Here is a 57,500-nt window from a genome sequence, read left to right as displayed (position 1 = left end):
GCCTGAGCCCATTGGACGGCCTGCGCAGCATCGTCCGCCAGACGGTCGAGCTCCGCCTGCGCCGCGTCGGCCGCTACCGTGGCGGCCTGGTCGAGCGCGGCCTGGGCCGCCTCCGCCGCGGCACGAGCCGCCGTTGCCGCCGTGTTCGAGCGCTTGGCGTACTCGATCGCGTCGCCGGCGTGGTCCGCCGCCTCGTCGGCCGCCGCCGCCGCGTTTCGCGCGTGTGCCGCGGCACCTCGGGCGGCGTCCCGGGCCGACTCCGCTGCCTGAGCCGCCTTGCGGGCGAGGGCGGTCGAGATCCGTGCCGCGCTCGTCGCGCGTTCGGCCGCCGCGTCGGCCTTGGCCGCCTGGCGACGCGCCTCGGCGGCCTCGCTCTGTGCGACACCCGCGGCGTCTGCCGCCGCGGACGCCGCCAACGCCGACTCCGCCGCGTTGACCGCCGCGGACGCCGCGGCGCTGCCCGCCGCTGACGCGTTCCACGACGCGGTGGCCGCCGCGTCGGCCGCACCCGCGGCCGAGTCCGCGAGGACTGCGGCGTCGCGGGCCGCCTCCGCGGCCTGGCGTGCGGCACCGGCGTTCGCGGCGTCCTTGGACGCCGCGATGGACGTGCTGTAGGCGCGGGCGGCGGCGCGGCTCGCCGCCCCTGCGGCGGACGCCGCCGCCTGTGCGGCACGCGTCGCCCGGTGCGCCGCCGACTGTGCCACGCGTGACGCGTCGATCGCGGTGGTGGCGGCCTTCGCCGCACCGTTGGCCGCGCGGGCGGCCCGCTTGGCCGCACGGGCGGCACGAGCGACGTCGTCGCCCGCTGCCTCCGCCTCGGCCTTCGCCTCGAGCGCCGCCGCCTTGGTCCGGGCCGCGGCGTCCACGGCCCGTTCCGACTGGAGCACGGCGTCGTCGGCGCTGCGGGTCGCGCGCCGGCTCTCGTTCTCCACGATCGTGAGGAGCTGGTCGATGGTCGCCGCTTCCTCGTCCCGCGCCCTGGCGATGTACTGGCCGGTGACCAGGAACCACGTGATCGCGTCCGGGTCGGCGTCGTCGAGGGCCCGCTGCGCGTACTCGGCGACCCGGGGTGTTGCGGTGCTCAGGATGCTGAGCACCTCGGCCCGGTCGTCCTCGTCCTGTGCGTCGTACTGGCCGTCCTCGATGAACGCGCGCAGCACGGCGGTGGTGCCGTCGTCCAGGGCCGCCTGGGCGGCACGTCGGACGGCGGTGCCTCCGGTGCTGTGCACCGACAGCGCCTCGGCGCGGTAGTCCTCCTGCACCGCGCCGCTGAAGCCGCCGGACAGGAAGGTCGCCACCGCGGCGTCGCCGCCGTCGAGCGCCGTGCTGACCGCCGACCGGACGGACCGGCCGGAGAACGGTACGGAGTCGAGGAGCGCCGCGCGGTTGTCCTCCGCCGTCGCGGCGGCCAGGCCGGTGGCGAGGAACGTCGCGACGGCCGCGTCGTCGCCCCTGAGGACGGACGCGGCAGCGTCCCGGACGGCTCGGCCGCCGGTCTTGTACGCCCAGACGACGCGGCCGCGGTCCGTGTCCGGCAGGCCTGCTCCCTCAGGGATGTCGGACGATCCGGTCAAGGCGACCGCGGGCGCAGCAGCGCACGCCACACCCGCCGGAAGGAGGGGGATGAAGGCCGCGCCGGCCATCGTGGTCAGCACCTGACGTCTGGTCCAGTGCGCAGGAGACATGATCGTTCCTCTCTGTCGGTGCGGTCAGATACGGATCTCGACGAGCGTGTAGTCGAGATCGTCGTGCTCGGCGGTCTCGCCGATGGGGCTCCAGCCGCCCGCCGGGACGTCGTAGGTGTGGGTCTCGCCGTCCAGCGTCATCGTCACCTCGGCGTCGAAGCTGCCGGTGCGGATGCCGTTGGCTGCGGGGATGCTCACCTTGAGGTATCCGGTCGGGCCGTCGACCCGGAAGCAGATGTAGTCGCCGGCACCGTCACCGTCGTAGTCGGGGAAGCCGCGGCCCTGGAGCCGGAGGTTCGCGTCGGTGCGGCCGGTGCAGTCGCCCAGGTAGACGATGTGGCCGTCACCACGGATCAGCTCGATCCCGTACTGCGCCACCTCCGCCTGCACGGCGGCCGGATAGCTGAAGTCCTCCACCGCCGACGGCGGCAGTTCCTCGGCAGCGATCCCCGTCTGGGTGGCGTCGGCGTTCGCCGAGAAGGCGAACAGGGCTCCGACCGCCACCGCAGCGGCTGCCAGTACCCCGAGGGCGGCCCGCGGCGCGGACCGGGTCATCGTGACGTTCATCTGTCTCTCCTTGCAGGTCAAGAGTTCTGGAGCCGGGTGGTGCGGCGGAGTCTGGGTCACGCCGCACCACCCGGGGACGGGGAGGGCGCCTACCAGCGCCCGTTGAACAGGCCGGTGCCGACCTGGATGTTCTTGAATCCGGTGGTGGTGACGGACTTGCTGTACGTCAGCGTGATCTTCCCGGTGGCGCCGACGGCGATCTCCGGGTTGACGTAGAAGTTGCTGTCAGCGCTCGGCGTGGCCGTGATCGGCGGTAGCGTGTCGGCGGTCGTGCCGCTTGCCGTGAAGCCCTGGACGAGCACCTCGCCGCTTGCACGCACCGCCAGGACCACGCGGCGCTGGCTGTCGACACCCACCCTCGGCTGCGCCGCGCGGAGCGACGACAGCGTGATCGGGCCGGGGGTGCCGCCCGCGGTGAAGGAGCGCACCGCTACCTGGTCGGTCCCGTTCTCGTCGGTGTCCCAGGCGACGGCGAAGTGCCCGTCGTAGTTCGCCGCGATGCTCACGTCCCGCTGCACGCCGGTCCGGTTGGTGTTGACGACGTAGCCGGGCAGCACCTCGGCCCCGCTCGGGGCGAAGCCGCGCACGGCGACGTCCACGTCGCCGTTCGCGTTGTAGTCCCGGTCCCAGGCGACGATCGCGTTGCCGTTCGCGCCCATGGCCACGTCGGGGTTGCGGCTGCTGCCGTTGGTGCTGACCTGCTTGTCCCACGCCATGCCGGACCCCACGCTGTTGAAGTAGGCCACCCGCACCGTGTTGGCCTCCGTGGACCCGAAGTACCCGTACTCGTAGGCGACGGCGAAGCCGAGCCCGTCGGGGTCGATGGCGATCCGCGGCGTGATCATCTGCCGGGTCATGGCGGTGTTGACATCCTGGTCGCCGTTCTGGGTGCCGGTGGAGTCGAACGACTTCACCCGCGCCTCGGACGTCCCGTCCCCGTCGTGGTCGGCCATGAACGCCACGATCGCCGTGCCGTCGTTCCGGATTCCGACGTCGGGGTGCCGGAACCTCCAGCTCTTCGGCTCGTCGTAGACGGTGACGGCCTTCGTGAACCTGGTGACGCCGTTCTGGTAGACCTTCAGCCAGACCCGGGAGTGCAGGTCGTCGGCCGGGTCGGCGCCGTCGTCCCCGGTCCACACCACCGCCGTCCAGGTGCCGTTGTGGGAGACGGCTACCGAGGAGTTGTCCTGGTGGACGGTGGAGGTGCTGTGCGCGGCCGACCAGGTGACCGGGTAGTGGTTCGCCACCAGGTCCAGGGCCCAGTCGCGAACGTCGGTGACCATCGTGGCGACCGCCCCGGTGCGCGTCTCTGCAGGGTCCGCGCCGAAGCACCCGGCCTGCCAGGACCGGCTGCTGACCGCGACCAGGGAGACCTCTCCGGACACCGTGCGCAGCACCGGGCCGCCGGCGTCCCCGGCGCAGACCGCCGCGCCGCCCTGACCGGTCAGGGCGACGTCGCCGCCGGTCACGGTGTCGACGGCGAACGCGCCCGACTTCAGGTGCAGCGGCGCCCACTCCGTGGCCGTGCGCCCGTAGCCGAGCGCGGTGAACGTGTTGCCCGCGGCGGGCGAGGTCACGCCGAGCGTCACGGGCGTGACGCCCGTGACCGGTGTCTCCAGCCTGGCCATCATCAGGTCGCGAGACTCGTGCGGGACCAGCTCGACCACCGCGCGGACGGCCCCGGTCGTCGTGGTCAGGTCCGGGCGCCCCACGGTCGCCGTCACCGGCTGTGCCGGCTTGCCCGACGGCGGGTCGCCGGCGCCGGGTGTCGCCTCGAAGCAGCTCGCGGCAGTCAGCACCCAGCCCGGGGAGACCAGCGCACCGCTGCAGGCCCGGTTGCTGTCCCCGGTACCGATGTCCAGCCGGACGGCGAACGTGTGGTCCGCCGACGGACCGACGACGGCGGTCGCCGGCATCGCCACGGACATCGTGAGCGCGGACACCGCGAGCACGGACACGGCAGCCGTCATCGTCCTGTATGCCCGGTCGAACCGGTGCGCGATCATCAGCGCCCCGCGCGCATGGGTCTTCGGTCTCATTCTCGTCCTCGGTCCTGGGGAACCCACCAGGAGCTCGCCCCGGCGGGTGCGACACCGACGCATCGCGTACAGAGGGTGCACCAGCCAGTGGGCCGAAGTTTGCAGCATCCTGCAACGCCGCGCGCCGGGTCCGCCGGCGGCGATCCCGCGGGACCTGGCGGGTCCTGACCGAGGGCCAGGACACCGTGGACCAGACCGTCAGCCGCCTGCGGGGCGGATCCCCAGCCGCTCGCGCAGGCGTACCCCGGCCACGAACCGGTTCGGCGCGTCCAGCATGCTGAGCACCACGGCGATCTCCGTGCGCACGGTTCGGACGCTCACGCCGAGCCTCCGGGAGATGTCGTCGTCGGAAGAGCTGGTGAGCATCAGCGCGATGACACGGCGCTGTCGCACGGTCAGGTCCGCCAGTGCCGCTGTCTCGGCGTCACAGGGATACATGCCGCTCACCGCCGCGTCCCAGTACCCCCGGGCCGCCGCCAGGCACGCCGGGTCCTCGACGTCGATCACCGTCATCTCGCCGGCGACCCTCGGCCCTTCGAGGAGCACACTCCGCCGGTCGATGATCTTCATCGGGAGCGGCGCGTAACTGAAGAAGTACGCCGACGGATCCTCGCCGGCGAGCATGAGCCGGACATCGGGATCGAGGCCAGAACGGTGCCACACGCTGGTCATCCGCAGGCCCGCCTTCATGTGATAGGCGTTGTTCGGAAGGCTCACCGAGAGCTGCTCGACCGTGCCGGAACTGCGGATCGAATCCAGTACGCGCCAGGACCCCGCCGCCTTGACCATCGCCACATTGACGTCCTGCGCACCGCGCCCGAGGAATCGCGCGGCGACACGCTGGCCACGTTCCATCGCGCTCACCACCCTGGACCGTTCCACCTGCAGGCGCGCGAGCGCGTCCATGACCCGAAGCCGAAGGCGTGTGAACTCACCGTCGAGACCGAACGCCGAGAAGTCCAGGTTCAAGGACTCGGGCACGTCCCCACCCGCACTCGTTGCCGCGACCACACCCATCATGAATCTCCCTCGAAATCGATCGGGAAGGGACTCCCCACCACGATCGCAACGGACGAGAACCGAATTATCGGCCATGATCTCTGCCCGGCACATTGACGCCCCCGGCTGCCACGTCGAATTCACCCGGTCGAATCGACCACGGAGATCGGGGCGACCTGCTGCGCAAATGCTGAGAGGCCATCTCGTTCCCCCTCTTTCGAGGGGCACGAGATGGCCTCTGAACCAGATGTTTCGGTGGAGCTGGGGAGACTCGAACTCCCGACCCCCTGCATGCCATGCAGGTGCGCTACCAGCTGCGCCACAGCCCCGAAAGGGTGTTCGCCCACGTGGGCGAGCGTCGTCAGTCTAGACCGATGAGGCCGCTGGGACCAAAGCGAGCCTTCGCCGCCCGACGCCGCCCACCAGGGCGACCCTTCACCGTCCCGCACGGTCACGCCGCGGTGATGAGGCTTCCCGTGGTGGCGCGCGCCCGGTCGAGCCTGCTTGCGACGTCGGACCAGTTCGCCAGGTTCCAGAACGCCTTGACGTACTCGGCCTTGACGTTGAGGTAGTCCAGGTAGAAGGCGTGCTCCCACATGTCGAGCATCAGCAGGGGCGTGACGCCCAGCGGCACGTTCGCCTGCTGGTCGAACAGCTGGAACACCAGCAGCCGCCCGCCGATGCTGTCCCAGCCGAGCACGGCCCAGCCGGAGCCCTGGATACCCGTCGCCACCGCCGCGAAGTGGGCCTTGAACGCCGCGAAGCTGCCGAACTGGTCGGCGATGGCCGCCGCGAGCTCGCCGTCCGGCTCGCCGCCGCCCTCGGGCGAGAGGTTGTGCCAGAACACCGTGTGGTTGGTGTGCCCGCCCAGGTTGAACGCGAGGTTCTTCTCGTGCAGGTTCACCGCGGCGAGGTCGCCGGTGTCCCGTGCCGCGGCCAGCGCGTCGAGCGCGGCGTTGGCGCCCGCCACGTACGCGGCGTGGTGCTTGTCGTGGTGCAGCTCCATGATCCGCCCACTGATGTGCGGCTCGAGCGCCGCGTAGTCGTAGGGCAGGTCAGGCAGGGTGTAGACAGGCATTTCCGGTCCTCTCATCGCAAGATGTCGATACGTCCGACGCTAGAACCTCAACCCCGGTTGAGGTCAATGGCACCGACGCCGACGGGACGGTGATCGTCGACACACCCGCCGTCGGCCCACCCACCATCGACCCACCCACCGTCGGCACGGTGACCCGCGTCACAGCACCGAGCGGTTGACCCTGTTCCTGGAACACGGTCTGGAGTGGATCTCGCACGTGTCGAGCAAGAGCGACCGGACGAGGGGTGCGAGATGGATGCACGACGGATGATCAGGGCCGGGCTGGCGCTGGCGGCGACGGCGGGGCTCGCCGGATCGCTGCTGGCCGCGCCGGCCGCCGGCGACGAGGAACGGACGAGCGGGCCGGAGTGGGGAGCCTGTCCGGCGGACATGCCGGAAGCAGCGCGGGCACAGCTGGAGTGCGCGACGGTCCCCGTACCGCTGGACTACGACCAGCCCGACGGGACGACGATCGAGATCATGATCTCCCGGCTGGCCAGCACGAAACCCGCTGACCGGCAGGGCGTACTGCTCCTGAACCCCGGCGGGCCTGGTGGCTCGGGCCTCTCGCAGCCGGCGGACATGAGCGGGCTCGGCATGCCGTCGACGGTCCTGGACGCCTACGACCTCATCGGCATGGACCCGCGCGGGGTGGGCCACTCGGCACCGGTGAGCTGCGGCTTCACGGTCGAGCAGAACTACCCGGGCAACGTCCCGCGGTACGCCGAGGACGCCGCCGCGGTCACCGAGCAGGCACGGTTCGCGCGGAAGATCGCCGACCAGTGCGCGGCCAACGACCCGGAGGGCCGCATGCAGCACATGACGACGGCCAACACCGCACGCGACATGGACCAGATCCGGGAGGCGCTCGGCGAGGAGAAGCTCAGCTTCTACGGCGCGTCGTACGGCACTGCGCTGGGCGCCGCCTACGCCTCGCTGTTCCCCGAACAGGGCGACCGGATAGTGGTGGACAGCAACCTCGGCGCGACGTCGCTCGACCGGGGCAGCCTGCGCAGGTTCGGGCTCGGCATGGAGGACCGCTTCCCCGACTTCGCGACCTGGGCGGCGCAGCGGCACGACAGCTACGGGATCGGCCGGACACCCGGCCAGGTGCGGAAGAACTTCCTCGCCCAGGCGGACCGTCTCGAGCGCCGGCCCGTCGCGGGGATCGACGGCGGCACCTTCCGGTTCTACATGTTCGTCGCGGCCTACGGCGACAGCAGCTTCCCGATGGCCGCGCAGCTCTGGCAGTCGCTGGCCGACGCCGACGCGGCGTCCGCCCGCCGGTACGCGGAGAAGCTGGAGCCCGTCGCGGGCGCGCCGCGCGCGGCGGACGCCGTCCAGCAGCCCGCCGGGGAGGCGGCGACCCCCTCGCCCTACGACAACACCTGGTCCGCGTTCCTCGCCGTCACCTGCAACGACACCGACTGGGCCGAAGACGTCAGCACCTACCGGCGCGCCGTCGCCGTCGACCGCGAGCGTTACCCGCTGTTCGGTGCGGCGGCGGCGAACATCACGCCGTGCGCCTACTGGCACAACGACCCGGTCGACCCGCCGGTGAAGTTCGCGGACGAGGGACCGGAGAACGTCCTCGTGCTGCAGAACCTGCGGGACCCGGCGACGCCGCACCGGGGCGGCGAGATCGCTCGCGAGGCGTTCGGCGACCGGGCCCGGCTGGTCAGCGTCGACAGCGGCGGGCACGGGGTCTACGTCTATGACGACAACCCCTGCGCGCTGAACACCACCACGCGGTTCCTGCTCGACGGGAACCTGCCGGGGTCGGACGTCTTCTGCGGGGCGTCGACGGCGTCGGGCCTCGGGCTGGACGACGCCGGCCGGCGGGAGCGCGCGGAGACCCTGGTCAGGCTGGACCAGGGGCCGGGAGCAGCCTGGCGGTAAGGCTGCAGTGCTGGCACCAGCACTCAGGAGCGGTGATCTCGTCCTGACCGGCACGCCGTGCCACGAGATCACCGCTCCCGTTCTTCAGCCGGACTCGCCCGGCATCGACGCCAGGGTTACCAGCTGCTCCCAGCTACCCACGGATCCGGGCCAGACCGTACTCAGCAGAAAGGACCATAGACGTCGTCGCTGTCGACGATGTAGCTGCCGCCTCGGTTCTTCATGTCCAGACCGAATGCGACGCAACGGTCAGACGAGGAAACGGTGACCGTGAGAGGTCCCGCATACTCGTAGAAGTGTCCGTAGTCCTCATCGAGGAGGTCCACCGTGGTCCGGCCGAGCGTTTCGTAGACCTTGAGATTCATCCACGTCTGCGTGCCGTTCAGTACTCCGTACTTGAGCGAGCGGACGCAGTACCGGGTGTTGCTCAGCTTGTAGATCCCGGTGTGGGCGACGACGTTGTCCGTCACGCTGCTGCGGTGCGTGATCGTGTCGATTCGCGTACCCGCACACGTGCCGGCGGCTGTGGCCGAGTTCGGCGCCACGATGAGCGCGCCGACCACGAGCGCGAACGTCAGCAGTGCTCGGGTGAGTTTCTGAACCATGAGTGCCTCCTGTATTCACGTGGGGACCTGACCGCCCCGGCGCTGGCAGACGAGCGCTGCTGCGCCTGGTCACGGATGGCGGCGCACGTTGCGGCGCCGGAGACCACCGCCAGTACACGGCCGGTCTGCCCGTTGCTTCGTAGGACGCAGTGAACACCAGCCGCGCGGACGCAGCTTGCAGGAACCTGCAAGCCCTCCGGGAGTCTCGTCCGGGACGGGCGCCGAACTGGTGAGCCAATAGCGAGAGGCCATCCCTTCCTCCTTGTTACAGGATTCCGTAATGGCCTCTGACCAGGTGTTTCGGTGGAGCTGGGGGGACTCGAACCCCCGACCCCCTGCATGCCATGCAGGTGCGCTACCAGCTGCGCCACAGCCCCGAACTGGTCTCCCCCAGCCATCCGGCCGGGCGAGCGTGGTTAGTCTATGCAGACCTACGCCAGGGACCAAATCAAAACCTGCGTGCGTTCCATCACGCCGACGATCCGGCCGACGATCCCGCCGACAGCCCCGCCGAGAACCCGGGCACCTACTGCCGGGCCTCCGGCCCTGACTGCCAGGTGTCGAGCGGGTATCCGGCGCCCACGTTGTGCGCGACGAGCCGCCAGGCCGGTGCCGCGCCCGGCGCGGAGGCGTGCAGGTGCGACCAGTGCACGTTGTGCAGGCCGTGCAGCCCACGCCAGGTCGCCGGGTCGAGGCCCAGCAGCCGCGTGATCGCCTGGGTGATCGCCGAACCGTGCGAGACCACGACCAGGGTCTCCCCCGCGCTCAGCGCCTCGGCGTGCCGCAGCACCGACTCCTCCATCCGGCGGGCGACCACGTCCTTGGACTCGACCCCCTCGACCGGGGGTTCCCCGCCGCTCCGCCAGACCGCGTGCTCGTCCGGCCAGCGCTCGGCGATCTCGGCGTCGGTCATGCCCTCCCAGATGCCGAACGAGCGCTCGCGCAGCCCGGCGTCGGTCACGACCTCCAGGCCCACGTGCCGCGCGTAGGCGGCTGCCGTGTCCCGGGCACGCCCGAGGTCGCTGGCGACCACGAGGGAAGCCTTGTGCGACGCCGCGAGGGCCGTGGCGCCCTGCTCCGCCTGCCACCGCCCGACCTCGTCGAGCGGGATGTCGATCTGACCCTGCAGCCGCAGTCCCGCGTTGTACGCGGTGCGCGCGTGGCGCAGCAGCACTACCGTCCCAGCTGTCACCGGCGCGAGTCCCCCGCCAGGTAGATGGCGCCGTCGTCGGGGTCGCTGTACTCGCCGGTGTCGCCGCCGCCCTGGGCGTCCTCCGGGAGGTCGATCGCCGGGCAGTCCTTCCACAGCCGCTCGAGCGCGTAGTACGTGCGGTCCTCGGCGTGCTGCACGTGCACGACGACGTCACCGAAGTCGATGAGCACCCAGCGCGCCTGCGCCTTGCCCTCCCGGCGGATCGGCTTGACGCCCTCCTTGAAGAGCTGCTCCTCGACCGCGTCGACGATCGCGGAGACCTGACGCTCGCTGGCACCGGACGCGATGAGGAACACGTCGGTGAGCACCAGCTGCTCGCTCACGTCGAGCGCGATGATCTCCTGCGCCTTGACACTGCTCGCGGCTCGCGCAGCGATGATCGCAAGCTCTGTGGCCCGCTCCGTAGCGGTCATGCCGCATCTCCTCCGTTGAAGCCGGGCAGGCTGCCCGGCAGACTGCCCAGCAGGCCGGCAGCGCCCGTGACGGCGCCGCTGTCGCCCTTGAGCACCAGGTTCCAGATCAGGAGGCCCAGCACGAATGCCACGACCACCAGGATGATGTAGTGCAGCCAGGTGTACTGCGGGCCCTCGTCCTCCTCCTCGTCCCACTCCTCCTCCACCTCGCGGCGGGAGTTGCGGGACGGCGCCGCCGGGCCGGCAGCGAACTGGCCGCCGGGTGCGCCCGGGAACTGCTGTCCAGGACCGCCCACCGGGCCGGAGCCGGGGCCGCCAGGGCCGCCCGCCGCACCGGGACGCCCGGGGAACGGGGAACCGGGGGCCGTGGGCGCCCCGCCCGGCGGCAGCGACTGCGGGGCCGCCGCGGCACCGGCCTCCCAGGGAAGTGCGGGCGCGGGAGCGCCGCCGGCCATCGGACCGCTCGACGGGCCTCCGGCCGGCGGGGCAAGGCTCCCGGGACGCTGCTGGCCGAGGCCCGCAGGTGCTCCGGGTCGCGTCCCGAACGGTGACGGCGGGCCCGACGGCGACTGGGTGGGCCCGGAAGGAGGGGGTCCCCACTGCGCCGTCTGGCCGGGGTCGCCGGGCCGGCCGGCAGCCGGCGGCATGCCAGGACCGGGGCCCTGCGGAGCGTTCTGCCCACCGAACCTGCCCGACCGACCCTGCTGCGGGGCGGGTGGCACGGGCGCGGCGGACGGACGGGCGCCGAACGGGCTGGGCGGCCCGCCCTGCGGGCCTTGTCCGCCCGGGCCCTGCTGGCCGGGGCCACCGGGACCCGGGGCCTGCTGGCCACGACCGGGAGCGAAGCCGCCGGGGCCGGACGGCGCGGCACCCTGGCCACCAGGACCGGACGGCGCGGCACCCGGCCGGCCCTGTCCGGGCGCACCGGGGGCGTACGGCGGCGGGTTGCCGCCAGGCTGCTGCACGGGTGTCAGGCGACCGGTCGCGTCCACACCGCGCGAGCCGCCCGTCGCCTGCGGGGGGCGGGCGACCGGCGGGGTCTGCGGCGACCAGCCGCCGCCCTCGGGCGCGGGCGCGCCACGGTGCGGAGGCTGCTGCTGCCCGCCCTGGGGCGGATAGGCGCTGCCACCGGTACCACCGGCGGCTGCGGCCGCAGCGGCAGCCTCACGCTCGCGAATCTCGCGGCGCGTCATGGGACGACCATTGTTGTCACTCATCGTGAAGACCTCGATACAGTCCGTGCTTGGCGATGTACTGGACCACGCCGTCAGGCACCAGATACCAGACCGGCAACCCCTCCTCGGCCCGACGACGGCAGTCGGTCGAGGAGATGGCTAGCGCAGGCACCTCGAGCGTCGTCACACCGTCCCGAGGAAGCCCGTCAACGGAGAGCTTGTGCCCTGGCCGTGTGACAGCGACGAAGTGTGCCATGTCCCACAGCTTCTCGGCATCCTTCCACCGAAGAATCTGCTGGATGGCGTCCGCACCAGAGATGAAATAGAGGTCCGCCTCCGGCCGCTGCTGGCGCAGGTCCCGGAGGGTGTCCACCGTGTAGGTGAGGCCCGCTCGGTCGATGTCGACGCGGCTCACCGTGAAGCGGGGGTTCGACGCCGTCGCGATCACCGTCATGAGATAACGGTGCTCGGCCTGGGTGACCCGCTGCTGCTGCTTGAATCCCGGTCGGCCCGTGGGGACGAAGACGACTTCGTCCAGCCCCAGGTGGGCGACCGCCTCGCTGGCGGCGACGAGGTGGCCGTGGTGGATGGGATCGAACGTACCGCCCATCACCCCGATGCGCGGCCTGCTCCCAGTAGGGGCACTCATACCGTGGGTGCACTCATCTGGTCGTCAGGCTCCCCGTCAGGCGGATCAGTGTCGGTTGCCGACGTTGCGGAACGCGTACGTGACGACCAGCGCGGCCACGAGGGAGCCGAAGGCGATCAGGCCGAGGACGATCGGTGCGATCGGCTCGTTGGCGTGCTCCGTAGCGGCCTCGGCGGCCAGGACAGCGTTGTGCAGCACGGGGGTTCCTCCCAGTCGGACGTGCTCAGGTGGGCTTTAGTCTCTCACGGACGAATTGCGGCCTGTACATCGTGGCACTGGGCCGCAAGGAGATCCTGGGGAAATCTCCGGACGCCGACGGGCCGTCACGGTTTGACGTGCCCGTCCCCCGTCACCACCCACTTGGTGGTGGTGAGCTCGGTCAGTCCCATGGGACCACGAGCATGCAGCTTCTGCGTGGAGATACCGATCTCGGCGCCCAGGCCCAGCTCGCCGCCGTCGGTGAACCGGGTGGACGCGTTCACCATCACCGCCGCAGAGTCGACCTCCGCGACGAACTTGTCGGCCGCCGCGATGTCGCGCGTCACGATCGCCTCGGTGTGCCCGGAGGACCAGGTGCGGATGTGCTCGATCGCCTCGTCGAGCGACGGCACCACCCGGACGCCGAGCTCCAGCGCGAGGTACTCGGTCGCCCAGTCCTCGTCCGTCGCGGGCACCATGTCGGCACCGGCCGGGGCGAAGGCCATGGCCGCCGGGTCGCCGTGCAGCACCACACCGGCGTCGGACAGCGCGGTGAGGGCCGCCGGGAGGAAGCCGGCCGCGGCGTCCTGGTGCACGAGGAGCGTCTCCGCGGCGTTGCAGACGCCTACCCGCTGGGTCTTGGCGTTCATCACGATCGCGACGGCCATGGCGACGTCGGCGGTGGCGTCCACGTAGACGTGCACGTTGCCGACGCCCGTCTCGATCACGGGCACGAGGGACTCGCGGACCACCGTCTGGATGAGGTCGGCGCCGCCCCGCGGGATGAGCACGTCCACGAGGCCGCGGGCGCGCATGAGCGCCACGCCGCCGGCCCGGCCGTACGCGTCGATCGTCTGGACGAGGTCGGCCGGCAGGCCCTGCGCCGTCAGCGCGTCCCGCATCACCGTGACGATCACGTCGTTCGACGCCGCCGCCGCGCTCCCGCCGCGGAGGATCACCGCGTTGCCCGACTTCAGCGCCAGGCCCGCGGCGTCGACCGTGACGTTGGGCCGGGCCTCGTAGATCATGCCGACGACGCCCATGGGCACGCGGACCTGGCGCAGGCGCAGGCCGTTCGGCAGGGTCTGCCCGCGCACGACCTCGCCGACCGGGTCGGGCAGGCCCGAGACGTCGCGCAGCGCGTCGGCGATCTGCGCGATCCGCTCCGGGGTCAGCGCGAGGCGGTCCAGGAGCCCGTCGGACATCCCGTTCGCGCGCCCCCGCTCCAGGTCCTCGGCGTTCGCGGCCACTATCCGGTCCGCGGCGCCGACCAGGGCACCCGCGATCGCGCCGAGCGCTGCGTCCTTCGTCATGCGGTTCGCCGTGGCGAGGGTGCGCGACGCGACCTTCGCACGCCGGGCGACGTCGCGCACCGCTGCGGTGACGTCCACCTCCGCGGCGCCCGACGGCGGCGTGGCCGCTCCGGTGCTCTCGCCTCCGGCAGGTATCGCGTCGTGGATCGCTGTCGTCATGCTCCGAGAGTACGTCGGGCGAGGACCGGAGCCGAGGGCGAATCCGTGGTGTGGACGGTCGGCGCCGTCATGCAACGGACCGAAGTCAATGACGGGTCTGTGCAACGGACCGAAGTCAGCGACGAGCCGGGGAGATCACGGCCGCACCTGTCAGCCGGCCGGCCGGTCGAGCACCAGGTCGTCCCGGTGCACGACCACGCGGTCGTAACCCTCCCCCCAGCTCCTCGCGGAGCGTGTACGTGGAGCGCCCCAGGAGCGCGGGGAGGTCGCTCGCGTCGAAGGCGACGAGCCCGCGCGCGACCACCGTGCCGTCGGGCCCGACGAGCTCCACCGGGTCACCCGCGTCGAACTGGCCCTCCGCCTTCGTGATCCCGGCCGGCAGGAGCGAGGCGCGGCCGCCGAGCACCGCACGCGCGGCGCCGTCGTCCAGGTGGAGGCGGCCCTCCGTGCGTGCCGCATGCGCGATCCACAGGCGGCGCGCCGACGTGCGGCGACCCGTGGCGGAGAAGAAGGTGCCGACGTCGTCCCCGGCGAGGGCGGCCGCCGCGTTGCTCGCGAGCGTCAGGACGGTGGGGACGCCCGCGCCGGTGGCGATCCGTACCGACTCCAGCTTTGTGACCATGCCGCCCGTGCCGACGGCGCTGCCGCGCGCGGTCACCTCGACGCCCGCGATCTCGGCGAGGTCGTCGACCTGCGGGATGCGCCGGGCGCCGGGGCGCGACGGCGGCGCGTCGTGCAGGCCGTCGACGTCCGTCAGCAGCAGCAGCGCGTCGGCCCGCACGAGGTGCGACACGAGCGCGGCCAGGCGGTCGTTGTCGCCGAACTTCAGCTCGTCGGTGGTCACGGCGTCGTTCTCGTTGATGACCGGCACCACGCCGAGCACGAGCAGACGTTCGAGGGCCCGCTGCGCGTTGCGGTAGCGGGCGCGGCGGACGGTGTCCTCGGCGGTGAGCAGGATCTGGCCGATCTGGATCCCGAACGCCGCGAACTCCTCCTGGTACCGGCCGGCGAGCTGGCCCTGGCCCACGGACGCCGCCGCCTGCATGGTGGCGAGGTCGCGCGGCCGCGAGCCGAGACCGAGCGGGCCGATGCCCGCCGAGACCGCGCCCGAGGTCACCAGCACTATCTGGGTGCCGGCGGCCTGCCGGGCGGCCAGCACCTCGACGACCCCGCGCAGCGCGCCGACGTCGAGGTGCCCGTCCGGGCCCGTCAGGGACGACGAGCCGATCTTGACCACCACGCGCCGGGCGCCGGCGATCACGGACCGGGCGCTCGGGGCATCCTGGGGGCTGACCGAGGGTTCGATGGAGCTCACGCCCCCATCCTCGCCGGAGTACCGCCCGCGACGCGCGGCCATTTCACGCACCGGTCACCCGCCACCGCCGAGACAGAACTGTGGCGAGGGTCTCGACAAGCTCGACCACCGGTGGTCGAGCTTGTCGAGACCCCCCGCCAGGTTCTATCTCGCCACAGTTCTACCTCGCCAGGGTTCTACCTCGGCGGAGTGGTCACTCGGAGTCCGGGTCCGTCCAGTGGCCGGCCTCGCGTTCGGTCCACAGCTCGCGCCGGGCCTCGGACTTGGCGTCCATGCGCTCGTTGAACTCCCGGCGCTTGTCGCCGCGCGTCGGCCGGTCGTTCTGCTCGAGACGCAGGTCGGTGCCGCGGCCACCGAGCAGCTCCGGACCGGTCTGCAGCGTGGGCTCCCAGTCGAAGACGACGGCGTTCTTCGGGTCGCCGATGCGCACCTCGTCGCCGGCGACGGCGCCCGCCTTGAACAGCCCGTCCTCGACGCCGATCTTCGCGAGCCGGTCGGCGAGGAAGCCGACGGCCTCGTCGTTGTTGAAGTCGGTCTGCTTGACCCAGCGCTCGGGCTTGGTGCCGCGCACCTCGAACCAGTAGCCGGTCTCGTCGCCACCGAGACGGCGCACGGTGAACCGGGCCTCGTCGACGGCGCGCGGGCGCAGCACGACCGGGGCGGGCGCGGGCGGCGGCGCCGCGGCGCGGGCCTTCTCGACGGTCTCGGCCAGCGCGAACTTCAGCTCGCGCAGGCCCTCGTGGCTCGCGGTCGAGATCTCGAAGACGCGCAGCCCGCGCTCCTCGAGGTCCGACTTCACGAACTCGGCGAGCTCGCGGGCCTCGGGTACGTCGATCTTGTTGAGCACGATGAGCCGGGGGCGCTCGTTGAGCGGCACCCGGCCGCCCTCGATGCCGATGTCCCCGGCGTACTTGGCGAGCTCTTCCTCGATCACGTCGAGGTCGCTGATCGGGTCACGACCGGGCTCCAGGGTGGCGCAGTCGAGCACGTGGACGATCATCGCCGTGCGCTCGATGTGCCGCAGGAACTCCAGACCGAGGCCCTTGCCCTCGCTCGCACCCGGGATCAGGCCCGGGACGTCCGCGACGGTGAACCGCGACTGACCGGCCTGCACCACGCCGAGATTCGGCACCAGGGTGGTGAACGGGTAGTCGGCGATCTTGGGCCGGGCGGCGGAGATCGCGGCGATCAGGGACGACTTGCCGGCGCTCGGGAAGCCCACGAGCGCGACGTCGGCGATCGTCTTGACCTCGAGCTCGATCTCGGCGGTGTCGCCCTCCTCGCCGAGCAGCGCGAAGCCGGGGGCCTTGCGCGTCTGCGACGACAGCGCCCGGTTGCCCAGTCCGCCCTTGCCGCCCGGGGCGACGACGTACTCGGCGCCCTCACCCACGAGGTCCGCCAGGACGTTGCCGTCCAGGTCCTTCACGACGGTGCCGTCCGGGACCTTCAGGATCAGGTCGCCGCCCTTGCTGCCGTCCTTGTCGCCGCCCATCCCCTGGGTGCCCGACGTCGCCCGACGGTGCGGCGAGTGGTGGTACTCGAGCAGGGTGGTGGTGTTCGCGTCGACGACGAGCTTGACGGAACCGCCGTCGCCGCCGTTGCCGCCGTCCGGCCCCGCGAGGGGCTTGAACTTCTCGCGACGGATCGAGGCGCAGCCGTTCCCGCCGTTTCCCCCGGCGGCATGAAGCACCACCCGGTCTACGAAGCTGGCCATGTCTCGATCCTCTCAAAAACTGCTCAGGCACACACTGCACATGCAGAGCGGCCCGCTACGAGCCGCTCGAGAAAAAGGCGAAGGGGGCACACCGTCACCGGTGCGCCCCCTTACGCGGAAGCCGGTACTCAGGCCTCGACTGTCACGATGTCGATGACCTTGCGGCCACGACGCGCACCGAACTGCACGGCGCCGGGGGTGAGGGCGAACAGCGTGTCGTCCTTACCGCGGCCGACGTTGATGCCGGGGTGGAAGTGGGTGCCGCGCTGGCGGACGATGATCTCGCCGGCCTTCACGACCTGGCCACCGAAGCGCTTCACACCGAGGCGCTGGGCGTTGGAGTCACGACCGTTGCGCGAGGAGCTCGCGCCCTTCTTGTGTGCCATCTCAGGACCTGTCTTTCGCTACGAAGGAGAAGAAGAAGTATCTGGATCTCGCGCGGACTCACTCATCAGACGAGGAGGTCCGCAGCGGAAGTCACTTGATGCCGGTGACCTTGAGCCGGGTCAGCGACTGACGGTGACCCTGACGCTTGCGGTAGCCGGTCTTGTTCTTGTACTTGAGGATCGTGATCTTGGGACCCTTCTCGTCCCGAACGACCTCAGCGGTGACCTTGACCTTCGCCAGCTTCTTCGCGTCGGTGGTCACCTTCTCCCCGTCCACGAGCAGGAGGGCAGCGAGCTCGAGGGTCTCACCGGGCTTCGCCTGGACACGGTCCATGACGACGATGCTCCCGACGGACACCTTCTCCTGACGGCCACCAGCCTTGACGATCGCGTAAACCACGTTCAACTCATCTCTCTAGTCTTGGCGTGCGCGCACGACGGGATCCACCGGCTTTGCTGTGACTCGCTCCGCCGCGGCGGTCGAGTGCGGTGCGCCATGGGCACGCAGGACGGGTGCGCAGACAGCACACCGAAGCACTAGGTTACGCGACGCCCCCGACGGGTTCAAACCGACGGGAGCGTGGCCTTGCCCACCCTGTGTCGCGACCCTCCACCACGGGCGGTCGCCGAACCGCTGGGGCGGGCACCTGGCGACCTCGATCCGCCTGTGCCTACCCTGGGACCGGGTGATCCCGATGGCCTCTGAACCGGTAGCAGTGCACGACGACATCGAACGCGCCATGCGCGCGGTCCCCCGCAGGGAGTTCCTGCCGCGCTCCCAGCGGCCGCTCGCGCACGAGGACCGCCCGCTGCCCATCGGGCGCGGGCAGACCTCCTCGCAGCCCGCGACGGTCGCCGCCATGCTCCGCCTGCTGCGCGTACCGCTCGGCGCACGCGTGCTCGACGTCGGCTCCGGCTCCGGCTGGACCACCGCGCTGCTGGCCTACCTCGCCGGGCCCCAGGGCTCGGTGCTCGGCGTGGAGCGCGACAGCAGGCTCGCCGAGTGGGGCGCGGCCAACCTCGCACGCACCGGGATGAGCTGGGCGAGCATCGAGCAGGCCACGCCCGGCACGCTCGGGCACCCCCGGCCCAACGGCTGGGACCGGATCCTCGTGTCCGCCTCGGCGCCCGCGCTGCCGCGCGCCCTGGTGGACCAGATCGGGTACGGCGGCCGCATGGTCATCCCCATCCGGACCACGCTGCTGCTCATCGAGCGCCTGCCCGACGGACGCACCCGCGCCACCGACCACGGCGGGTACCGGTTCGTGCCGCTCGTCGAGGACCCCGAGCCGTGAGCGAAAGTCCGTGCAAATCGGATTTTCCGGATCAATTCGGAATGGAATCGGCAAGTCCAGGTCAATACACCGTCTAAAAGCCTTCGCGAAGCGTCCACAACTGCCTCTCGCGGCCCTAACCTACGGTCCCGTAGGCTCCTCGGTATCTGCGTGATGGACGAGATCGTCCGATTCCACGACTGAGAAGTCGACACCGAGCATGTGAGGACCACATGGCCCAAGCTGCCCCCCTCGTCCGCGACGGTTTCCGCCCGACGAAACCCCGCGACCCCAATGCGCAGCCGGTGACCAGCACCTACTCGTCGCTGGCACGCACCGTGCGCGACGCCGGACTGCTCCACCGGGCGCACCGCTACTACGCCTGGACCCTCGCCGCGCTCACCGTCGCGCTCGGCGGGATCGTCACGGGCTTCGTCCTGCTGGGCGACTCCTGGTTCCAGCTCCTCATGGCAGGAGCGCTCGGCCTGGTGCTGACGCAGTTCGCCTTCGTCGCACACGAGGCGTCGCACCGCCAGGTCCTCGAGTCCGGACGCCGTAACGACCAGCTCGGCCGCTTCCTCGCCAACGCAGTGGTCGGCATCAGCTACTCGTGGTGGATGAACAAGCACACCCGGCACCACGCGAACCCGAACCGGGTCGGCAAGGACCCGGACATCGCGAACGACACGATCGCCTTCACCGAGGAAGGCGTCCGCCAGCACCGCGGGCTCAAGCGGTGGATCAACCGCTACCAGGGCTGGCTGTTCTTCCCCCTCCTCACTCTCGAGGGCCTGAACCTGCACGTCACCTCGATCCAGTCGCTCTTCCAGGGCAAGCCGGAGACCCTCCGGTCCCGTGTGGGCGAGCTGGTCACCATCGCCGTCCGCCTCAGCGTCTACGTCGCGATCCTGTTCCTGGTGCTGCCGCTCGGCATGGCCTTCGCGTTCCTCGGTGTCCAGCTGGCCGTCTTCGGCGTCTACATGGGCGCCTCGTTCGCACCGAACCACAAGGGCATGGCGATCATCCCGGCCGACAGCAACCTCGACTTCCTCTCGAAGCAGGTGCTCACCTCGCGCAACATCCGCGGCGGCCGGTTCATGAACATCCTCATGGGCGGGCTCAACTTCCAGACCGAGCACCACCTGTTCCCGAGCATGCCGCGGCCGCACCTCATCCGGACCGCCGTGATCGTCCGGGAGCACTGCGCCAACCTCGGCATCCCCTACACGGAGACGACCCTGGCGCACTCGTACCTGCTCGTCGTCAACTACCTGAACCGGGTGGGGCTCGCGGCACGCGACCCGTTCGACTGCCCGGAGTACCACTCGCTCCGCAAGGTCTGACCCTCGGGGCAGCAGCAGACCTCGCCGCGCCGAAGGGCGCGAGCGGCCGTCGGGGCGTCAGCCACTACCGGTCACTCGCGCCCTTCCGCGCGCCCGGCGTGCCGACGGCAGCGCGCCTCGTACGACTCCGAGCCGCCGACGTGCGCGGCGACCGGGACGAGCGCGCCGCCCGCATTGCCGGTGTCGTCGGCGGCGGTCACCGGTGGTGCACCTGGCACCCGGACGTGGAAGGCCGCGTCCGCGCCGCACACCGAGCAGACGGCGGTGAGCTTCTCCACCGACTCGGCGAGCGCCATCAGCTCGGGCAGGGGTGAGAAGGGCTGCCCGTCGAAGGTGACGGACAGTCCCGCGACCACGACGACGAGCCCCCGGCGGGCGAGCTCCGAGGCCACGGGCACGAGGCCCGCGCCGAAGAACTGCGCCTCGTCGACGGCGACGAGCTCGGTCGCGGTCCCCGTCCCGGCGTCGGCGTCGGCGTCGACCAGGGCGAGGATCTCCGCGGCGTCCGACACCGTGTGCGAGGGCACACCCTGACCCGAGTGCGAGGTCACTCTGCCCAGACCCCTGCGGGCGTCGAGCGAGTGACTCACCACCAGCACCCCGCGCCGGGCGATGCGGGCACGGCGCACCCGGCGCAGCAGCTCCTCGGACTTACCCGCGAACATGGGGCCGGCGATCACTTCGAGGCGCCCAGCGCCCAGGCCGTCTTCCATGGTCGCCAGTCAACCATTCCATTAGGTTGACGAGCATGGCCGCCGATGTCGAGACCGTGTTGTTCCTGCCGGGGCTGGGCGCCGGCATCGATCCGTGGGAGGCGCAGCTGCGTGCCCTGCCCGCCGGGTTCACGGGCCTGGCCCCGGACATCCCCGGGCTCGACCGGGCCGCGACGCCCGGCGCCTTCACGTTCGCTGGTGCGGCACGCGCGCTGCGGGACCTGCTCGACGAGCGCGGGGTCGACCGGGCGCACGTCTGCGGCCTGTCGCTCGGCGCGATGACGGCGACCCAGCTCGTGCTCGACTTTCCCGAGCGCGTCGCGTCCCTCGTCCTCTCGGGCAGCCAGGTCCGCGTACCTCCCGCGCTCATGGCGATCCAGCGGACGATCGTCCGGATGCTGCCGGAGCGCGCCGCCGAACGCATGGTCCTGACCAAGGCGCAGTGGCTCGGCGCCCTCCAGGTGGTCGCGGACATGAACTTCCGCGAGGGGCTGGCGGGCATCCAGGCACCGACGCTCGTCCTGTGCGGCAGCCGCGACCTCGCCAACCTCGCACCCGCGCGGGAGCTCGCCAGGACGATCCCGAACGCCGAGCTGCGGATCGTCCCGCGGGTCGGCCACCCGTGGAACCAGCAGAAGCCGGAGCTCTTCTCCCGGACGATCGCCGAGTTCTACGAGCGGCTGTCGGCAGCCGGCTGACCCGCCTACAGCACCCGCGAGACGCCCGGGATCTTCCGCAGCAGGTGGGCGAAGCCCCAGCACAGCGGCACCGAGAGGGCGAGCAGGACGAGGAACTTCACGCCGGCCGGGGCGGCGAGCGGCGCGAAGAGCATCGCGACGCCGACCAGCACCAGCGGGTGGATGACGTACACCGCGAACGAGTTCCGCGCTGCCCAGCGGGCCCACGCGGGCTGACCCGAGAACCGCTCCCGGAACAGGACCAGGAGGGCCACTATCGTGCTGATCGCGAAGACGTTCTCCGCGAGGCTCGCACCCAGCTGGGCGAGCGGCCCGGCGCCGGGCGCCGTCGCGAGGGCGGCGCCACCGAGGGCCAGCCCCAGGCTGACGAGCGCCACGACCAGCGCCACGCGCCCCTGCCGCACGGTGAGGGCGGTGAGCCACCCGCGGCGCACCGCGAGCAGGCCGACCACGAAGAGGATCGCGTACTGCGGCAGGTAGGCCGGGGAGGGCAGGCCCGCGAACTCCCAGTAGGTCCCGGACGGGACCACGAGGCGCCAGAGGAACGTGGCGGCGGTCAGCACCGCGACGAGCCCGGCGATCGCCCGGAAACGGACCGGGCGCGGCTCGGCGTCGACGGTCGTCGGCGATCCGGCGTCCGCGATGCCGGACCGTGCTGCCGAGCGGGCGCGCAGCGCGCGGAAAGCGGCGTACGCGAGCGACATCACCAGGAGCACCTCGGCGAACCACAGCGGGCCGACGTCACCGACGGTGAACCAGAACTGCAGGAACGACTCCCCCTCCGCGCGACGTTCCGGCCAGCTCTGCAGCGACAGCAGCGGGCGCGCCACCAGCCAGAAGGCCACCAGGGGAACGCCGAGCCGGAGCAACCGGTCCCGGGCGAAGGCGCCGGGCCCCTTGCGGTCCACGGACCCGGGGGCGAACAGGCCGGAGAGCAGGAAGAAGAACCCCATGAAATAGAGCTGGTTCACGATCACCAGCAGCATCAGCGCGACGCCGGACGGGCTGGTGCTCGGCTCGGTCCAGTACCAGAGCGGGAGCGCGCCGTAGGTCAGGGCGCTGTGGTGCGCCAGGACCAGAACGGTCAGCAGCACCCGCAAGTTGTCGACGTACCCCAGTCGGGTAGCGGTCGGCCGTACGGCGGTGGTCGTCATCGTGGGTCTCCGAGTCTCGTGCGGTTCGCTGCTTCCTTGGTTCATTACTCGACTAATGAACCACAGAACGCGGTGGTTCCGCAAGGGAGATCCGCACGCTCGATTTCCGGGCACGAAAAACGAGGGCCGCCACCTCACGGTGGCGGCCCTCGTCGGGATCAGGTCAGAGGCCGAGCAGCCTCGCCCAGAAGCCCTTCTTCTGCTCAGGCGACCTCGTCGCCAGCTCCTTTGGGCGGTTCCGACTGCCCAGTGTCGGAGCCCCCCTCCGGCGCATCGCTCGCCGACGGCGCGGCGTCCGCAGGCCGACTCGCCGAGTCGGAATCCGGTGAGTCGGGAGCAGCCGCCGAGCCGGAGCCCGCGGACGCCGACGCCGTGCCGGACGCACCGGCGCTCGGCAGCTGGATCTCGTCCAGGGTGGCGGGACCCTCGTCCGAGGGCTCCTTCGTCTCGTGCGCATGCTGAGCGGCGGCGGCGATGGTCGCGAGCGTGGCCTTGACGGCCTCGCGCGCCTCGGACCGCTCCTCGGGCAGGCTCGCGACGGGCGTGGTCTCCAGCACGGGAGCCACCTTGCCCTCCTTGCCGCGCTTGCGGCGCGCACGCGGGGAGCGCGGGCCCTCGTCGGACGACGCGGGCGCACCGCCCGAGGCCATGCCGTTGCCCGACTTCTCGATGGGCTCCTCGTGCACGATGAACCCGCGGCCCTTGCAGTGCTCGCACGTCTCGGAGAACGCCTCGACGAGGCCCTGGCCAACGCGCTTGCGCGTCATCTGGACCAGGCCGAGCGAGGTCACCTCGGCCACCTGGTGCTTGGTGCGGTCCCGGCCGAGGCACTCGACCAGCCGGCGCAGCACCAGGTCGCGGTTGGACTCGAGCACCATGTCGATGAAGTCGATGACGATGATGCCGCCGATGTCGCGCAGGCGAAGCTGCCGCACGATCTCCTCGGCCGCCTCGAGGTTGTTCCGCGTCACGGTCTCCTCGAGCGTGCCGCCGGCACCGGTGAACTTGCCGGTGTTGACGTCCACGACCGTCATCGCCTCGGTGCGGTCGATGACCAGCGAGCCGCCCGAGGGCAGCCAGACCTTGCGGTCCATACCCTTGGCGAGCTGCTCGTCCACCCGGTGCACGTGGAACACGTCGGTGTTCTCGACCCACTTGGACACGCGCTCGCGCAGGTCCGGGGCGAGCTCCTCGACGTAGTGCGCGATCTCGTCCCACGCGCCCTCGCCCTGCACCACCAGCGACGAGAAGTCGTCGTTGAAGATGTCGCGGACGACGCGGATGGCCATGTCCGGCTCGCCCTGGAGCAGAGCCGGGGCGTTGGCCTTCTTCGACTTCTCCTGGATCGCGTCCCACTGGCCCTGCAGCCGCTCGACGTCGGCGCGCAGCTCGTCCTCGCTCGCCCCCTCGGCGGCGGTACGCACGATCACGCCCGCACCCTCGGGGACCACCTCGCGGAGGATCTTCTTGAGGCGCGAGCGCTCCGTGTCGGGCAGCTTGCGGCTGATACCGGTCATGCCGCCGCCCGGCACGAACACCAGGTACCGGCCCGCGAGCGTGACCTGGCTGGTGAGCCGGGCACCCTTGTGGCCGATCGGGTCCTTGGTGACCTGCACCAGGACCGAGTCGCCCGACTTCAGCGCCTGCTCGATCCGGCGCGGCTGGCCCTCGAGGCCCGCGGCGTCCCAGTTGACCTCACCCGCGTACAGCACGGCGTTGCGGCCCTTGCCGACGTCGACGAACGCGGCCTCCATGGAGGGCAGCACGTTCTGGACGCGGCCCAGGTACACGTTGCCGGCCATCGAAGCCTGCGACTGCTGCGAGACGTAGTGCTCGACGAGCACGCCGTCCTCCAGCACCGCGATCTGCGTGCGGCCGTCCTTCTCGCGCACGATCATCGACCGCTGCACCGACTCGCGGCGGGCCAGGAACTCGGCCTCGGTGATGATCTGGCGACGACGCCCGTGGTCCCGGCCCTCGCGGCGACGCTGACGCTTCGCCTCGAGGCGTGTGGACCCCTTGAGCGCGGTGACCTCGTCGGTGCGCGTCGAGCGGACGGCGGCCGCCTCGGCGCGCTCGCCCCGCGTGCCCCGGCGGCGCCGGCGACGCCGACGGCTGCCGCCCTCGCCCTCGCCGTCACCCTCACCGTCGACCGCGTCCTCGTCGGACGCCTGCGCATCCTCGTCCTCGTCGGCGCCCTGCGCGTCGTCCTCGGAGTCGTCGTCCTGCTCCTCGTCCGCCGAGTCGTCCTCGTCGTCCAGGCGGTTCGCGCGGCCACCACGACGGCCGCGTCCACCCCGACGCCGACGGCGGCGCGACGGGCGCACCTCCTCGTCGTCGTACTCCTCGAAGTCCGCCGGGGCGAGCTCCTCGAGCTCGACGCCCTCGGCGGCCAGCTCGTCCTCGATCGCGCCGACCTCGTCCACGGCGGCGGCGTCGTCCTCGCTCAGCTCGGCCGCGACGAAGTACGGCACGGCGGCGCTCGTCTCTCGGACGGGCGCAGACGTGTCCACGGCGGGCTCGACGGCGTCGGCCCGCGTGCTCGGGGCCGCGTCCTGCGTGTCCGGCCGCGCGGCCGGCTCGATGCTGGGTCCGCCCGTGCGACGCACGGCCCGGCGCGAGCCGGACCGGCGCGCCCTGGGCTCGGCCGGGGTCTCGGACGCAGCCTGGGGCTCGGTCGTGGCCTCGGCCGCACGCTCGGACCGGGGCTCGGCGGGCCGCTCGACAGCGGGCTCCGCCGCACGCGCGGGCGCCTCGACGGCCGGCTCGACAGGGCGAGCGACCGGGCGGGCGAACGTCGGCGTCAGGTCCTGCGGACGCGGCGGCCCGGCGGGTGCCTGCGCACGCCGCGAGCGGCGAGCGGCGGACTCGTCGGGCGCCTGGAAGAGCAGCGCCGTGGTGGCGAGCCGCGGGACACGCGTGCCCGACGTCGTCGCGGCGGGCGAGACCGACGGCTGCGCGGGCGTCTCGGCGGCAGGCGTCTCGGCGGCAGGTGTCTCGACGGTGGGGGCCACGGTGGGCTCCGCTGCCGGACGGCGGCTGCTGCGGCGGCCGCGGGTCCTCGGCGCCTCGGCGGCCGGGGTCTCCTCGACCGGCGCCTCGGCGGCGGGGGGCTCCACGACGGGCTCCGTGGCCAGGGGCTCCGCGGCGACGGGCTCAGCGGTGACGGGCTTGCGACGCGACCGGGCACGCTTGGGGGCGGCCGACTCGGCCGACTCGGCCGACTCGGCCGGCTCGGCCGGAACCTCTGCTACGGGCTCGGCCTTCTTCCGGGTACGACGCTTCGGAGCCGTCGTCTCGGCCTCCGCCGTCGGGCTGCCGGGCAGGATGATGTCGTCCAGGCTCGCGATCCCGCGCACCGGGGCGTCGACGGGCGTCGCAGCGGGCTCGGGCAGCACGATGTCGACCGGTGCCGCCTCCTCGGCGGGGGCCTCGGCGAGCTCCTCGACGACGGCCTCGGGCTCGACCGTCTCGGGCTCGGCGGCCGGGGCGGGCTCGACAGTGACATCTGTCTCAGTCGGGACCGGCTCGCTCGCCGCGGCGGGCTCGACGACGGCCTCGGCGACCGGCTCGGCCGCCGTCGGCTCGGCTATCGCAGGGGCCGTGGGAGACGAGACGCCCCGCGTGGCGCGGCGGCGCGGTCGCTTGGTGACGGGCTCAGCGGTCGCGGAGGTCGACACGACGGCGGTGCCGCCGGTGGTCACCGGCTGGGACTCGGCCGGGGTCTCCGCGGGGCCGGACGAACCGACGACGATGGGCTCGACGGTCGCCGTCGAGACGACGGACCTGGTGACGCGGCGACGCGGGCGCTTGGCCGGCGTCGTGCCTGCCGGAGCCTCCCCACCAGTGGTGACCTGGGCGTTCGCCTCAGGTGCGTCGTGATCATCCTGTGACCCGATGGTCGAACCGGTGGTGCTGGAAGGCGTCACGTGAGGTGCTCCTGTAGCCGGCGTCCGCCCCACACCACGCGGGCCGCCAGGCGGTCGGTCGTCCGGCTGTGCATCGCGGCGAAGCGACACACCCGGGCTGAAGTCTCGGTCTGCGGCCCTGTTCCTGCGATCTTCGCGGACGCCTGCGGCCACGTTCTGTCGTGACAGCGGCACCGCGTGCGGATCGCGGGCAGTGATGGACTCTGCAGGCCGCGCAGGGATGTGGGCCCACGCGGGTTCGTCAAGTATCGCACAAGAGACCGAGCCCACCCGGCGAAGGACGACCGGCCCACGACATAGGGGCCGAAGGGCCCATCCTGCGGACGGCGAACTGCGTGTACAGTGCTTGTGAAGGCATTCACAAGCGGTAGTTCACCCCTGCGGTGGTCGCGGACCTGCATGTTCAGGCCTACCGACCAGGGACGGGCGCCGTTCGAAGACATCACAGGAGCCCTGAGTGGACGCTCTAGATCTGGCACGCTGGCAGTTCGGCATCATCACCGTCTATCACTTCATCTTCGTGCCGCTCACCATCGGGCTCGCGCCCCTGGTGGCCATCATGCAGACGGCCTGGGTCCGCACCGGGAACGAACGGTGGCTGAGGCTGACCAAGTTCTTCGGGAAGCTGTTCCTGATCAACTTCGCGCTCGGCGTCGTCACCGGCATCGTGCAGGAGTTCCAGTTCGGGATGAACTGGAGCGAGTACTCCCGGTTCGTCGGTGACGTGTTCGGCGCCCCGCTCGCCATGGAGGCCCTCGCGGCGTTCTTCGTGGAGTCCACGTTCCTCGGCCTGTGGATCTTCGGCTGGGACCGGTTGAGCAAACGGGTCCACCTGGCCTGTATCTGGGCCGTGGCCGTCGCGGTGAACCTGTCCGCCCTGTTCATCCTGGCCGCCAACTCGTGGATGCAGCACCCGGTGGGCGCCATCTACAACCCCGAGACCGGTCGCGCCGAGATGGAGTCGATCTGGGCGATCCTCGGCAACAACACGCTGTGGGCCGCCTTCCCGCACACCGTGTCGGCGGCGTTCCTGACCGCGGGCACGTTCGTGGCCGGGATCTCCGCCTGGTGGATGGTGCGCCTCGTCCGGACCAAGCGGGCCGAGTCCATCGAGCTCGCCCGCAACGTCTACCGCCCCGCCGTGATCCTGGGCACCGTGGTCATGCTGGTCTCCGGAGCCGGCGTCGCCCTGACGGGTGACGTCCAGGGCAAGCTGATGTTCGAGCAGCAGCCGGGCAAGATGGCCTCGGCCGAGGCGCTGTGCGAGGGCGAGGAGGCGGCGAACTTCTCAATCCTGACCATCGGCGACCTGTCCAACTCGTGCGAGGGCGTCCGGCACATCCTGGAGGTGCCGGGTCTGGCCAGCTACCTCGGCACGGGCAGCTTCTCCGGCGAGGACAGCTACCTGCCCGGCGTCAACGACGTCCAGGAGCAGTACTCCGAGCGGTACGGCGAGACCGACGACGCCGGCAACCCCATCTCGTACACACCGAACCTCGCCGTGACGTACTGGAGCTTCCGGCTCATGATCGGGTTCGCCGCCGGTTCCGCGCTGCTCGCCCTGGCCGCGCTCTGGCTCACCCGGGGCGGCCGCGTCACCGACAACCCGTGGTTCGCCCGTCTCGGGATCGCCGCGATCCCGACACCGTTCATCGCGTCGTCGTTCGGGTGGATCTTCACCGAGATGGGGCGCCAGCCCTGGGTGGTCGCCCCCAACCCCACGGGCATCGACCAGGTCCGGCTGCTCACCATGCGCGGCGTCTCGGAGGTGGTGAGCCCCGGCATGGTGCTCACCTCGATGATCGTGTTCACGCTGCTCTACGGCGTGCTGGCCGTGATCTGGTACCGCCTCATGCACCGGTACGCGATCGAGGGAGTGCCCTCCACGGTGCGCGACGAGTCGCCCGAGGCCGCCGACGACGAGACCGACCGGCCGCTCTCGTTCGCCTACTGACCACCGCCTGACCTCCGCCAGAACCCAAGACTGACAAAGGACGTGACCGTGGACCTCGCACTCGTGTGGTTCTTCATCATCGCGATTCTGTGGACCGGGTACCTCGTGCTCGAGGGCTTCGACTTCGGCGTCGGGATGCTCATGTCCCTGCTCCCGCGCGGCGACGCCGCGCACCGGGAGAAGGAGCGGCGGGTGCTGGTCAACAGCATCGGGCCCGTGTGGGACGGCAACGAGGTGTGGCTGCTCACCGCCGGTGGCGCCACCTTCGCCGCGTTCCCCGAGTGGTACGCGACCATGTTCTCCGGCTTCTACCTACCGCTGCTGCTCATCCTGGTGGCGCTCATCGTGCGCGGCGTCGCCTTCGAGTACCGCGGCAAGATCGCCGACGCCGTCTGGGCGCGCCGCTGCGACATCGCCATCCAGGTGGGCTCCTGGGCGCCGGCCATCCTCTGGGGCGTGGCGTTCGCCAACCTGGTCCGCGGCGTCCAGCTCTCCGAGACGCACCAGTACGTGGGCGGGTTCTGGGCCCTGCTCAACCCGTTCGCGCTGCTCGGCGGCGCCACCACCCTCGTGTTGTTCCTCCTGCACGGCACGGTGTTCGTCGCGCTCAAGACGGACGGCGAGATCCGGGCCCGGGCCCGCCGGTTCGCGGGCGTCCTGTCGGTAGCGGCCCTGGCCGTGGCCGGCGGGTGGGCTCTCTGGGCGCAGCTCGCGTTCTCCGTCACCTGGACGTGGGCCGCCGTGGCGGTCGCCGCACTCGCCCTGGTCGGCGTCGCGCTCGCCAACCGCGCCGGGCGCGAGGGCTGGGCGTTCGGGCTGTCCGCCGCGACGATCATCGCCGCCGTGGTCCTGATCTTCGGATCCATGTTCCCCGACGTCATGCCCGGCCTGGACGGCGGGCCCTCCCTCAGCATCGCGGAGGCGTCGTCGACCCCGTACACCCTGACCGTCATGACGTGGGTGGCCGCCTTCCTCACCCCTCTGGTGATCCTGTACCAGGGCTGGACCTACTGGGTCTTCCGCCGCCGGCTGACCGTGGACCACATTCCCGCGCCGGCAGGACTCACCTGGAAGAAGATCAAGGAGTCGGCATTCTGAGCCGGTACGGGAACCTCGGATCGTGAAGCCCCTGGACCCCCGGCTGCTGCGGGAAGTGCGCGCGGCCCGCCGGTACGTGGTGCTGACGGTCGGGCTCGGCGTGACGGCGGCCGGGCTGATCGTCGCGCAGGCCCTGCTCATCGCGGACCTGCTGGCACCGGTGATACGCGGGGACGGCGCGTCCGGACCGGCGATGGTGCGGTCCTTCGCGGGACTGGCGCTCGTGATCGCCGGCCGGGCGGCCGTCGCGTGGGCGCAGGAGCGGTACGCGCTGCGCGCCGCCGCCCGGACCATCGCCGAGCTGCGGCACGCGGTGGTCGAGGCCTGGGCGCTGCGTGGCCCGCGGGCGGCGGTCGGCGGGACGACGGCGGCAGGCGGGGCCGGCGCTCCGGCGTCGGGCAGCGGGAACGGCGCGAGCCCGGAGGCGGAGGTCGTGACCCTGGCGACCCGCGGGCTCGACGCGCTCGAGCCGTACCTCGTGCGGTACGTGCCGCAGCTGGTGCTGACGGCGCTGCTCACGCCCGCCCTCGTGGCCGTCGTGCTGGGCCTGGACTGGGTGTCGGCGGTGATCCTCGTCGTCACGCTGCCGCTCGTGCCCGTGTTCATGGTGCTCGTCGGGCGGCTGACCGCGGGGGCGTCGGAGCGGCGGCTCGCGACCGTCGAACGGCTCGGCGCCCAGGTGCTCGACCTCGTCGCCGGGCTGCCGACGCTCCGCGCCTTCGGACGGTCCATCGGGCCGGGTGAGCGGGTGCGGGCGCTCGGCGACGCGTCCCGCAGGGCGACCATGGGGACGCTGCGGATCGCGTTCCTCTCCTCGATGGTGCTGGAGCTGCTCACGACCCTGTCGGTGGCGATCATCGCCGTCGGCGTGGGGCTGCGGCTCGTCGAGGGCGCCATGGAGCTGCAGCCGGCGCTCGCCGTGCTGGTGCTGGCGCCCGAGGTGTACCTGCCGCTGCGGAGGGTCGGGGCTGAGTTCCATGCGTCGGTCGACGGGGTCGCTGCGGCTTCTCGGGCGTTGGCTCTTCTTTCTTCTGGTTCAGTTCTTTCTTCTGGTTCAGTCCGGTCGGAGGGTGAAGACGTCCGGGCACGGCCGGCCGGGTGGGAGCTCGTGCTGGACGGGGTGTCCGTGCGGGCTGTTGGGCGGGGGGTCGTGGCGCCGTCCGGGTTGTCGGCTCGGGTGGCGCTCGGGTCCGAGACTCGTGGGGGCGGGCGGGTCGTCGCGTTGCGGGGGCCGAGCGGGGTGGGCAAGTCGACCGCGGTGCTCGTGGCGCTCGGGTTGCTGTCGCCGGATGACGGGCGGGTGGGGCTCGTCGACCCCACTGGCGCTTTTCGGGGTCTTGACGAGCTTTCGGCGGGCGGGCTGGAAGGGTGGTGGGCTGGGCTGACCTGGGTTCCGCAGCGGCCGTCGCTGCCGCCCGGGCGGTTGCGGGAGGTGGTGCTCGACGGCAAGCCGGCAGCGAGTGACGCGGCACTTGCCGAGGCGGCGCGGCTGACCGGGCTCGACGTCGTCGTCGGCTCGCTCCCGAACGGCTGGGACACGCGCGTCGGGCTCGGCGGTGTGGGCCTGTCGGTGGGCCAGCGTCAGCGGGTGGCACTCACGTCCGCCCTGCTCGACGACGCCGCGACCAAGCCGCTGGTGATCCTCGACGAGCCGACCGCGCACCTCGACGCGCGCGGCGAGCAGGCGGTGCTCGAGACCGTGCGTGCGTGGCGTGACGCGGGGCGGACCGTGCTCGTCGTCGCGCACCGGACCTCGCTGCTCGGGCTTGCGGACCAGGTGATCGACGTCCGCTCGGCGGCAGACCCGGAGGCACGATGAACATCACGACGCCGGACGCTCCGGCATGGACCGCTCCGACACCGGGCACCCCGGCATCGCGCTGGGCCAAGGTCACCGCCGACCCGCTGCGCCGGGTGCTCCCGCTGCTGGAGGTGCGGCCGGTCAAGGTCGCGGCGGCGATCGGCCTCGGCGTCCTGGCGCTGGCCTGCGCGATCGGGCTCGCGGCGGTCGCAGCGTGGCTCGTCGCCCGGGCCTCGCAGATGCCCCCGGTGCTCACCCTCTCCGTGGCGGTGGTCTCGGTGCGGGCGTTCGGGATCGGGCGCGGCGTCCTGCGCTACTGCGAGCGCCTCGCCTCCCACGACGTCGCGCTGCGGGGCATGGCGGCGCTCCGCGCCAACCTGTACGACCGGCTCGCCGCCGACGACCGTCCGGTGACGGTCCGGCGCGGCGAGCTCCTCGCACGGATCGGCCAGGACGTGGACGACGTCGGCGACGTGGTGGTCCGCTCGGTGGTGCCGGCGGGTGTCGCGGTGGTGACGTCGCTCGGCTCGGTGATCCTGCTGGGTGTGCTGCTGCCCGCTGCGGGGGTGGCGCTGGCGTTGTGCCTGGTGCTGGCCGGGGTGGTGACGCCGTGGCTCGCGGCCCGGGCGGCCGCACGGACGGAGGCGCGGGGCGCGGCTGCCCGCGGCGAGGTGACCGCGCTGTCCCTGGAGATCCTCGAGGAGTCGGCGCCGCTGCGCGTCTCCGGGCGCTTCCGGGCGCGGCTGGCGGACCTGGATGACGCCGACGCCCGGTTGTCCGCCGTCGCGGACGACGGCGCCCGCACCTCCGGGCTGGCAGCGGCCCTGGGGGCGCTCGCACAGGGTCTGGCGGTGCTCGCCTCGCTCGCGCTGGGGGTCCCGGCGGCGCTGTCGGGCTCGCTGTCCGTGGAGGCGCTGGCGGTGGTCGTGCTGACGCCGCTCGCCGTGTTCGAGGCGACCGCCGGGCTCCCGGCGGCGGCGGTCCAGCTGCACCGGTCGCGGGAGGCCGCGCGGCGGCTGCTGGAGCTGCTGCCGGACTCCGCTCCGGTGTCAGACCCACAGGTCACTCGGGTGACCTCAGGGTCTGACACGTCGGGGTCGGAGGACGACGCCCTGCTCGTGCTCGACGGCGTGACCGCCGGCTGGCCCGACGGCGACGGCCGGCCGCGTGCCGTCGTCGAGCAGGTGTCCCTCACGCTGCGCCCGGGTTCGGTGGCGGCCCTGGCGGGACCGTCCGGCGTCGGGAAGACGACGCTGCTGATGACCGCGGCGGGCCTGATCCCGCCCCTGACGGGCCGCGTGGGCGGGTGGTCGGCAGAACGTCAGGAGGTCGGCAGTCCCGGTTACCGATCAACTGACGTTCTGCCGACCACGTCGATCGACAGGCTGTTCGTTGCCGAGGATGGGCACCTGTTCGACACCAGCGTGCTGGAGAACCTGCGGGTCGCGCGGGGCGACGTTACGGAGGCCGAGGCTCGGGCCGCGCTCATCTCCGTCGGGCTGGGTGACTGGCTCGCCGCGCTTCCCGAAGGGCTGGACACCCTGGTCGGCACGGACGCGGCGGCGGTCTCGGGCGGGGAACGCCGTCGGCTCCTGGTCGCTCGCGCGCTCCTCGCCCCCGCCCGGGTGCTGCTCGTGGACGAGCCCGCCGAGCATCTCGACGGCGAGACCGCGGACGCCCTGGTCCGCACCCTCGCCGACCACGCGCGGGAGACGGGGCGGGCGGTGCTCCTGGCGACCCATCGGCTGACGCCGCTCGCGGCCGCCGACGAGGTCCTGCTGCTCGGGAACGGCACGCCCGCCACGATCGCGGGTGCGACGACGGGCGCGATCCCGGCGACCGTCGTGGCCCGCGGCAGCCACGAGCACCTCCTCGCGACCGACCCCTCCTACGCCTGGTCAGCAACCCAGGAGGGCTGACCATGCGGTTGCTGCCAGACCGGGGCCCTTCCTGGCAGCAACCGCATGGCCGATCGGGTTCGCCGGAGGGGGCAGAGCGTCAGAGGCGCTTGTCGAACTTCTTCGAGAGCTGCTCGTAGCCCAGCCGCTCGTAGAAGGCGTGCGCGCCCGTGCGGCGAAAGGACGACGAGACGGTGGCCCGTGCGGCGCCCGCGGCGATTGCCCATTCCTCGAAGGTCGCGACGAGAGCGCGCCCTGCTCCAGTGCCGCGGTTCGTCTCGGCGACGACCAGTGCGGTGAGCTGGGCCACCGGCGCATCGAGCTCGTAGGCCCAGCGGACGTGGCCTGAGGCGAACCCGATGACTGCCTCCGCATCGGCTTCGTCCGGGTCTACCGCCAGCCAGGCCGCGTCGGTCTCGCTGCCCGCGACACGGGCGAACCTGGCGGCGACGTCCTCCGCGGTGCTGGGGTAACCGAGCTGACCGAGGAGCGGGGCGATCGCAGGGGCGTCGACGGGAAGGGCGCGTCGGATGTGCACCGCCACATCGTAGGTCGTCAGCCGGCGTCGCCCCCGAGCACCGCCATGGCCGCCGCCCGGCCGGGGATACCGCTGACGCCACCGCCGCGGCGGGCTCCGGCGGCCGCCAGGAGCACCCGGGGGTGCTCGGTCGCGACGCCCCAGCGGCCGGACTCGTCGCCGTCGTCCGGCTCGGCGAACGGCCAGCTGAGGTCGCGGTGGAAGATGTGCCCGCCCGGCAGCCCGACGTCGCGCTCCAGGTCGACGGGGGTGCGCACCTCGAGGCAGGGGGCGCCGTCGGCGTCGAGCGCGAGCACGTCCTCGATCGGCTCGGCGAGCACGGAGTCGAGGGAGGCGAGCGTGGCCCGGAGCGCCCGCTCACGGGCGACGTCGGGCTCGGTGCGGAAGAGCCGTGCCGGCATGTGCAGCCCGAACAGCGTGATGGTCTGCGCGTCCGTCTTGGCGAGCTCCGGCCCGAGGATCGTCCGGTCGGTGAGCGTGTGGCAGTAGATCTCGCTGGGCGGCAGGTCGGGGATGCGCCCGGCGGCGGCCTGCGCGTGCGCTGCCTGGAGCTGGGTCAGGGACTCGTTGACGTGCAGGGTCCCGCTGAACGCGGCGACGGGGTCGACGTCGTCGCGCAGCCTGGGCAGTCGGGTCAGCAGCATGTTCACCTTGAGCTGGGCGCCCTCGGGGCGGTCGGCAGTCGTCGAGGCGTCGCCGCCCAGCAGCCGGTCCAGCTCCGCCGGGGCGCACGCCGCGAGCACGTGGCCGGCCGTGACGCCCTGGGTGCGCCCGTCGGCGTCGGTCCAGGCGACCTCCGCGCCGGAGGCGCCGGGTGCACCTGGATCGACGGCGGTGACCGTCGCCGAGGTGACTATCGTCGCGCCGGCGGCCACCGCGGCGTCGCGCAGGGCGCCCGAGACGGCGCCCATGCCGCCCACCGGCACGTCCCAGTCGCCGGTCCCGTTGCCGATGACGTGGTAGAGAAAGCAGCGGTTCTGCCGCAGGGACGGCTCGTCGATGTCGGCGAACGTGCCGATCAGGCCGTCGGTGGCCGCGACCCCGCGGACCACGTCGTCGGCGAAGGTGCGGCGCAGCACCTCTCCGAGGGGCTCCTCGAAGAGCGCGCGCCAGGCCTCCTCGCCCACCCCGTCGACCACGAGGTCCCGGACCGCCGACCGCGGGAGCAGGGGTTCGGTGAGGGTCGGCGCGAGCCGGCGGGCCACCTCGGCGGTCATGGCGTAGAAGCGGCCCCAGGCCTCGAAGTCGGCGTCCGAACCGGTGAGCCGCCGGAACGAGGCGCGCGTGGCGACGTCGTCCTGGCTGTCGACGAGGAGGCCGCCGTCGGCCACCGGTGTGTACGAGGACCAGCGGCGGCGCTTCAGCCTGACGGGCAGGCCGAGCTCGTCGATCACCCGGCGAGGCAGGAGCGAGACGAGGTAGGAGTAGCGCGACAGCCGCGCGTCCACCCCGGCGAAGGGGCGGGCCGAGACGGCGGCGCCGCCCACGTGGTCCGCGCGTTCGAGGACCAGGACGGACCGGCCGCCACGGGCCGCATAGGCAGCCGCGGTGAGGCCGTTGTGACCCCCGCCCACCACCACGACGTCGTACCGGGATCGCATCGAATGGGTCATGGACGCCATAGTGGCATGGGGCACAGATTGCCAAGGACGTTCCATCACAGGTCGCTATGTGACCTAATCGTGACATTTGCGCGAGGGGCAGGTACGGTCGATCTCGCCTCTCCAGCAACGGGGAGGTCCAGGCCCGGACGCCGAACCCTGTCACCGGACCTTGGCAGCCAGAACCGTGACAGGGGCGGGGGAACCAGGTAAGCGGGCACGTGAGTGTCCTTGGGGTGAAGCCTCCTTGTGAGGCCGGGTGAATCGCTCTCCCATCCGAACCCGACAGCTCACTTCGTAGGCGTCCGAGGAGATCACTGGTGACCGTACTCACCGACCGCACGCACGACTGGGCGGACGACCAGGCAAGCCGTTCCAGCAACCGGGGCAGGCACCGCGCCGACGGCCCCGCACTCACCCCCTTCACCGCACTGACCCAGACCGCAGCCGAGAACGCTGCCCGGACCGGCGCCATCGCGGTCGTCACGTCCGGCATGCTGGCGTCGGTGTTCACCCAGACCGCCCACTCCGCGCCCGCCGAGACGCACACGCAGGCCGCGCTCGCGAACGCCACGCCGGTCAGCAACACCATCAGCAACAACACGATCAGCAACACGGTCGACTCGACCGTCCGCGCCGGGTTCGCCGAGAACCTGGTGACCAAGGTCAAGGTCACCCAGGACGCCGACTTCTACGCCGAGCGCGGACGCGTGTCCGTGACGCCGTACGCCGAGACCGAGGAAGGCATCGCCGAGGCAAAGGCCAAGGCTGAGGCCGAGGCTCGTGCCAAGGCGGAAGCCGAGGCGAAGGCGAAGGCCGAGGCTGAGGCAGCCGAAGCCGCCGCGGAGGCCGAGGCGGCCGCAGAGGCAGCGGCCGCTGCCGCCGCGGACTCGTCCGGGCTGGGCCAACAGGCCGTCAACCTCGCACTCGAGTACGTCGGTGTGCCCTACGTGTGGGGCGGAGCCTCCCCCAGCGGCTTCGACTGCTCAGGGCTCATCCAGTACGTCTACGGCCAGCTCGGTATCTCGATCCCCCACAGCTCGAGCGCGATCTCGACCATCGGGTACCAGGTCTCCGCCGCCTCGGCGCAGCCGGGCGACATCGTGTGGACGCCGGGCCACGTCGCCCTCTACGCGGGCGACGGCATGGTCGTCGAGGCCCAGCAGGAGGGCACCCCCGTGCAGTACGGCGAGATGTGGCAGAACAACCCGGTGTTCATCCGGGTGACGGGCTGACGCCTACCCCCGCCACTCCGCAGCACCGTTCCGGACCGCGAGGTGTGTCGCGCCAACCCCCTGGCGCGACACACCTCGTTCGTGTCCCGGGCTCGTCCGGTAACGTCCCGGGCGTGAAGATCCTCGTACCGGACGTGCCCTTCGACCTCGACTTCCCGGCCCTGCTGCCCGACGGCGGAGCCTCCTTCGCGCCCGGCGGCACCGACACCGTCGTCGCCTACGCGATGAACGAGCCGGTCCCCGAGGAGCACACCGACGCCGAGATGCTGGTCACCTGGTCGAGCCCGCCCAAGATCCTCGCCGACGCCGCCCTCCGGCTCCCCCGGCTGCGCTGGGTGCAGACCCTCTCCGCGGGGCCCGACGTCGCGCTGCGTGCCGGGTTCGCGCCCGACGTCGTCATCTCCTCCGGCCAGTCCCTGCACGACGACACGGTCACCGAGCACACCCTGGCGCTGGTCCTGGCGACGGTGCGCCGCATCGACGTCTCCCTCGCCGCGCAGCGGGAGCACCACTGGGCCAAGGAGATCGCGTTCGCCCAGGCCGACCCGGTCACCGGCCGCGAGTACACGCTCGACGGCGCACGCGTGACGATCTGGGGTTTCGGGTCGATCGCCCTGCGGCTGGCCCCGCTGCTGACCGCGCTCGGTGCGCGGGTCACCGGCGTCGCCTCGCGTGCGGGCGAGCGCTCCGGGTACCCCGTGGTGGGGCCGGACGGACTGGACGCCCTGCTCGCCGAGACCGACCTGCTCATCTCGCTGCTGCCCGCGATCCCCGCGACGCGGCACATCCTCGACGCCCGCCTGCTGGGTTTGCTGCCGCCGACTGCCCGGTTCGTGAACGTCGGCCGGGGTGCGACGGTGGACGAGGAAGCGCTCGCCGACGCGCTGCGGTCCGGGCGGCTCGCGGGAGCCGCGCTCGACGTCATGGAGACGGAGCCGCTGCCGGAGGACTCCCCGCTCTGGGACCTCCCGAACCTGATCCTCACGCCCCACGTGGCGGGTGGCCGGCCGCGCGGCGCCGCCCGCTTCCTCGCGGACCAGCTCACGGCCTGGCGCACGGGCGCGAAACTCCGCAACGTAGCCACGAGGTAGTGCCGCGAAGTAGAGCGGGTGTCCGGACACCCGCTCTACTTCAGCATCGGCCTGTTGTCGAGGTAGAGGGGGTGTCCGGACGCGTGCTCTACTTCGGCGATCTGGGGGCCGGTTGGCAGATCGGGCACGAGAACGACGAGCGGTTCATGAAGGGGTCCCGGCGGATCAGCGCACCGCAGCGGCGGCATTTCTCGTTCTCCTGCCCGTACACCGCGAGCGAGCGGTCGAAGTATCCCGACTCCCCGTTCACGTTGACGTACAGCTCGTCGAAGCTGGTGCCGCCCTGGGCCAGCGCCTCGCGCATCACCTCGGCGGCCGAGTCCAGCACCCGGCGCACGTCCGCGGCCTTGAGCTTGTCGGTCGGCCGGGCCCAGTGGACCTGCGCGCGCCACAGCGCCTCGTCGGCGTAGATGTTGCCCACGCCGGACACGACCGTCTGGTCCAGCAGCGCGCGCTTGACCTGGGTCCGACGGCGGCGCACCCGGCGCACCAGCCCGTCCAGGTCCAGGTTCGGGTCGAGCAGGTCGCGGGCGATGTGCGCGACGGGCTGCGGCAGGAGGGGCAGGTCCGAGCCGTAGCCTGCCGGGATGTTCGACGCCGGTCCGCCGTCGGCGGGCGCCTCGCCGTCCGCGGGCACCAGGTCCTGCACGCTGAGGTGACCGAAGGTCCGCTGGTCCACGAAGTCCAGGTAGCGCGCGCCTGAGGGGGCGCCGGTCAGATGGAGGCGAACCCGGAGGTGAGGATGGCGCCAGTCGTCCGCTGCCGTGCCCACCGCCGGGCTCGGCCCGGGACCCGCCTCCGCGCCGGACTGCTCCAGACCCAGCACCACGCTCGACGCGTGCCCTGGATCGTCGCCCGCCACGGCGCCCCGGACCAGCAGCTGTCCCGACATGCCGAGGTGTGCGAGGAGTGCTGCTGCCGGGTGGGTCTCGACGGGCTTGACCAGCGGGGCGGCGGGGGTCTCGACGGGCTCGACCAACGATGACGGCGGGTCTTCCAGCGGGAGCCAGAGGAACTTGCCGCGGCGGACGGCGGCGCTCAGCTTCCGTCCGACGAGCTGGTCGCGGAACGACTCCGGGCCGCCGTCGTGCCGACGGACGCTGTACTCGCGGAACACCTCGACGTCGCGCACCACCGCGCCGACGACCAGCCTGTCGACACCGTCGCGGACGGTCTCGACCTCGGGGAGCTCAGGCACCGGCGACCGGCGCCTTGCTCCCGGAGGTCTGGCTGGCGGCCGCCCCGCCGTCGTCCCCCGCCTTGGGCAGCGGGAACTTCTCCAGCAGGGCCCGGTAGGTCTCCTCGGCGGCGCCCTGCTCGGCGTGCTTCTTCGCACTACCCGAGCCTGAGCCGTAGGTGACGCCGTCGATCACCACCGTCGAGTGGAAGACGCGTGCGTGCTCCGGCCCCTCGAACGTGGCGACGTAGTCGGGCGAGCCCAGCCCGCGCTCGGCCGAGGCCTCCTGCAGCGAGGTCTTCCAGTCGAGCCCCGCGCCCAGGCCGGCTGCGACGTCGAGCGTCGAGTCGACGAGCCGGTGCACCAGAGCCCGCGACGTCTCCAGGCCGTGCGACAGGTAGGTCGCCCCGATCAGCGCCTCGACGGTGTCGGAGAGGATCGAGTCCTTCTCGAAACCGCGCGTGCGGATCTCGCCCTTGCCCAGCAGCACGTACTTGCCCAGGCCGAGGGTGCGCGCGATCGCGGCGAGCGCACGCTGCGACACCGTCGCCGCGCGCATGCGCGCGAGGTCGCCCTCCGACAGGTCGGGGTGACGCCGGAACAACGCCTCCGTGACCACGAGCCCCAGCACGGTGTCGCCGAGGAACTCCAGGCGCTCGTTCGTGGGGATGCCACCGGCCTCGTGTGCGAACGACCGGTGCGTCAGTGCCAGCACAAGAAGCTCGGGGTCCAGATGGACCCCGAGCTTCTCGAGCAGCGCGGTAGGTTCCGGCCTCGCCGGCGACGTCCCGCCCTTGGCCACGTCAGCCCGCGTGAACGGTCTTCAGGGCGTCGCGGTACGTGCGGCCCTTGTAGGTGCCGCACGTCGGGCACGCCGTGTGCGGCAGCTTGTTGCCCTGGCACTGCGGGCAGGTCGTGAGGGTCGCTGCGGTGGTCTTCCACTGCGAGCGACGCGCACGGGTGTTGCTGCGCGACATCTTGCGCTTCGGAACAGCCACGGCTAGCTCTCTTTCGTCTCGTCCGACACGCTCGTAGATTCGAGCATGCTCTGAAGCGCCGACCAACGAGGGTCGACTACGTCATGTTGATGACCGGGGTCGTCAGCCAGGCGCGCTCCACACTCGGAGCACAGGCCCGGGCAGTCCTCCCGGCACAGCGGTTGAAATGGTAGTGCAGTCACTACCGAATCCCGAAGCGCAGGCTCCAGGTCGGCGTTGTCGTCGTCGTCGAGGACCGATTCCTCGTCCTCCACGTCGACGTCCCCCGCCTTGGCCGACGCCGCGGCCCTCTCGGGGTACGCGAACAGCTCGGTGACATCGACCGTGAGATCACGAGTGATGTCGTCGAGGCAGCGGCTGCACTCACCCTTTGCCGTGCCGCGGACGGTGCCGGAGACCAGCACGCCTTCCATCACGGACTCGAGTCGAAGATCCAGCTCGAGGTCGGAGCCTTCCGGGATACCGATCACAGCGGTACCGAGATCCGACGGCGCCTGCACGGTCGCGCTGTGCGTACGCATGGATCCGGCACGCCGAGACAGCTCGTGCGTGTCGAGCACGAGCGGCGAGTTCGGTTCGCGGGAAATAACAGACTCCATGAAAGGCAGTGTCCGAGAGGACGGTGAAGGGGGGTGGACCCGGCGCAAGTGATCACGCCACGGGCCAAAAACCAATCCTACGACATGGAACGGGGCTCACGCGCGCCCGTGCGGGGTGACAGCCCTCACGGACCAGGCCGCCGGCCGCCCCGGCTACTGACCCAGCGCGGACCGCAGTGCCGCGACGACGCCCGCCGGCACCAGGTCGTCGACCGGTCCCCCGTGCCGCACTATGTCTTTCACCAGCGACGACGCGATGTGCGCGTACCGCTGGTCGCCCGGCAGGAAGATCGTCTCGACGCCCGACAGGTGCCGGTTCATGAGCGCCATCGGCTGCTCCGCGTCGAAGTCGCCGCCCCCACGCAGGCCCTTCACAACGGCGACCGCGCCGATCTCCTGGCAGAAGTCCACCAGCAGCCCCGGCACGACGTCGACCCGTACCCGCGACATCGCGGGTTCCGTCTGAGCGCCGCTGTGCACCGCCGCGCGCACGAGCTCGGCGCGCGTCTCCAGGTCGAGCAGGCCGGACTTGCCGGGGTTCTTCGCGATGCCGACCACCACGTCGTCGAACATGGTGGCGGCGCGGCGCACGACGTCCAGGTGGCCGAGGGTGATGGGGTCGAACGACCCGGGGCAGACGACGGTAGTCACGCGTCCACGCTATCCGACGGTCCCGCGTCCGACGGGTCGGTGTCGGAGGGCTCGGCGTCTGAGGGTTCCGTGTCCGAGGGCTCCACGTAGTAGACCGCCGTGTCGCCGTAGTCCTTGCGGGCGAACGCGGCGAGGCCGTCGGGCCAGGCGGGCTCGGGGGTACGGATCGAGCGCTCGACGACGACCACCGCGCCGTCGGCCAGGACGCCCGGGGCCGCCAGGTGCGTCAGCACGGTGACGAGCGCGTCCTCGTCGAGGTCGTAGGGCGGGTCGAGGAAGACCAGGTCCAGGGCCGCCGTCGTGCCGGGAGCAGCAGGGCGCGGCCCCGCACCCGCCAGCGACGCCGCGAACCGCTCGGCGGTCTCCGCGACGACGCGCACCGCGGTCAGGCCCAGCCCCGCGACGTTCCTGCGTGCGACGTCGGCCGCGGGCCGCGCGCTGTCCACCAGGGTGACGGACACGGCGCCGCGGCTGGCCGCCTCCAGCCCGAGCGCGCCCGAGCCGGCGTAGAGGTCGAGCACGCGGGCGCCGTCGACCACACCGAGGTGTTCCAGGCGGGAGAAGATCGCCTCGCGGACGCGGTCGCTGGTAGGCCGGGTGCCCTTCCCTGGCACGGCAATGCTGCGTCCGCCGAGCACCCCGGCCACGATCCTGGTCACGCCGCGAGCCTAACCCGCCCCACGCCCCGTTGAGTGCTGGCTATTTGCCCCGAAACGGCCGCCCAGAGGGCAGATAGCCAGCACTCAACGGTGGGGTGGGTCAGGACCAGGGGGTGTCGATCGTGGCGGCGATCGGGAGATGGTCGCTGGGTGTCCGGGGCAGGGTGCGCGTCTCGGTCACCGTGGCGCCGCGCGCGAGCACGTGGTCGATCTGGGCGACCGGGAAGACCTCGGGATAGGTGAACTGGAAGCCGGTCGCCGGGGCGGTGACCAGGTTCGTCAGGGGCGCTATCGCGCTGTCCGCCAGCACCGCGTTCAGGTCCCCCGCGACGATCACCGTCTCGTTCTCCTCGGCGTCGACGGCGTCCGCCAGCGCGAGCGCGCTCGCGTTGCGCAGCTCCGTCTCGAACCCGCCGCTCCCGAGCCGGACGGAGGGCAGGTGCGCGACGAACAGGGCGACCGCGCCTTCCTCCCGCTGGATCACCACGCGCAGGCAGCGGTCCCAGGAGGCATCGATGCCCTCCGGCCGGATGTCGACGGCGGTGGCGCCCTCGAGTGGGAACCTGGACCAGACGCCGACGGTGCCCTGCGTCTCGTGATGCGGCAGCGTCTCCCCGAACGCCTCGGTGTACTGCTCCGCCACCGTGTCGGACACCTCGGTCAGCGTCACGACGTCCGGCTCGGCGGCCAGGAGCACCTCCGCGGTACCCGCGACGTCGGAGTTGGTGTCGCTGGCGTTGTGCTGCACCACGGTCAGGTCGCCGGGCTCCGGATCCACCGGACGTACCTGGGGCAGGAAGACCCAGATCCAGGCGGCGAGCGGGAGCAGGACGGCGAGGATCGCGAGCGCCGACCGCCGCAGCAGCGCGGCGAGGATCCCGAGCGGGACCGCGAGCCCGAGCCAGGGCAGGAACGACTGGACGAGGCTGCCGAGGTTTCCCCACCGGTTCGGCACGACCTCGTGGGCGACGAGCAGCACTGCGGCCACCAGGGAGCCGAGTGCCAGCAGCCTCCCGCGCTGCCACGCACTCTTTCCCGGCGGGCCGGTATGGATCGCATGCTTTGCGTCCGTCATCGGCGGGGACTCTATCGGCTGTGTGTTTCGGGCGTAAGGAGTAGGTCATTCCTTTCACCCGATTCATTTCACCCTGCTGAGGGCGGGCCAGGCGTGCACCTGGGCCGTTCAGGCCCGTTCGAGGAACTCCTCCTGGTCCTCGTCGAGCTGCGCGCGGATCGCCTTCGCGAGCTCGGGGAACTCCGTCAGGTCGGGGGACGCCCGGACGACGTCGACGGCCGCGGCGCGTGCCTCCTCGATGATGCCCGCGTCCTTGACCACGCGCAGCAGGCGTAGGGAGCTGGTCCGGCCGGACTGCGCCGCGCCGAGCACGTCGCCCTCGCTGCGCAGCTCCAGGTCCAGGTTCGCGAGCTTGAAACCGTCGGTCGTCTGGGTCATCGCCTCCAGGCGGGCGAAGGCCGGCGTGCCGGGCTCCGCGTCGGACACGAGGAGGCACAGGCCCGGGTCGGTGCCGCGCCCCACGCGCCCCCGCAGCTGGTGCAGCTGCGAGATGCCGAACCGGTCGGCGTCGAAGATCACCATGGCCGTGGCCTCGGGGACGTCCACACCCACCTCGATCACGGTGGTGGCCACAAGGACCGGAGCCTCGCCGGAGGCGAACCGGGCCATCGCCGCCTCCTTCTCGTCGGGCGGCAGCTGTCCGTGCAGGGTGCCGACCTCGATGCCCGCCAGCTCGGGCCGCGAGCGCAGCTCCTCGACGACCTCGAGCACGGCGCGCAGCGGCGCCCGGTCGGCGCCGCCCCCGGCACCGGGTCCGGTCGGGTCGAGGAACTCCGGCACGTCGTCGAAGTCCTTGGCGGTCGCCTTGGTCTCCTCGTCCGGGTGGATCCGCGCGCAGACGACGTAGGCGCGGCGTCCGGCGTCGACCTCCTCGCGGACGCGGGCCCAGGTGCGGTCCGTCCAGCGCGTGTTGCCGGCCGGGACGGCGACGGTGGTGATGCCCGAGCGTCCGGCGGGCACCTCGGTGAGGGACGACGTCTCCAGGTCGCCGAAGACCGTCATCGCCACGGTGCGCGGGATGGGCGTGGCCGTCATGACCAGGAGGTGCGGGGACACCCGCCCCTTGGCGCGCAGCGCGTCGCGCTGCTCGACGCCGAAGCGGTGCTGCTCGTCCACGACGACGAGGCCGAGGTCGGCGAACTGCACCTGCTCCGACAGGAGCGCGTGCGTGCCCACCACTATGCCTGCCTCGCCGCTCGCGGCCTGGAGCAGGGCCTCCTTGCGGGCCTTCGCGCCGAGCGAGCCGGTGAGCAGCGCCACCCGGGTGCTCGCGCCGGTGCGCTCCGCGCCGAAGAGGGTGCCGCCCTCGGCCATCGGGCCGAGCAGGGCGCGCAGGGTCCTGGCGTGCTGCGAGGCGAGCACCTCGGTGGGTGCGAGCAGCGCGGCCTGGCCGCCGGCGTCGACCACCTGGAGCATGGCGCGCAGGGCGACCACCGTCTTGCCGCTGCCCACCTCACCCTGGAGCAGCCGGTGCATCGGGCGCGGGCTGGCGAGCTCGCCGGCTATCTCGTCGCCCACCTCGCGCTGGCCGTCGGTGAGCACGAAGGGCAGCGAGGCGTCGAACTCGGCGAGGAGACCGGACCTCCCCGCGGGCAGCGGTGGCCGGGCGGTGGCGTCCTCGGCGGCGGTCCGGGCCCGGCGCTGCGCGAGCGCGGCCTGGAGCACGAAGGCCTCCTCGAACCGCATCCGGTGCTGGGCGCGGTAGGCCTCCTCGAGTGTGGCCGGCCGGTGCAGGCTGCGCAGCGCGCCCGCTCGTGGGGGCAGACCCTGGCGCGTCCGCACCTCATCGGGCACGGGGTCGGGCACGTCGGCGTCGGTCAGCGTGTCGAGCACGATGCGCAGTGCGCCCTGGATCTTCCAGCTCGGGATGCCGGCAGCCGCCGGATAGATCGGGATGGGCTTGGTCGCGTGCTCCAGGAGTGCCTCGTCGCTGTCGAGGTCGGACTCCTCCCCCATCAGCGTGAAGTCCGGGTGGCTGAGCTGCCGCGACCCTCTGTACAGGCCGACGGTTCCGGTGAACAGGCCCTTCGCTCCCGGGACCAGCCGCTTCTCGTGGTTGAAGAGCGAGCCGCGGTGCTTGCCGAAGAAGGTGAGCGACAGCCGGCTCTTCCCGTCCGTCACCACGACCTCCATGAGCGCGCCCGTGCGGTTGCGCATGGGTCGCACGGTCGCCTGCTCCACGCGGGCCAGGATGGTCACGTGCTCGCCCACCTCGAGCGCCGCGATGTCCGAGAGGGCGCCCGGGTCGGCGTACCGGCGCGGGTAGTGGCCCAGCAGGTCGCCGACGGTCTGCAGCCCGAGCTTGCCCAGGGCGGTCGCCGTCCGCTTGTCGAAGGCCCGGTCCAGGCGCTCGTCCGCCCGCTCGGTCATGCGTGCTCCTCCTCCAGGCCCAGGCAAACGCCGTCGCCCGGACGGCCCGTCGCCAGGACGACGAGCTCCGCCTCCGGCGCACGCTCCGTGAGCGCCGCGGCGAGCAGGTCGGGCAGGCCGTCCGGGACCTCGGCGTCGAGCAGCGCCGTCGCAACGACGGTCGCCGGTCCCGCCGCGGCGCGCAGGGCCTCGACGGCACCGTCGCCGCGCACGGACGTCACGGTCAGCCCCGCGAGCGCCTCGTCCACCGTCGCGCGCACGTCGGCCACGTCAGCGTCGAGCTCGTCGGGCAGGCCTATCGGCAGGAGCGTCCCGAGCGCGGCCAGCGCCACGACGGCGTGCACGTCGGTGGGTGTCGGCACGGCGACGACCTCGTCGACGTCGAGATGCTGCTTCACGTCAGCGGGCCCGTCCGGCACCCCGAGGAGCAGCACGCGCCGGGCTCCGGTCGATGCGGCGACACGGCCGACGTCGTCGGCCGTCAGCGCCTCGACCGTGCTGCCGAGCCCGCCCGTGAGCAGGACGACGGCGCCCGCGTGCGCGAGCGCCCCGGCCAGCGCCGGGGCGGACGTCGCCGCGACGACGCCCCACTCGTGCTGCGCCACGGCTTCGAGGTGCCGCACGTGCACCTGGGCCAGGGAGCCCGTGCGCGAAGCCGCCGCGGCGATGGCGAGCGCCTGGTCGAGGTGGTCGGTGTGGACGTGTGCCTGCCAGACGCCGGTCCCGGTGCCGGCGTCGCCGCCGACCACGACCACCGAGTCGCCCACCTCGCCCAGCGCGGTGCGCAGCCCAGCCGCCACGGTGTCGGCCGTGGCCGCTACCGGCCCGGTGAGCACGAACATGAGCTCGAGGGCGCCCGCGCCGGCCTCGGCGCCGTGCGGCAGGGCGCCGCGTTCCGTCCCGTCGACCGCCGGCACGCCGCGCACGGGCGACGACGAGGCGGGTTCGAGCAGCTGGTCCAGGTTCACGGAGTCCATGCTGCCGTCCGCCTCTGACACTCCGGCGAAGGCCCCGGTAGTGGCCCCAGCGGTGGCCCCAGCAGCAGCGACCACGAGTGCGTCGAGCACGAGCACCAGCCCGAGGGCTCCGGCGTCGAGCACACCCGCCGTACGGAGGTGCTGGAGCTCGTCCCGGCTGGCACGAGCGGCGGCGCGTGCGGCAGCCGCGGCGGCGGACACGACCGCCAGCGGCCCGGTGTCCCCCACTGCCGAGCCCGTAGCCGAGCCCTCCGCGGCGCGCGCCGCAGCCGCCGCGGCGTCGGCCGCCGTGAGGATCGTGCCCTCGGCGGGCTGCGCCACCGCGGACCTGGCGGACGTCGCCGCCCGGGTGAGCAGGTCCGCCGTGCCACCGCCGCGCCGCGCCGCGACCGCCAGGCCGCGCAGCCACTCGCTGAGGATCACGCCGGAGTTGCCGCGCGCACCCAGCAGGGCTGCCCTGGCGAGCGTCGTCAGCAGCTCCGCACCGGTCGCCTCGGCGGGCTCGGCCGCGACCGCCAGATCCCCCTCGCGGAGGGTCAGGTAGAGGTTGGTGCCGGTGTCGGCGTCGGCGACGGGGAACACGTTCACCCGGTCGATCGCGGCACGTTCCCGCCGCAGTGCCGCCGTCGCGCCACGGGTCCAGACGCGCACCAGCCCTGGGTCCTCGAGCCGGACGCCGCCCGGGAACGGCCCCGGACCAGAATCTGCCGGCCGGCTGCTGCTGTCGACGTCGGTCACGCTCTGCCCTCCTGCATATGGCTGGACACATATGGCTGAACAACGGACCGGACGCCCGCCCGGACGGGTCCCACCGTACCCAGCGGCCGCACCGCTCGCGTCCGGCCGTCCACAGGCCCGATACCGGACTTGGACCGGCTCCCGACGGTGTGACGCACCCCGCGGTCGTTACGGTTTGAGGGCCCGGCCCGGGATCGGGTACTCTGTGAAAGTTGCCTGGTCCGCTACGAAGCGTTGATCGCTCTGAAGCGTCCGGGCTCCCCCTTTTTTGACCATCCATCACGTCGTGCTGTCTTTCTGCACAGGCGTGCACGACATTCAGGAGACACCGTGGCTGCCAACTGCGACGTCTGCGGCAAGGGCCCGGGCTTCGGGCACTCTGTTTCGCACTCTCACATCCGCACCAAGCGCCGCTGGAACCCGAACATCCAGCGCGTCCGCGCGATCGTGAGCGGGACTCCCAAGCGCGTCAACGTGTGCACCTCCTGCCTCAAGGCCGGCAAGGTCACGCGCAAGGTTTCGGCCTGACGCTGCCGCAGCCGGGTCGCTGACGCGACCCGTCATGCTTGGACGAAGACGTTAGACGAAGACGCCTGTCGGGTTTGTACCTGGCGGGCGTCTTCGGCGTTCCCGTAGCCTTCGATCGGACCCACAGAAGTGGTTGCGCCGCGCACCCACAGGGTGAAAAGGTGAAGTCATGATGGCACCTGAAGATGTGACCATCCGCCCAGCAACGACGGCCGACGCCGAAGCCATCGCTCGTGTCGACATCGCCTCCTGGCGTGGTGCTTACTCAGAGATCCTGTCCGACTCGTACCTGTCGTCGCTCGACGTGGGCGAGCGCGCCGGGCGGTGGAACGCGGCGGTGGCCGCGCGCGACGTCACCGTGCTCGTCGCGGAGGACGAGAGCGGCACCGTAGGTTTCACGAGCGTCGGCCCGTCCCGCGACGAGGACGCCGAACCGGGCGACCTCGAGATCTACGCCATCTACCTGCATCCGCGCGCCTGGGGTACCGGTGTGGCCCGTGACCTGATGCGCACGGTGCTCGACGGGCTCACCCCCGGCAGCGTCGTGACGCTCTGGATCCTCGAGGGCAACGAGCGCGCGCAGCACTTCTACCGGCGGCACGGGTTCCAGCCCGACGGGACCGAGCGCATCGACGACATCGGCGGCCGGCCACTCACGCAGCTCCGCTTCCGCAAGCGCTGACCTCGCCGAGGTAGACCTGCCTCGGCATCGGTCAGGAGCGGAAGTGGTCCCAGCCGGGGCCGACGTCGAGCACCTCGCCACCGATCGTGACGACCGGCCCGGCCTCCCCGCCGTCCTGCACCTCTTCGACGGCGTGCACCTGGCCGACGGCGGTCCAGCCCGCCGGCAGCCGGGTGTCCGCGGGGAACGTGGCGAGCAGGCCGTGGTCCTCTCCGCCCGCCCAGATCCACCTGCCGACCAGGCCGTCGATGTCGGCGTTGCCCGGCCCCCAGCCGGGGTCGCCGAGGCCGGTGGCCGCGGCCACCGCACGCGCCGCGGAGCGCAGCACCTCCCGGTCCTTCGCGAACGCCCCGGCATCGAGGTCGATCCGCACACCGCTCGCCCGCGCCACCCGTCCGGCGTCGCGCAGCAGTCCGTCTGACAGGTCGAGCATCGACGTGGCACCCGCCTGACCTGCCAGGACACCCGCCGCAAGGGGCGGGTCCGGGCGGAGGTACGCGGCGACAAGCCGTTCCCACTCGTCCTCGAGGAGCACGCCGTCGGTGACCTCCAGCGGGGCCGCGGACAGCGGTACGCGCACCAGGCCCGTCTCCAGGAGCGCCAGACCGGCGGCCGACCAGCCGCGCACCCCGGCGTGCGCGACGACGTCGCCCGGCCGGGCGCCGGACCGCAGCACCGGGGAGCGCCCCTCCAGGTCGCCGTGCACGGTGATGCTCACGACCAGGCACGGGCCACCGGACAGGTCCCCGCCGACGGCGCCCGCACCGGTCGACGCGCAGCCGTCCGCCAGTCCCCTGGCGAAGCCCGTCACCCAGTCCACCTCGGTGTCACCCGGCACGACGAGGGACGTGACCAGCCCGGTCGGTCGCGCACCCATCGCGGCGATGTCGGCGAGGTTCTGCGCGGCGGCCCGCCGTCCGACGTCGTAGCCGGTGGACCACCGGGCGCGGAAGTGGCGGTCCTCGACCAGCACGTCGGTCGAGACGACGAACCGGCCGTCGGGTGCCGCGAGCACGGCGGCGTCGTCGCCGGGGCCGAGCAGCGTGGCACTCCCCCGGGGCAGCAGGGGCACTATGCGTTCGAGGATCTGCTCCTCGGAGAGGTCACGGACGCGGGTCACCGGTAGACCATAGAGCCCAGCACGGGCCGGATGCCGCATACCGGCTGGTGCGCGAGCCGCACACCGGCGGCAGACGGGCGTCGGGGACGGGCACCAGCCGGTACGGGTAACGTATCTCCGTGCTTCCCGCCCGATTCGTGTCCGCAACGACCGCCGCCGTTCTCGCCGTCGTGGCGCTCGGGGGCTGTGCACGGACGATCGGCGTGGAGGTCGCACCGGACGCCGCCGACCCGAAGTGCGCCGAGGTCATGCTCGCCGTCCCGGACGAGCTCGGCCCGGACCTGCCGAAGCTGCAGACGAACTCCCAGGCCACCGCGGCGTGGGGCGAACCGGGCGCCGCGGTGACCATGCGCTGCGGCGTGGACCAGGTCGGGCCCGCCGCGGACTGCCAGCACGTCGACTCGGGGGACGGGACCGCCGTCGACTGGATAGTCACCACCGACGACGCCGGCACCTGGTCGTTCGTCACCTACGGCCGTGAGCCGGCGGCCGAGGTGATCGTGCCGCCCGCGGTCACCGAGAACCACTCGACGTCGTTCATCGCGGACCTCGCCGATGCCGTGACGCAGGTACCTGCCACGAAGGAGTGTCAGTGAGCCCGGTTGTCTCAGTGCCAGCAGGCCTCGCGCCGACGGACCATGCTCCGGTGCAGTCGCGCCGCGAGCGCCTGCGTGACGAGCTGCGGCGCGAGGTGCTCACCGCCGCACGCCACCAGCTCGCCGGGCAGCACGGCCTGAGCAAGCTCACGATGGCCGCCGTCGCGAAGGAGGTCGGCGTGACGCCGCCTGCGCTGTACCGGCACTTCGAGAACCGGCAGGACGTCATCGCGCAGCTCTGCGTGCTGATCGTCGAGGAGGTCCTGGAGCTGCTCGCGACCGCGGTGGCCCGGCAGGAGCCCGGGGACATCGCCGCCGCCCTGGTCGCCTCGACGCGGACCTCGCTCGACTGGGCGGTGCGCAACCCGGCTGAGTTCGACCTCGTCATCGGCTCCGGGATCCGCGCGGAGCTCACCGACAGCCACGCCCTCCAGCGCCGCATGGCCGAGATGGTCGGCGGCCACTACGTGCCGCTCTTCCGCGAGCTGGCGGCGGCGGGCATCCCACGCCCGGCCCACGACGAGCTCGGCCCGGAGCTCGCCGAGCAGGTGCGCCGCTACCGCGACGCGGTGGGCGGACACGACCTGCCGCTCGGCGTCGCCCACCTCATGGTCACGAGCTGGCGCCAGGTCTACGGGCTGCAGTGCATGGCCGTCTACGGCCACCAGGAGTTCGCGTTCGGCGACCACGTGGCGCTCCACGAGGACCTCGTCTCCTCGCTGCTGGTGCAGATGGGCCTGGAGCCGCACCCGACCGTGCGCTGAGGCGCGGGGCCCGGCGCGCGAGCACGGCTCAGCGCACCATCGAGTCCCGGCCGGCGTCCAACGTGTGCAGCTTGTCCGCGTTCGTGATCAGCTGGACGGTCCCGTGGTAGGAGATCTTCGGATCCTTCATCGCCGCGCCCACCAGGTCGGCGAGCGCCGCGAGGTGGCGCATGTCGTGCGCGCAGATGCGGTGCACGTGCTGGGTGGCGGTGACCATCTGGAGGGCGTACACCGGGTACCTCCACAGCGGCTCCCAGAACTTGGTCCGCTGCCAGACGCGGGCGACCGGCCAGGCCACGCCCGCACAGGCCATGGCGAGCGCGGCCTCCCAGGGGACGCCGTCGGCCCCCACCAGGCGCAGCAGCAGGACGATCACGGCGACGATGAAGAAGGGGTAGGCCACCTGGTTCGCCCAGGCGCCGATGGGCTTCGGGCTCGCCACACCGACCACCTCCACGCGCATGACGTTGCTCAGGGCGAAGGTGGTGAGCCCGATGGTGAGCGTCCCGTTCGCGACCCGCACGTCACGCGCGGCGTAGGTGTAGCGGGGCTCGCCCCACATCTTGCCTCCTCAGACACCTTTTCCGGGCCTGTCGACCGAGAGGCAGAGTACAGGCGTTCAGCGCAGGCCGGTGGACCGTTCGAGCGCGAGCTGGACGAGCTCGTCGATCAGCTCCGGATAGCTCATGCCGGAGGCCGCCCACATGCGCGGATACATCGAGAACGGCGTGAAGCCCGGCATCGTGTTGATCTCGTTGACCAGCACCCCGTCGTCGGGCGTCAGGAACATGTCCACACGCGCCAGACCCTCGGCGCCGATCGCCTCGAACGTCCGCACGGCGATCTCCTGGATCTCCGTGACGACGTCCTCGGGCAGGTCGGCGGGACAGCTGAGCTCCACGGCCGCCTCGTCGAAGTACTTGGCCTCGTAGTCGTAGAAGCCGTGCCTGGTCTCGTCGGTGACGACGATCTCGCCGGGCAGGGACGCGCGCGGGCGCGCCCCGTCCCGGCCGCCGAGCACCGCGCACTCGATCTCGCGGCCGGATATACCCGCCTCGACCATCACCTTCGGGTCGTGCTCGCGCGCCTCCTCGACGGCGGCGTCCAGGTCGTCCAGCGAGACCACCCTCGAGATGCCGAGCGACGACCCGGACCGGGCCGGCTTGACGAACAGCGGCAGCCCGAGGGTCTCGACGGTCTGGCGGACGACGTCGCGGCGGCCCGGCCAGTCGCCCGGCCTGATCACCGCGTACGGGCCGATGGGCAGGCCGTGTCCCGCGAGCACCAGCTTCATGAAGTGCTTGTCCATGCCGAGGGCGGACGCGAGCACGCCCGAGCCGACGTACCGCGTGTCGGCGAATTCCAGCAGGCCCTGGACGGTCCCGTCCTCGCCGTACGGACCGTGCAGCAGCGGCAGCACGACGTCGATGTCGGCGAGGACGGACGGCACCTGACCCGGCTCGAGAACCCGCAGCGTGGTGTCGCCGACGGTGAGCGGGAGCAGCACCTCGGCGGCGGACGCCGGAACCTCGGGCACCTTGCCGCCGGTGATCGCCCAGCGCCCGGGCTCGTCGGCGGCGACGACCCACTGCCCGTCCGGGGTGATGCCGACGGGCACCACCTCGTACTTCGAGCGGTCGATGGCGCCCAGCACGCCACCGGCCGTCGCGACGGAGATCCCGTGCTCGCCGGAGCGCCCGCCGAACAGGACGACGACGCGCGTCCTGCGGGTGGCGCCCGGCGGCGGGTTGGTGGAGTCCACGGCGGACCTACGGTGTCGCCCGCAGGTCCTTGCGGAGGATCTTGCCGGACGCCGACTTCGGCACCGCCTCGATGAACTCCACGGCCCGCACCTTCTTGTACGGGGCCACCTGCTCGGCGACGAACGCGATGACCTCACCCTCGGTCAGGGTCGCCCCTGGCGCGGTCACGACGAACGCCTTGGGGATCTCGCCCGCCTCCTCGTCGGGCACCCCGATCACCGCGGCGTCGGCGATCCCGGGGTGGGACAGCAGCAGCGCCTCCAGCTCGGCGGGCGGCACCTGGTAGCCCTTGTACTTGATGAGCTCCTTGAGCCGGTCGACCACCTGGAACACGCCTTCGGCGTCGACGGTGACGATGTCGCCGGTGTGCAGGAACCCGTCGGGCTCCAGGGTGTCCTCCGTCGCCCGCTGGTTGCCGAGGTAGCCGACCATCACGTTCGGCCCACGGCACAGCAGCTCACCCGGACCGGAGACGCCCTCGGCCGGCTGCTCGATCTCGGCACCCGTCGCCGGGTCGACGATCTTCGCCTCCATGTTGGCCACCAGCAGCCCCACCGACCCCGCCGAGATGTCGCGGCGGCCGAACGGGATGACGTGCGAGACCGGCGACATCTCCGTCATGCCGTAGCCCTGGAGCACCCGGACCTCGGAGCCGAGCCGGGCCACCACCGCTGCCGCGAGCTTCTCGTCGAACGGCGCGGCACCGGACAGCACCGCGCGCACGCTGGAGACGTCGTAGGAGTCCACGAGCGGGTGCTTGGCCAGGGCGAGCGCGATCGGCGGCGCCACGAACAGGAAGCTTGCCCGGTGGTCCTGGATCACGCCGAGGTACTGCGCCAGGTCGAACCGGGGCAGCGTGACGAGCTTCGCCCGGGTGCGCAGGGCGACGTTGAGCAGCACGGTCATGCCGTAGATATGAAAGAAGGGCAGAACGCACGGCACGACGTCGTCGCGCTCCACCCCGATCGCGAAGCACTGCGCCACGTTCGCCACGAGGTTGGTGTGCGTCAGCATGACGCCCTTCGGGTGCCCCGTCGTACCCGACGAGTACGGCAGCACCGCGAGGTGCGTCGTCGGGTCGAACGAGACCTCGGGGGCCGGGTGCGGGTCCGCCAGCAGGTCGGCCAGGGAGGCGTACTCGGGGGCCACCGTGGAGTCGCCGTCGAGCACCACGAGCTGCTCGTGCGCGAGGCCCGCACCCTTCGCCCCCGCCTCGGCCGCCAGGAGCAGCGCCGAGACGGTGATCACGAGCCGGGCGCCCGAGTCCAGGAGCTGCTTGGTGATGTCCGGGCTCGGTGACAGGGCGTTGATGGTGGTCACGGTCACGCCAGCACGCAGCAGGCCGTGGAACACCGGCACGTAGGCGGGGACGTTCGGCGCGTGCAGCGCGACGACGTCGCCCACGCCGAAGCCCCGCGCCGCCACGGCGCCCGCTATGGCGTCGATCTGCGCGAGCAGGGAGCGGAACGTCGTCTCCGTACCGCTGACACCGTCGACCACCGCCACGCGGTCCAGCTCGTCCCCGGTGAGGTCACCGAACAGGTACTCGTGGACGCTGACGGACGGGATCTCCACGTCGGGCAGCATGCTCCGGACAACCATCGTCGGTCTCCTTCTCGTCTGGCACCGGACCGCCGTTGGCCCGGTGCATGAGCATTCTGCCGTCAGGAACGGAAGGCCGCGAGCAGCACCGGCACCAGCCGCTTCCACGACGGCGCCGCGGCGTAGCAGGTGAGCGCCCGGCCCGTGTCGGTCACGCTCCGGGAGCTCCCGAACCACGGCGGCTTCGGGAAGAGCGAGAGCTCGCCGTGCAGCACGCTGCGCGGGAACGCGCGGAACGGCCCCGTCACGACGCTGCGCTCGGGCCCGGCGAGCAGGTGCCCGTTGTGCACGACGTCGATCCCGGAGCCGACGTCGGACACCGTGTGCCCGGGGAACGCGCCCCACGTGGCGCCGGACAGGAGGAAGCCCATGCCGGTCCACGCGTTGATCGCGATGTTGCCGTAGCGCAGGTCGGCGATCGCGGCGTCGAACACGGCGCCTGCCGCCCTGCGGTCCTCGGGCCGCACCAGCACGTTCGCGCCCAGCGTCCCGTACAGGGAGTCGTTGGCGAAGCCGACGGCGGCCCGCAGGAACGCCGTGCCCTGCCCGGGTAGCTGCGTCCACGCGAGCACCGGTGCGAAGTACTCGTCGGCGCACGCCGGGTCGTCCGCGGCGATCTCCATCAGGAGGCTGCCGTCGATGTGCTCGGCGCCGGGGTGCGCGTCGGCCGCCCGCGCGACCTTGGCGTCCGCGCCCGGGTACCAGGTGCCGCGCGCCGGCGTCGTCGCCAGGGCGCGCCGCAGCTCGTCGAGGAACGCGTCCTTCTGCGCCCAGTCCGCCGACAGCACGACCACCTGGCCCGCCACGCAGTTGTGGCCGGCGTTGTGCAGGCGCATGGTCGCCACGTGCTCGGCCTGGAACCGCAGGTCGGCGGCGCTCCACCGGCCGGGGACCACGATGACGGGCGCGACGCCGCCCAGCTCGCTCGTGATCGGCACCGTGAGCCTCGGGTCGCCCGCCGCCCGACGCCGCTCGGCCTCCTCACCGGTGCCCCACACGATCGCGTCGTGCGTGACGGCGGAGCCGGTGATGTGCACCTTGTCGATGCCGCCGTGCCCCGTGAGGTAGGCGCCGACGGCGGCGTCGCCGTTGACGATCCGGACCACACCGGCCTCGATCAGGGGCGCGAGGGCCGCGCGGTACACCTCGAGCAGGCCGGCGAAGGTGGGGTTGAGCTTCACGAGCGACGCACGGTTGTGCGCGACGAGCTCGTAGAAGGCGTCGAGCGGCGCGATGGACGAGACGTTGCCGGCGCCGAGCACCAGCCCGACGCCGCCGTACTCGCCCACCGTGCCGGCCCGCAGCCCCGCCTCGGCGCGCACCTGCCGCTCCGGCACGCCCGGCGGCATCCACACCTCGGCCTGGAAGCCGTTGAACAGCACCCACTCCTTGGCGGTGCGCGGCAGGACCCGCACCGCCACGCGGCCACCCGGCGCGGTGCCGACGGCGAGCCCGTCGAGCGGCGACCCGCCCGCCGCGAGCGCCTCGTAGGACTGCGCGTAGGTGGCTGCGCTCTCCAGCGCGCCGTACGGGCCGGTCATCCACTCCTCGCCCGTCCAGGGAGCGGACGGCGCGATGTGCTTGGCCTCGGCGGCGGCCGTCACCCACTCCCCGGCGACACCGGCGATCGACGCGTGCACCCGCCGGAACATCGCTCCCCGGTCCGCGACGGGTAACCGTGCCCACCGTTCGGCACCGGCCCTGAGCTCCTCGACCGCCTTGTCGAGCTCGCGCTCCGTGGTGGCTCGCGTGTCCATCACGCTCATCAGCTGTCTCCTTCGACCGCACCGCATCCGACCGGGGCCCGCACCCACTGACCCGCACTGCAATAGCCTAGGGGCGCCGACGACCCCGGGCGAGACCCCCGGACTTTACATCTCGACCTTCAGTGCACAGTGAGGCCGCCGCCGTTAGGCTGCCTGGCATGTCGGACATGGCCGTCAGCAGGGCCGCCAGTGGGGCCGTCAGTGGGCGTCACGACCTGCGTGATGCGCTCGACCTGCTGAGCGAGCAGGTCGCCGACGAGATCCTGCACGCCGAGCCCGTCGACCCCGATGCCCACCTCCCGGCCGCCGTCGTCCAGCCCCTGGTGCGGGCCAACCTGGCGGAGATCCTCGCCGCGCTCGCCGGCGAGCCGTCGTCGCTCGAACCCGCGCGGGAGACCGGCCGCGTCACCGCCGCCGAGGGCATGCCGCTGGACCTGCTGCAGCACGCCTACCGGCTGGCCGGCCTGCGCATCTGGGAGGAGCTCGCCCGACGGCTGCGCTCCCGGACGGACACCACCGCGCTGCTCCGCGCCTCGTCGCGCGTCTGGTTCGCCATCGACCGTTCGTCCAACGTGGCGGTGCGGACCCATCTCGAGTCCAGCGCCGGGCTGAGCGGGAACATGGCCCGCACCGAGCTCCTGCGCGGCGTCCTCACCGGGGCGGTGCACGACCTCGAGACCGCCCGGCGCGCGCTCGGCCTGCCCGCCGACGTGATGCTCGTGGTCGCCGTCACGGCACCGGGCATGCCCGCCGTCCCCGCTACGGGCACGGCTCCCGCCGCCACGGACGGCGGTGCCGGGGAACCGGATCGGCCGACCGTCCGCTGGCTCACGCACGAGGGCGCCCGGCTGACCCTCGTGGCCGCGCGCACCTCCGAGGACACGTACAACGCCCTGACGGGCCTCGCCGCGCACAGCCGGACCGGCGCGAGCCGGCCGTTCACCCGTCTGGCCGACGCGCCCGCCGCTCTCGTCGAGGCCCGCACGGCGGTGCGGTCACTGCCCCTGGGCCGGGTGGGGCTCGCCCGGTACGGCGACCGTCCGCTGGACGCGCTGCTCGTGGCCGACGGCGAACGCGCCGCCGAGCTCGCGACCGCGGTGCTGAGCGGGCTCAGGGACCGCGACCCGCGCGACGAGGAGCTGTTGCTCGCCACCGTCGAGGCCTGGTTCGAGCACGGCGGGTCCGGCACCAGGGCCGCGGCGGCGCTGCACTGCCACCGCAACACGGTGCTGAACCGGCTCGCGCGGGTCGCCGACCTGACGGGCCGCGACATCAACGACCCCCGGGGCGCCGCCGAGCTGTACGCGGCGGTGCGCGCCCTCCGCCTCCAGGGCGAGCCGCCCTAGGCCTCGGCGGAGGCCGCGCGGACTTGAGGCGGACTTGAGGCGGCTTCGAGCGGGTGATATTCGATGGCCGTTCCGGCCCCACGACCTGGCCCCGCGCATTAGCCTCGGGACGTGACCCCTCTCCTGTCCGACGAGCTGCTCGCCTCCTTGCGCGAACGCGCCGCCGACTACGACCGAGACAACGCATTCTTCGCCGAGGACCTGGCCGATCTGCAGGCCGCCGGCTATCTCGGTGCGATGGTCCCCACCGCGCTCGGCGGCGCGGGCCGCACGCTCCGCGAGACGGCTCGCGAACAGGCCAGGCTGTCCGCCCACGCGCCCGCGACGGCGCTGGCCGTGAACATGCACCACGTGT

At 72.3% G+C, this 57,500-nt stretch carries 49 protein-coding genes, 2 tRNA genes, 2 pseudogenes and 1 riboswitch (2 of these 54 running past the window's edge); of the genes and pseudogenes, 16 read left to right on the top strand and 37 right to left on the bottom strand.

What is annotated here, in order from left to right:
* The 6 genes from ACNYC2_RS04795 to ACNYC2_RS04770 all read right to left on the bottom strand — a co-directional run.
* Positions 1 to 1,685: the beginning of an ALF repeat-containing protein gene (locus ACNYC2_RS04795; protein ID WP_419705924.1), read on the bottom strand. 1,744 nt of this gene lie to the left of the window's left edge; the window shows 1,685 of its 3,429 coding nt (coding positions 1-1,685); its start codon is at positions 1,683 to 1,685; its stop codon lies off the left edge, out of view.
* A 24-nt stretch (positions 1,686 to 1,709) separates the two neighbouring features.
* Positions 1,710 to 2,252: a hypothetical protein gene (locus ACNYC2_RS04790; protein ID WP_419705923.1), complete on the bottom strand. Its 543-nt coding sequence runs from the start codon at positions 2,250 to 2,252 to the stop codon at positions 1,710 to 1,712.
* Positions 2,253 to 2,341: 89 nt separating this feature from the next.
* Positions 2,342 to 4,291, bottom strand: a complete 1,950-nt coding sequence (locus ACNYC2_RS04785) for a S1 family peptidase (protein ID WP_419705922.1) — start codon at positions 4,289 to 4,291, stop codon at positions 2,342 to 2,344.
* Between the two features lie 198 nt (positions 4,292 to 4,489).
* A complete protein-coding gene (locus ACNYC2_RS04780; RefSeq protein WP_419705921.1) occupies positions 4,490 to 5,197 on the bottom strand; it encodes a helix-turn-helix transcriptional regulator in 708 nt (235 codons plus the stop codon).
* Positions 5,198 to 5,546: 349 nt separating this feature from the next.
* Positions 5,547 to 5,619, bottom strand: a tRNA-Ala gene (locus tag ACNYC2_RS04775).
* A 122-nt stretch (positions 5,620 to 5,741) separates the two neighbouring features.
* Positions 5,742 to 6,368 (bottom strand): superoxide dismutase, encoded by a 627-nt coding sequence (locus ACNYC2_RS04770; protein WP_419705920.1) that lies wholly within the window; start codon positions 6,366 to 6,368, stop codon positions 5,742 to 5,744.
* A 252-nt stretch (positions 6,369 to 6,620) separates the two neighbouring features.
* On the opposite strand from ACNYC2_RS04770, the gene ACNYC2_RS04765 reads away from it, so the two are divergent.
* A complete protein-coding gene (locus ACNYC2_RS04765) occupies positions 6,621 to 8,267 on the top strand; it encodes an alpha/beta hydrolase (protein WP_419705919.1) in 1,647 nt (548 codons plus the stop codon).
* A gap of 161 nt (positions 8,268 to 8,428) precedes the next feature.
* Here the strand turns inward: ACNYC2_RS04765 and ACNYC2_RS04760 are convergent, their stop codons facing one another.
* The 12 genes and pseudogenes from ACNYC2_RS04760 to rplU all read right to left on the bottom strand — a co-directional run bounded on the left by ACNYC2_RS04760 (position 8,429) and on the right by rplU (position 17,807).
* Positions 8,429 to 8,872, bottom strand: coding sequence for a hypothetical protein (locus ACNYC2_RS04760; protein WP_419705918.1), 444 nt, complete (start codon positions 8,870 to 8,872; stop codon positions 8,429 to 8,431).
* A gap of 304 nt (positions 8,873 to 9,176) precedes the next feature.
* Positions 9,177 to 9,249 (bottom strand) — tRNA-Ala (locus tag ACNYC2_RS04755).
* 149 nt (positions 9,250 to 9,398) lie between these two features.
* Positions 9,399 to 10,064: a histidine phosphatase family protein gene (locus ACNYC2_RS04750; RefSeq protein WP_419705917.1), complete on the bottom strand. Its 666-nt coding sequence runs from the start codon at positions 10,062 to 10,064 to the stop codon at positions 9,399 to 9,401.
* Positions 10,061 to 10,498, bottom strand: coding sequence for a ribosome silencing factor (gene rsfS, locus ACNYC2_RS04745; RefSeq protein WP_357448398.1), 438 nt, complete (start codon positions 10,496 to 10,498; stop codon positions 10,061 to 10,063). Before rsfS ends, ACNYC2_RS04750 begins: the two co-directional genes overlap by 4 nt.
* On the bottom strand, positions 10,495 to 11,691 hold the full coding sequence (locus tag ACNYC2_RS04740; RefSeq protein ID WP_419705916.1) for a hypothetical protein: 1,197 nt from the start codon (positions 11,689 to 11,691) through the stop codon (positions 10,495 to 10,497). Before ACNYC2_RS04740 ends, rsfS begins: the two co-directional genes overlap by 4 nt.
* A 16-nt stretch (positions 11,692 to 11,707) precedes the next feature.
* Positions 11,708 to 12,322, bottom strand: coding sequence for a nicotinate-nucleotide adenylyltransferase (gene nadD / locus ACNYC2_RS04735; RefSeq protein WP_377225141.1), 615 nt, complete (start codon positions 12,320 to 12,322; stop codon positions 11,708 to 11,710).
* A 45-nt stretch (positions 12,323 to 12,367) separates the two neighbouring features.
* Positions 12,368 to 12,520 (bottom strand): hypothetical protein, encoded by a 153-nt coding sequence (locus ACNYC2_RS04730; RefSeq protein ID WP_165827280.1) that lies wholly within the window; start codon positions 12,518 to 12,520, stop codon positions 12,368 to 12,370.
* A 125-nt stretch (positions 12,521 to 12,645) separates the two neighbouring features.
* Positions 12,646 to 13,992: a glutamate-5-semialdehyde dehydrogenase gene (locus ACNYC2_RS04725; protein ID WP_419705915.1), complete on the bottom strand. Its 1,347-nt coding sequence runs from the start codon at positions 13,990 to 13,992 to the stop codon at positions 12,646 to 12,648.
* Positions 13,993 to 14,142: 150 nt separating this feature from the next.
* Positions 14,143 to 15,307 (bottom strand): annotated as a pseudogene (proB, locus tag ACNYC2_RS04720) (glutamate 5-kinase).
* A gap of 193 nt (positions 15,308 to 15,500) precedes the next feature.
* Complete coding sequence (gene obgE / locus ACNYC2_RS04715) at positions 15,501 to 17,021, bottom strand: GTPase ObgE (RefSeq protein ID WP_419705914.1); 1,521 nt, start codon at positions 17,019 to 17,021, stop codon at positions 15,501 to 15,503.
* Positions 17,022 to 17,149: 128 nt separating this feature from the next.
* Entirely contained in the window at positions 17,150 to 17,407 is a 258-nt protein-coding gene (gene rpmA / locus ACNYC2_RS04710) for a 50S ribosomal protein L27 (RefSeq protein WP_108495115.1), read from the bottom strand.
* 91 nt (positions 17,408 to 17,498) lie between these two features.
* A complete protein-coding gene (rplU, locus tag ACNYC2_RS04705; protein WP_419705913.1) occupies positions 17,499 to 17,807 on the bottom strand; it encodes a 50S ribosomal protein L21 in 309 nt (102 codons plus the stop codon).
* Between the two features lie 295 nt (positions 17,808 to 18,102).
* On the opposite strand from rplU, the gene ACNYC2_RS04700 reads away from it, so the two are divergent.
* Complete coding sequence (locus tag ACNYC2_RS04700) at positions 18,103 to 18,702, top strand: protein-L-isoaspartate O-methyltransferase family protein (RefSeq protein ID WP_419705912.1); 600 nt, start codon at positions 18,103 to 18,105, stop codon at positions 18,700 to 18,702.
* A 284-nt stretch (positions 18,703 to 18,986) separates the two neighbouring features.
* A complete protein-coding gene (locus ACNYC2_RS04695; RefSeq protein WP_419705911.1) occupies positions 18,987 to 20,024 on the top strand; it encodes a fatty acid desaturase family protein in 1,038 nt (345 codons plus the stop codon).
* Positions 20,025 to 20,095: 71 nt separating this feature from the next.
* Here the strand turns inward: ACNYC2_RS04695 and ACNYC2_RS04690 are convergent, their stop codons facing one another.
* Positions 20,096 to 20,737: a thymidine kinase gene (locus ACNYC2_RS04690; RefSeq protein WP_419705910.1), complete on the bottom strand. Its 642-nt coding sequence runs from the start codon at positions 20,735 to 20,737 to the stop codon at positions 20,096 to 20,098.
* 35 nt (positions 20,738 to 20,772) lie between these two features.
* On the opposite strand from ACNYC2_RS04690, the gene ACNYC2_RS04685 reads away from it, so the two are divergent.
* Positions 20,773 to 21,435, top strand: coding sequence for an alpha/beta fold hydrolase (locus ACNYC2_RS04685; protein WP_419705909.1), 663 nt, complete (start codon positions 20,773 to 20,775; stop codon positions 21,433 to 21,435).
* A gap of 5 nt (positions 21,436 to 21,440) precedes the next feature.
* Here the strand turns inward: ACNYC2_RS04685 and ACNYC2_RS04680 are convergent, their stop codons facing one another.
* Positions 21,441 to 22,589 carry an acyltransferase family protein gene (locus tag ACNYC2_RS04680; protein WP_419705908.1) on the bottom strand — a complete coding sequence of 383 codons (1,149 nt, stop codon included), beginning with the start codon at positions 22,587 to 22,589 and terminating at the stop codon, positions 21,441 to 21,443.
* A gap of 203 nt (positions 22,590 to 22,792) precedes the next feature.
* Positions 22,793 to 26,518, bottom strand: coding sequence for an Rne/Rng family ribonuclease (locus ACNYC2_RS04675; RefSeq protein ID WP_419705907.1), 3,726 nt, complete (start codon positions 26,516 to 26,518; stop codon positions 22,793 to 22,795).
* A 457-nt stretch (positions 26,519 to 26,975) separates the two neighbouring features.
* On the opposite strand from ACNYC2_RS04675, the gene ACNYC2_RS04670 reads away from it, so the two are divergent.
* From ACNYC2_RS04670 to cydC, 4 genes are read left to right on the top strand one after another with little or no spacing between them, the layout of a single operon-like run.
* Positions 26,976 to 28,472, top strand: a complete 1,497-nt coding sequence (locus ACNYC2_RS04670; RefSeq protein WP_419705906.1) for a cytochrome ubiquinol oxidase subunit I — start codon at positions 26,976 to 26,978, stop codon at positions 28,470 to 28,472.
* Between the two features lie 48 nt (positions 28,473 to 28,520).
* Complete coding sequence (gene cydB / locus ACNYC2_RS04665) at positions 28,521 to 29,570, top strand: cytochrome d ubiquinol oxidase subunit II (protein WP_419705905.1); 1,050 nt, start codon at positions 28,521 to 28,523, stop codon at positions 29,568 to 29,570.
* A gap of 22 nt (positions 29,571 to 29,592) precedes the next feature.
* Entirely contained in the window at positions 29,593 to 31,389 is a 1,797-nt protein-coding gene (gene cydD, locus ACNYC2_RS04660; protein WP_419705904.1) for a thiol reductant ABC exporter subunit CydD, read from the top strand.
* Positions 31,386 to 33,290 carry a thiol reductant ABC exporter subunit CydC gene (cydC, locus tag ACNYC2_RS04655; RefSeq protein WP_419705903.1) on the top strand — a complete coding sequence of 635 codons (1,905 nt, stop codon included), beginning with the start codon at positions 31,386 to 31,388 and terminating at the stop codon, positions 33,288 to 33,290. Before cydD ends, cydC begins: the two co-directional genes overlap by 4 nt.
* Before the next feature lie 79 nt (positions 33,291 to 33,369).
* On the opposite strand, the gene ACNYC2_RS04650 is transcribed toward cydC, so the two are convergent.
* Together ACNYC2_RS04650 and ACNYC2_RS04645 are read right to left on the bottom strand one after the other, a co-directional pair.
* A complete protein-coding gene (locus ACNYC2_RS04650) occupies positions 33,370 to 33,807 on the bottom strand; it encodes a GNAT family N-acetyltransferase (protein WP_419705902.1) in 438 nt (145 codons plus the stop codon).
* A gap of 17 nt (positions 33,808 to 33,824) precedes the next feature.
* Positions 33,825 to 35,429: a phytoene desaturase family protein gene (locus ACNYC2_RS04645; protein WP_419705901.1), complete on the bottom strand. Its 1,605-nt coding sequence runs from the start codon at positions 35,427 to 35,429 to the stop codon at positions 33,825 to 33,827.
* Between the two features lie 146 nt (positions 35,430 to 35,575).
* A riboswitch (cyclic di-AMP (ydaO/yuaA leader) is annotated at positions 35,576 to 35,725 on the top strand.
* A 3-nt stretch (positions 35,726 to 35,728) separates the two neighbouring features.
* Between ACNYC2_RS04645 and ACNYC2_RS04640 the strand changes: the two genes are divergently transcribed.
* Both ACNYC2_RS04640 and ACNYC2_RS04635 read left to right on the top strand, forming a co-directional pair.
* The gene (locus tag ACNYC2_RS04640; protein ID WP_419705900.1) at positions 35,729 to 36,643 is read left to right on the top strand and encodes a C40 family peptidase; all 915 of its coding nucleotides are present in this window, start codon (positions 35,729 to 35,731) and stop codon (positions 36,641 to 36,643) included.
* A 113-nt stretch (positions 36,644 to 36,756) separates the two neighbouring features.
* Positions 36,757 to 37,734 (top strand): NAD(P)-dependent oxidoreductase, encoded by a 978-nt coding sequence (locus ACNYC2_RS04635; RefSeq protein WP_419705899.1) that lies wholly within the window; start codon positions 36,757 to 36,759, stop codon positions 37,732 to 37,734.
* A gap of 88 nt (positions 37,735 to 37,822) precedes the next feature.
* Here the strand turns inward: ACNYC2_RS04635 and mutM are convergent, their stop codons facing one another.
* The 9 genes from mutM to ACNYC2_RS04590 all read right to left on the bottom strand — a co-directional run bounded on the left by mutM (position 37,823) and on the right by ACNYC2_RS04590 (position 46,978).
* A complete protein-coding gene (gene mutM, locus ACNYC2_RS04630; RefSeq protein WP_419705898.1) occupies positions 37,823 to 38,932 on the bottom strand; it encodes a bifunctional DNA-formamidopyrimidine glycosylase/DNA-(apurinic or apyrimidinic site) lyase in 1,110 nt (369 codons plus the stop codon).
* Entirely contained in the window at positions 38,925 to 39,713 is a 789-nt protein-coding gene (gene rnc, locus ACNYC2_RS04625) for a ribonuclease III (protein WP_419705897.1), read from the bottom strand. Before rnc ends, mutM begins: the two co-directional genes overlap by 8 nt.
* A 1-nt stretch (position 39,714) precedes the next feature.
* A complete protein-coding gene (gene rpmF, locus ACNYC2_RS04620; protein WP_108495103.1) occupies positions 39,715 to 39,909 on the bottom strand; it encodes a 50S ribosomal protein L32 in 195 nt (64 codons plus the stop codon).
* Between the two features lie 2 nt (positions 39,910 to 39,911).
* Entirely contained in the window at positions 39,912 to 40,508 is a 597-nt protein-coding gene (locus ACNYC2_RS04615; protein WP_357505232.1) for a YceD family protein, read from the bottom strand.
* A gap of 153 nt (positions 40,509 to 40,661) precedes the next feature.
* Complete coding sequence (gene coaD, locus ACNYC2_RS04610; protein WP_419705896.1) at positions 40,662 to 41,159, bottom strand: pantetheine-phosphate adenylyltransferase; 498 nt, start codon at positions 41,157 to 41,159, stop codon at positions 40,662 to 40,664.
* On the bottom strand, positions 41,156 to 41,818 hold the full coding sequence (gene rsmD / locus ACNYC2_RS04605; RefSeq protein WP_419705895.1) for a 16S rRNA (guanine(966)-N(2))-methyltransferase RsmD: 663 nt from the start codon (positions 41,816 to 41,818) through the stop codon (positions 41,156 to 41,158). Before rsmD ends, coaD begins: the two co-directional genes overlap by 4 nt.
* Positions 41,819 to 41,918: 100 nt before the next feature.
* Entirely contained in the window at positions 41,919 to 42,893 is a 975-nt protein-coding gene (locus tag ACNYC2_RS04600; protein ID WP_419705894.1) for an endonuclease/exonuclease/phosphatase family protein, read from the bottom strand.
* Between the two features lie 108 nt (positions 42,894 to 43,001).
* Positions 43,002 to 45,263: an ATP-dependent DNA helicase RecG gene (locus ACNYC2_RS04595; protein ID WP_419705893.1), complete on the bottom strand. Its 2,262-nt coding sequence runs from the start codon at positions 45,261 to 45,263 to the stop codon at positions 43,002 to 43,004.
* Entirely contained in the window at positions 45,260 to 46,978 is a 1,719-nt protein-coding gene (locus tag ACNYC2_RS04590; RefSeq protein ID WP_419705892.1) for a DAK2 domain-containing protein, read from the bottom strand. The genes ACNYC2_RS04595 and ACNYC2_RS04590 overlap by 4 nt, the downstream gene beginning before the upstream one ends.
* A gap of 330 nt (positions 46,979 to 47,308) precedes the next feature.
* Between ACNYC2_RS04590 and rpmB the strand changes: the two genes are divergently transcribed.
* Both rpmB and ACNYC2_RS04580 read left to right on the top strand, forming a co-directional pair.
* Entirely contained in the window at positions 47,309 to 47,506 is a 198-nt protein-coding gene (rpmB, locus tag ACNYC2_RS04585; RefSeq protein WP_357448457.1) for a 50S ribosomal protein L28, read from the top strand.
* 169 nt (positions 47,507 to 47,675) lie between these two features.
* A complete protein-coding gene (locus tag ACNYC2_RS04580; RefSeq protein WP_419705891.1) occupies positions 47,676 to 48,188 on the top strand; it encodes an N-acetyltransferase family protein in 513 nt (170 codons plus the stop codon).
* Between the two features lie 31 nt (positions 48,189 to 48,219).
* Here the strand turns inward: ACNYC2_RS04580 and ACNYC2_RS04575 are convergent, their stop codons facing one another.
* Entirely contained in the window at positions 48,220 to 49,308 is a 1,089-nt protein-coding gene (locus ACNYC2_RS04575) for a thiamine-phosphate kinase (protein ID WP_419705890.1), read from the bottom strand.
* Positions 49,309 to 49,427: 119 nt separating this feature from the next.
* Here ACNYC2_RS04575 and ACNYC2_RS04570 point away from each other — a divergent pair, with 119 nt between their 5' ends.
* On the top strand, positions 49,428 to 49,904 hold the full coding sequence (locus ACNYC2_RS04570; protein WP_419705889.1) for a DUF3515 family protein: 477 nt from the start codon (positions 49,428 to 49,430) through the stop codon (positions 49,902 to 49,904).
* Positions 49,905 to 49,954: 50 nt separating this feature from the next.
* Positions 49,955 to 50,668 carry a TetR/AcrR family transcriptional regulator gene (locus tag ACNYC2_RS04565; RefSeq protein WP_419705888.1) on the top strand — a complete coding sequence of 238 codons (714 nt, stop codon included), beginning with the start codon at positions 49,955 to 49,957 and terminating at the stop codon, positions 50,666 to 50,668.
* Positions 50,669 to 50,696: 28 nt separating this feature from the next.
* Here ACNYC2_RS04565 and ACNYC2_RS04560 read toward each other — a convergent pair whose 3' ends face one another.
* From ACNYC2_RS04560 to ACNYC2_RS04545, 4 genes are all read right to left on the bottom strand, one after another.
* A complete protein-coding gene (locus ACNYC2_RS04560) occupies positions 50,697 to 51,230 on the bottom strand; it encodes a hypothetical protein (protein ID WP_419705887.1) in 534 nt (177 codons plus the stop codon).
* Between the two features lie 57 nt (positions 51,231 to 51,287).
* On the bottom strand, positions 51,288 to 52,430 hold the full coding sequence (locus tag ACNYC2_RS04555) for a D-alanine--D-alanine ligase family protein (protein ID WP_419705886.1): 1,143 nt from the start codon (positions 52,428 to 52,430) through the stop codon (positions 51,288 to 51,290).
* Positions 52,431 to 52,437: 7 nt separating this feature from the next.
* Positions 52,438 to 54,033 (bottom strand): AMP-binding protein, encoded by a 1,596-nt coding sequence (locus ACNYC2_RS04550; protein ID WP_419705885.1) that lies wholly within the window; start codon positions 54,031 to 54,033, stop codon positions 52,438 to 52,440.
* A gap of 62 nt (positions 54,034 to 54,095) precedes the next feature.
* Positions 54,096 to 55,799: an aldehyde dehydrogenase family protein gene (locus ACNYC2_RS04545; protein ID WP_419705884.1), complete on the bottom strand. Its 1,704-nt coding sequence runs from the start codon at positions 55,797 to 55,799 to the stop codon at positions 54,096 to 54,098.
* 158 nt (positions 55,800 to 55,957) lie between these two features.
* On the opposite strand from ACNYC2_RS04545, the gene ACNYC2_RS04540 reads away from it, so the two are divergent.
* Together ACNYC2_RS04540 and ACNYC2_RS04535 are read left to right on the top strand one after the other, a co-directional pair.
* Positions 55,958 to 57,145, top strand: a complete 1,188-nt coding sequence (locus tag ACNYC2_RS04540) for a PucR family transcriptional regulator (RefSeq protein WP_419705883.1) — start codon at positions 55,958 to 55,960, stop codon at positions 57,143 to 57,145.
* Between the two features lie 111 nt (positions 57,146 to 57,256).
* Positions 57,257 to 57,500: pseudogene (locus tag ACNYC2_RS04535) on the top strand (acyl-CoA dehydrogenase family protein); it runs 931 nt beyond the window's last position.

Source organism: Promicromonospora sp. NFX87 (genome assembly GCF_048564965.1).
GTDB lineage: Bacteria > Actinomycetota > Actinomycetes > Actinomycetales > Cellulomonadaceae > Promicromonospora.
Note: the sequence above shows the minus strand (reverse complement) of the source record. Positions and strands in the feature narration are given on the sequence as shown.

What these genes read in the sequence shown, in the direction of transcription:
- obgE (WP_419705914.1), bottom strand. Translation starts at nt 17,021, where the DNA reads ATGGCCAGCTTCGTAGACCGGGTGGTGCTTCATGCCGCCGGGGGAAAC.
- ACNYC2_RS04785 (WP_419705922.1), bottom strand. Translation starts at nt 4,291, where the DNA reads ATGAGACCGAAGACCCATGCGCGCGGGGCGCTGATGATCGCGCACCGG.
- ACNYC2_RS04765 (WP_419705919.1), top strand. Translation starts at nt 6,621, where the DNA reads ATGGATGCACGACGGATGATCAGGGCCGGGCTGGCGCTGGCGGCGACG.
- ACNYC2_RS04600 (WP_419705894.1), bottom strand. Translation starts at nt 42,893, where the DNA reads ATGACGGACGCAAAGCATGCGATCCATACCGGCCCGCCGGGAAAGAGT.
- ACNYC2_RS04770 (WP_419705920.1), bottom strand. Translation starts at nt 6,368, where the DNA reads ATGCCTGTCTACACCCTGCCTGACCTGCCCTACGACTACGCGGCGCTC.
- ACNYC2_RS04690 (WP_419705910.1), bottom strand. Translation starts at nt 20,737, where the DNA reads ATGGAAGACGGCCTGGGCGCTGGGCGCCTCGAAGTGATCGCCGGCCCC.
- ACNYC2_RS04540 (WP_419705883.1), top strand. Translation starts at nt 55,958, where the DNA reads ATGTCGGACATGGCCGTCAGCAGGGCCGCCAGTGGGGCCGTCAGTGGG.
- rpmA (WP_108495115.1), bottom strand. Translation starts at nt 17,407, where the DNA reads ATGGCACACAAGAAGGGCGCGAGCTCCTCGCGCAACGGTCGTGACTCC.
- cydC (WP_419705903.1), top strand. Translation starts at nt 31,386, where the DNA reads ATGAACATCACGACGCCGGACGCTCCGGCATGGACCGCTCCGACACCG.
- ACNYC2_RS04545 (WP_419705884.1), bottom strand. Translation starts at nt 55,799, where the DNA reads ATGAGCGTGATGGACACGCGAGCCACCACGGAGCGCGAGCTCGACAAG.
- rsfS (WP_357448398.1), bottom strand. Translation starts at nt 10,498, where the DNA reads ATGACCGCTACGGAGCGGGCCACAGAGCTTGCGATCATCGCTGCGCGA.
- ACNYC2_RS04790 (WP_419705923.1), bottom strand. Translation starts at nt 2,252, where the DNA reads ATGAACGTCACGATGACCCGGTCCGCGCCGCGGGCCGCCCTCGGGGTA.
- ACNYC2_RS04685 (WP_419705909.1), top strand. Translation starts at nt 20,773, where the DNA reads ATGGCCGCCGATGTCGAGACCGTGTTGTTCCTGCCGGGGCTGGGCGCC.
- ACNYC2_RS04595 (WP_419705893.1), bottom strand. Translation starts at nt 45,263, where the DNA reads ATGACCGAGCGGGCGGACGAGCGCCTGGACCGGGCCTTCGACAAGCGG.
- ACNYC2_RS04780 (WP_419705921.1), bottom strand. Translation starts at nt 5,197, where the DNA reads ATGGACGCGCTCGCGCGCCTGCAGGTGGAACGGTCCAGGGTGGTGAGC.
- nadD (WP_377225141.1), bottom strand. Translation starts at nt 12,322, where the DNA reads ATGAGTGCCCCTACTGGGAGCAGGCCGCGCATCGGGGTGATGGGCGGT.
- ACNYC2_RS04580 (WP_419705891.1), top strand. Translation starts at nt 47,676, where the DNA reads ATGATGGCACCTGAAGATGTGACCATCCGCCCAGCAACGACGGCCGAC.
- ACNYC2_RS04615 (WP_357505232.1), bottom strand. Translation starts at nt 40,508, where the DNA reads ATGGAGTCTGTTATTTCCCGCGAACCGAACTCGCCGCTCGTGCTCGAC.
- ACNYC2_RS04680 (WP_419705908.1), bottom strand. Translation starts at nt 22,589, where the DNA reads ATGACGACCACCGCCGTACGGCCGACCGCTACCCGACTGGGGTACGTC.
- ACNYC2_RS04645 (WP_419705901.1), bottom strand. Translation starts at nt 35,429, where the DNA reads ATGGCGTCCATGACCCATTCGATGCGATCCCGGTACGACGTCGTGGTG.
- ACNYC2_RS04560 (WP_419705887.1), bottom strand. Translation starts at nt 51,230, where the DNA reads ATGTGGGGCGAGCCCCGCTACACCTACGCCGCGCGTGACGTGCGGGTC.
- ACNYC2_RS04760 (WP_419705918.1), bottom strand. Translation starts at nt 8,872, where the DNA reads ATGGTTCAGAAACTCACCCGAGCACTGCTGACGTTCGCGCTCGTGGTC.
- ACNYC2_RS04740 (WP_419705916.1), bottom strand. Translation starts at nt 11,691, where the DNA reads ATGACGCGCCGCGAGATTCGCGAGCGTGAGGCTGCCGCTGCGGCCGCA.
- ACNYC2_RS04725 (WP_419705915.1), bottom strand. Translation starts at nt 13,992, where the DNA reads ATGACGACAGCGATCCACGACGCGATACCTGCCGGAGGCGAGAGCACC.
- ACNYC2_RS04550 (WP_419705885.1), bottom strand. Translation starts at nt 54,033, where the DNA reads ATGGTTGTCCGGAGCATGCTGCCCGACGTGGAGATCCCGTCCGTCAGC.
- ACNYC2_RS04700 (WP_419705912.1), top strand. Translation starts at nt 18,103, where the DNA reads ATGGCCTCTGAACCGGTAGCAGTGCACGACGACATCGAACGCGCCATG.